Below are 57,671 nucleotides of genomic sequence, written 5' to 3'. Positions count from 1 at the left end.
CAATGACTTCCTGCAGGAGTGCGGAGTCCAGCACCGTACGGGACACAGGACCGATCTGGTCCAGCGACGAAGCCATCGCAATGGCCCCGTAACGGGACACGGCACCATACGTCGGCTTCATGCCCACGGTTCCGGTGACGGCACCGGGCTGGCGGATGGATCCGCCGGTATCCGTGCCCAGGGCGAGCGGCGCTTCAAAAGCAGCGACGGCGGCAGCTGACCCGCCGCCTGAACCGCCGGGGATCCGGTCCAGGTCCCACGGGTTGCGGGTGGGCCCGAACGCGGAGTGCTCCGTGGAGGAACCCATGGCGAACTCGTCAAGGTTGGTCTTGCCGAGGATCGGCATCTTCGCGGCACGGAGCTTCTTGATCACCGTGGCGTCGTAGGGGCTGTGCCAGCCCTCGAGGATCTTGGAGCCCGCCGTGGTGGGCTGGCCGATGGTGACGATCAGGTCCTTCACCGCGATCGGCACACCGGCGAGTGCGTGCAGGTCCTCGCCGGCTGCACGGGCGGCGTCCACCTCGGCAGCGACGGCCAGGGCCTCTTCGGCGTTGACGTGCAGGAAGGCGTTGACCTGGCCGTCGACGTCCGCGATCCGGTCCAGGTGCGCCTGGGTGACCTCGACGGCGGAGACGTCGCCTGCGCCCAGCTTGGCGGCGAGGTCGGCAGCTGAGTGGCGAATGAGTTCGTTGTTCTGTTCAGTCATCGTGTTAGTCCTCATCCAGGATTGCCGGGACCTTGAAGCGGTTCTCGGCCGCATCCGGGGCTCCGGACAGCGCCTGGTCCGCCGTGAAGGTGTGGCCAACAACGTCCTCGCGGAACACGTTGGTCAACGGAATAGGGTGGGACGTGGCCGGTACATCATCCCCGGCGGCTTCACTCACGGACTTCACCGCGTCCACGATGACGGCCAGTTCGCCCGCCATCCTGTCCAGTTCTTCGTCACTCATCTCAATGTGAGCCAGACGCGCAAGATGCGCGACGTCGTCACGGTTGATCGCAGCCATGGATCTCCCCTGCAAAGTTCAAATGGTTTTCCGAACCAGTCTACTTGGCTTGGCTGCACGGACGTGCGACGGTCAGCCGATGCCGATGGCTCCGGTCAGCATGCCCACGGCGAGCATGACGAGCGAGATGACGGCGGTGCGCCACAGGACCTTCTTGTGGTGGTCGCCGAGGTCCACCTTGGCCAGGGAGACCAGCAGGAGGATTGCCGGAACCAGCGGGCTCTGCAGGTGGAACGGCTGGCCGGTGATGGAGGCCCGGGCCATGTCGACGGCATCGACGCCGTAGTGTGCCGCGGTTTCGCTGAGGACCGGGAGGACACCGAAGTAGAAGGCATCGTTGCTCATGAAGAACGTCATGGGAATGCTGAGCACGCCGGTGATGACGGCCATGAAGGGGCCCATTTCCGAGGGAATGATCTGAACGAGCCACTCGGACATCGCCTTGACCATGCCCGTGCCGTTGAGGACGCCGGTGAGGACTGCGGCTGCCATGACCATGCTGACCACTGCCACGATCGAGGGTGCGTGGGCGATCAGCTGTGCGCCTTGGTCCTTGACCTTGGGGAAGTTCACCAGCAGGGCGATTGCGGAACCGACCATGAAGACGAACGGCAGCGGGACGATGTTGGCAACCAGGGTGACCATGACGGCGACCGTCAGGCCGAGGTTGAACCAGAACAGCTTGGGACGAAGCGTTGAGCGGTTGGGGTCCAGTGCCGTATCCGCCATGGCGGTGTCATGCTCGTCCACCAATTCTTCGGCGCGTTCGAGGACTGCGACGCCGGTGCCTCCCCCGGTGCCCGGCTTGCCGGCGCCTGTGGCTGTGCCGGTACGGCCAAAGCGGGGTCCGCCGTTGCGCGAACCGCCGGCGACAGAACCGCCGCGGCCCTTGCCGCCGTCGAACGCGTCCGAACCGCCGGCGACGTCACCCCAGATTTCCGGAGCGGTGGCGCGGAGGCGGTTGCGTTCCTGCAGGCCGAGCAGCCAGGCGAAGACCAGGACAACGATGAGGCCGACGATCAACGACGGGACCATGGGAACGAAGACGTCGTTGACGTCCAGGTGCAGTGCGGTGGCGGCGCGGGCGGTGGGGCCGCCCCACGGCAGGATGTTCATGGTGCCGTTGGCGAGGCCTGCCACGCAGGTGAGGACCACGGGGCTCATCTTGAGCCGCAGGTAGACAGGCAGCATCGCGGCCGTCGTGAGGATGAAGGTGGTGGAGCCGTCGCCGTCAAGGGAAACCGCCGCAGCGAGGATCGCGGTGCCGAGGACCACCTTGGCGGGGTCGTTGCCGAGCTTGCGGAGGATGAACTTCACCAGCGGATCGAAGAGCCCGACGTCGATCATCAAGCCGAAGTAGATGATCGCGAACATGAGGAGCGCGGCCGTGGACGTCATGGACTTCATCGAATCCATGACCATGGGCCCGATTCCCAGCCCGGCGCCGGCGAAAAGTCCGAAAACGGTGGGGACGATGATCAACGCCAGGACTGGCGTCAGTTTTTTGGTCATGATCAGGACCATGAATACCGCAATCATTGCGAATCCAAGCAAAACCAGCACGGCCGGCTCCTTACTACTGTGAATGGCACACTTCGGTGTGATGCGCACTACAAACCTAGGGTGGTCCCGGTCACGTGCAGGGGTTTGTGGGAATTGATGGAAGTACTGCTCGTTGCGCACGTTTTGCGCATTGTGCTCAATGCTTCAATGGAGATGACGGAAAGGAGCGAAGGTGCGCAGCAGCAATGTCAGCATGCGGTTTTCCACCCAGACGCTCCTTCTCCAACTCGGCGTCGTGCTTCTGGTGGTGCTGCTCAGCGGCGCCGTTCACGCCTGGCTCGTCTATGACCGGATTGGCACTGAAGCCGAGAACCAAGCCCTTACGCTCGCCCGGACCGTCGCCGCCGACCCCGATGTACGGGCCGACGTCCAGGACATCAGCAAGGAGGAAGGCACCCCTCCCCCGCCGGTCCTTCTGCAGGGACCGCTCCAAGCCGCAGCCGAAGCGGCCCGGGTCCGTACCGGCGCCCTGTTTGTGGTGATCACCGACGAGACCGGCCTGCGACTGGCCCACCCTGAACCCGCCCGCCTTGGCGAACGGGTCAGCACGGATCCTTCCGTTGCCCTGGGCGGTGAAGAAATCACCACCCGCAACACCGGCACGTTGGGCCCCTCCGCAGGTGCGAAAGTTCCCGTCTATGCCCCCGGCCCCGCGGACCGGACCGGCACGATCGTGGGCGAAGTCAGCGTGGGGTACTCAGTGGAGTCACTGACCAGGAGCCTTGCCCGGGACATCGTGCCGATCGCCCTGACCGCCGGCGGCGCCCTGCTGGCCGGAGTCCTGGCATCGTTCCTGCTCCGCCACCGCCTGCAGCGCCTGACGTTGGGGCTGGAACCAGAGGAAATCAGCACCCTGGTCCACGATCAGGTGGCCGTGTTGCAGGGCGTGGACGACGGCGTGATCGGCATCGCTGCCGACGGTCGGATTTCGGTCTTCAATGCTGCCGCATCGCGGCTCCTCGACCTTCCGGACATCACCGGCCAGGACTGGGCATCCGCCAACGTTCCCGGCCAGCTCAAGCAACTCACCCGCCCTGCGGCCCAAGACGCCGAGGCCGTCGAGGTTGTGGCCGGTGGACGCGTCCTCGTGGCGAGTGCCCGCAAAGCCTGGCACCGCAAGGAGGACCTCGGTTGGGTGGTCATGCTGCGCGACCGCACCGAACTGCAGCAGCTCACCCGGCAGTTGGACGCGGTCGGAACCATGTCCACGGCCCTGCGCGCCCAACGCCACGAGTTCGCCAACCAGCTCCACACGATTGCCGGCTTCATGAGCATCGGCCAGCACGAACAGGCCAAGACATACCTGGAACGGCTCTCAGCCACGGGACCGCTGAAGTTCCCTGTGGAACAGGCGGAGCTGCTCCAGGATCCCTACCTGCAGGCATTCATCGGCGCCAAGAGCGTGGAAGCCTCCGAACGGGGCGTCAGCCTGCGCATCGGTCCGGAAACCCTGGTACGCGGCCACGTCGTGGATCCCCAGGACGTCACCACAGTGCTCGGCAACCTCATCGACAACGCCGTGAGTGCCGCCGTCGGGGGTTCCGCAGCCGAACGGTGGGTGGAAGTGGAACTGTTGGACGACGCCGGCCACGGCGGGACCTTGCACATAGTGGTGGCAGACTCGGGAGATGGTTTGGCAGGTGCCGGACCCGAGGAGGTCTTCGCGGAAGGATTCACGACGGCGGCGCAACCGTCCGCCGCGGCAGCCGGACAAGGCTTCGGGCTGGCGTTGGTCAGGAACCTGGCGCGTCGCCGGGGCGGCGAGGTCAGGGTTCTGGAGAGCGGCACGCCCGGCGGACCCGGGGCGGTCTTCATGGCCACCGTTCCGGGCGTCATGGGCGGCACGGGTGTGCGGGACGACGACATGGATGCACCGGAAACCGGGACGGGGCCAACGGCGAGGAAGGACAGCATTGGCTGAGGACTTGAGAGTGTTGATCGTGGACGACGACTTCCACGTAGCCAGGCTGCACGCGGCCTACGTCGATTCCGTGGCGGGATTCATGGCGTTGGCGCCCGTGGGCTCAGTGTCCCAGGCGTTGCAGGCGATCCACAGCCTGCGCCCGGACCTCGTGTTGCTGGACGTCTATCTGCCCGACGGTTCAGGGCTTGACCTGCTGGGCCAGCTCGACGTCGATGCCGTGATGCTGACGGCGGCCTCGGATGCGCAATCCATCCGCGTGGCTCTGCGCCGCGGTGCCCTCGGTTACATGCTCAAACCCTTCACCGCGGAATCCCTGTCCCAGCAGCTACGCTCCTACGCCCGGTACCGCCGCATCCTGGGGCAACAAACCAGCGTTGACCAGGCAAGCATCGAGCGGGCCAAGCGTGCCCTGATCCCCGGCGACGTCACGCCGTCGGCCAAACCCCGTTCGGCTACCGAGGCGGCAGTCCTGGAGTCCTTGGTGCCTGGCGAGCAGTATTCGGCGGCCGAAGTCGCAGACCGCGTGGGCGTGTCCCGGGCCACGGCGCAAAGGTACCTGTCCTCGCTCGCGGACGATGGCGCCGTCGAAATCCAACTGCGCTACGGGACCACGGGCCGCCCGGAACACCGCTACGGCATCCCGGGCTGACCCATCTGAGTCGCAATTGTGCGCGTTTTGAGCACGCTAAACGCGCTTAACTGCGACCCAGTTGGGTGCGCTACGCGGACTTCTGTGCCACCAGTTCGATCTCCACCAGCATCTGCGGATCAAGGAACGGCAGAACGTGCACCAGGGAAAGGGTGGGCCGGATCTCGCCGAAAACTTCACCGTGTGCGCGGCCGGCGTCTTCCCACTTGCTGATTTCCGTCAGGTAGAGCTTGGACTGAACAACGTCCGCGTAGGAGAAGCCGGCTTCTTCCAGGACGGCGCCGAGCTTCTCGAGGATGTACTTGGTCTGCGAGTAGAAGTCATCGCCCACAATCTGAGGTGTGTCAAGGATGTGAGACAGCCGGGTAGTTTCTTTTCGGTCAGGCAGCAGCGGGCAGGGGCTGGCTGTTGGTTGTGAAGTTGGCCATTGCCGTCGCCGGCGGGAGACCCTTGTTGTTGGTGTGAGGCCGCCAGCGGTTGTAGAACACTTCGATATAGCGCATCGTGGCCCGTCTGGCGTCCTGGCGGGTCTCGAAGCTGTGGTGATGGTAGAACTCGTTTTTCAGCGATGAGAACAGCGATTCGGCTACGGCATTGTCCCAACACACCCCGGTAGCGCCCATCGATTGGCGTATCTTGTTTCCGGCGCACCAGGCGCCCATTTCGCGGGACGTGTACTGCGTGCCGCGATCGCTGTGAAAGATGGCGTTCGGGGTCAGGTGGCCGCGGTCTCTGGCCATCCTCAGGGCCCCGGTAACCAACGAGGCGCGCATGTGGTCCGCCATGGCCCAACCGACGACCATCCTGGTGCACAGGTCAATGACGGTGGCCAGATACAGCCAGCCCTCACCGGTCCGCAAGTAGGTAATATCGCCCACCAAACGGGTGCCCGGGGCATCTGCCGTGAAGTCCCGGCCGATGAGGTCCGCGAAGACCTTGTCCGGATCCGAGGCTATGGTGGTGCGCTTGAAGGCGCGCATCCGCTTTGCCGCCCATCCGTTCTCAGCCATGATCCCCGCCACGGTGCCCACCGACACCTCGATGCCGGCGGCAACAAGTTTGGTATGCACCATGCGGTGACCGAAGATCCCGTCAGAGGAATCGAAGACGGTCCTCACCTGGTCCGTCAGGTCCCGGTGACGGGCCGCGGTCGGTGTCTCCTCAGCGTCCCGCCACCGGTAGTACGAGGCCCGTGGAAGCCCCAACTGCCGGCACATCCATGCCACTGGAAAGTCGGCGTTCTCCTCCTGAACAACGCGGTAGAGATCTTCTACCGCTGTTCTTTGGCGAAGAACGCCGAAACTTTTTTCAGGAAATCATTCTCCCGCTCGAGCTCCCGCAGCCGGGCCTCCATGGCTTTGAATTTCACCGGATCTACCGGGTCATCGGGCTTGCCACCGCTTTCCTGATCAGCCTCACGGGCCAACCGAATCCACCGCTTCAGAGCAGTCAACGAGATCCCGAGATCAGCAGCAACGGCAGGCAACGGACGCCCCGAAGACGCCGCCAAAGCGACGGCATCGGCCTTGAACTCATCGGAATAGGTAGGTCGAGCAGACATGAGCACAATCCTTTCAAACTGTGTCTCACATCAGTAGTACACCTCACCCGGCCTGTTGCCGGGTTTTCCGAGGAAAACTCTAGGACCGGGAGAGCTCAAGCCTGTAAACGAACAACTTTATGTCGGTGCCGGGAACGAACCAGTCCCGTTCGGGGACCCGGTCGAAACCGGTCCGGTTGTAGAGGGCGTTGGCGCTCTCCCACGTGGCGCCGGTGGTGAGGCACACGGCATTGATGCCGTCGCTCGCCTTGGCCTGCTCGACGACGGCACTCACCAAGGCAGTGCCCGCGCCGGAGCGCTGCACCGCCGGATCCACCACGAGGGTCCGCAGCTCCAGCTCGCCGTCCAAGCCAATGTCGGAGAAACCGCCTCCGGCGGGAGCCGCGGTCACTGAGCCGATGATGGTCCCGTCGCGTTCGGCCACCAAGACGTCCGCATGCTGCGCCCGGCCTGCCACGTTCTTAAGCTCCTGCAGGTACGGGTGATCCGCGCTGCCGTAGTACCCCGCAGTGACGTATGAATCCTGCGTTATGCGGGCAACGGCGTCGTAGTCTTCGGGAAGGGCGGGACGGACAGTAATCGGCGAAAGCACCTGTCAATGGTATTTGTAACCGGGCGTTGCATTCGGCGAAACAGCGCTTTCCGTGACAGAACTATCACTCCTGTGTGTGTCACCCGGTATCGCGGGATTGAGTCCGATTGCGCGCTATGAAGCCCGGTTTCGCCCCGTTGCGGCCTTGTTTCGGAAGGCTGGCGCCCTGAGCCGCGGCCATGCTGAAGTGGGCAAACCTGACCACGCCACCCCAAAACCAAAGGAATCGACCATGCCCACACCACCGCGCCAGCTGCACCTCAACGCGTTCCTCATGAGCACCGGCCACCACGAGGCCTCCTGGCGGCTCCCGGAAAGCGACCCCTTGGCCTCCACCAGGATCGAGCATTACCAAAACCTGGCCCGCACCGCCGAACGCGGAAAGCTGGACTCGATTTTCTTCGCCGACTCCCCCGTGCTCTTCGGCGAGGTGGGGCGCCGCCCTGCCGGCAAGCTGGAACCCACCGTCCTGCTCACCGCCATCGCAGGAGCGACACAGAAGATCGGCCTGATCGCCACCGCCTCCACCACCTACAACGAGCCCTTCAACCTTGCACGCCGTTTCGCTTCGGTGGACTGGGTCAGCGGCGGGCGGGCCGGGTGGAACGTTGTCACGACGGCGGGACCGGACGCGGCGCGCAACTTCGGCGTCGACGACCAGCCGGCCCACGCCGTCCGCTATGAGCGCGCCGCCGAGTTCATCGACGTGGCCCAAAAACTCTGGGACAGCTGGGAGGACGACGCCGTGCCCGCGGACAAGGCCGCCGGCGTCTGGGGCGACTCCACCAGGATCCGGGCAATAGAACACGAAGGCAAGCACTTCCGGGTCCGCGGCCCGCTCAATGTCCCTCGTTCTCCGCAGGGCCACCCGCTGATCGTCCAGGCCGGCTCCTCCGATAACGGCAAGAAGCTCGCAGCCCACTACGCCGAAGCCGTGTTCACCGCCCACCAAACACTGGCAGACGGGCAAGCCTTCTATGCAGACCTCAAAGCACGGACCGTGGCGGCGGGCCGTGATCGTGACAGCATCAAGATCCTCCCGGGCATCGTTCCCGTGATCGGGTCCACCGAGGCCGAGGCCCTCCGGCTCGAGCGCGAACTCGATGAACTGATCAAACCCGAATACGCCCGCGAGCAGCTGGCCAAGACCCTCCGGCTCGCACCCGAAGACCTGCCATTGGACCGCCAACTCCCGGCCGATCTTCCATCGGAGGACGACATCGAGGGCGCCAAGAGCCGCTACACCCTGATCGTGGAATTGGCGCGGCGCGAGCATCTCACCGTCCGGCAGCTCATCGGTCGTTTGGGCGGCGGGCGCGGGCACCGGACATTCTCCGGCACCCCCGAACAAGTGGCGGACGCCATTCAGGACTGGTTCGACGCGGGAGCAGCGGACGGCTTCAACATCATGCCCCCGGTGCTTCCATCAGGTTTGGAAGTGTTCGTGGACCAGGTGGTGCCGATCCTTCAGCGGCGTGGACTGTTCCGTACCGAATACACGGCTTCCACCTTGCGGGGACACTATGGCCTGGAGCGGCCGGTCAACCGCTTCGCGGGCGCACCCGCTCGGGAGCTAACCTCGATCGGATCCGGCTTCTAGCGGTAGTTGGCGATGGCCAGTGCGCGGATCATGGGAGCCCTACAGAGGGAACTTTCCGGAGAGCTCCAGCGTGGCCGCGCACGTCCAGGCCGCCAACCGGTCTTCGGTGCTTGGGCCGCCGTCGAGCGGGCTTGTCAGCTTTGGCCTGCGGACCCAGCAACCGGCCTCCTCGGCTATCAAGGCCCCGGCGGCGTAATCGTGTTCGTTGAGGCCCCGCTCGCCAAAGGCGTCCACGGTGCCGTCGGCGACGAAGCACAAGTCCAGTGCTGCCGAACCCAACCGCCGCACATCAGCGAAGCCCTCCATGAGCTCACCCAGCCCGTCCACCTGGTTGGCGCGGGTGGAGGGGTCATAGCTGAAGCCCGTTGCCAGGATCAGCCCTTTCCTCCCCGGGACCGGGCCCGTCAGCTGCGTTGATGTCCCGGCAACCTCAACCCATGCGCCGTGCCCGCGGGCCGCCGAGTAGACGCGGCCCAGCGCCGGCGCGTGGACCACGCCGGCAAGCCACACGCCGTCGGCATCTGCCACGGCAACGGACGTGGCGTAGTAAACAATGTTGCGGATGAAGTTGGTGGTGCCGTCCAGCGGATCGATGGACCAGCGATAGCCGGACGCCTGCTCCGGCCGGGTGGTTCCTTGTTCCTCGCCCGTGATCGTGTCGTGTGGCCGTGCCTGGGCGATGGCCCGGCTGACGGCGTTCTCCGCTGCGAGATCGAACTCCGTTACCCAGTCCCCGGCTTCGCCCTTGTTACTCATTCCGAGGCCGTCACCACCGCTTCCGGTGACCGAACGTTGGGCAAGCACTGAGGCTCCCGCTGCGGCCGCCGTTTTGGCGACCTCCAGCAATTCCAGGACGTCGGCGGGCGAATGCCCGGCGCTCATTCGGATTCCCCTTCCCGCGCGGCAGCTTCATCGACGTTCTCCTGGCCTTCAGACGTGGCGGGCTGACCTTCCGGCGCAGCTGGCCCATTGGCCAGGAGCTCACGGAATCCGTCCTCATCCAACACCGGGATCCCGAGCTGTTCCGCTTTGTCCAGCTTGGTACCAGCGCTTTCCCCGGCCACCAGATAGCTGGTGTTCTTCGATACCGAGCCTGCCGCCTTGCCACCACGGATGATGATGGCTTCCTTGGCCTCATCCCGGCTGAAGTTCGGCAGGGTTCCCGTGACCACCACGGTCAGTCCTTCAAGCGTGCGCGGAGTAGCCGTATCCCGGTCATCCTCCATCCGAACGCCGGCGGCAGCCCACCTGTCCACGATCTCGTTGTGCCAGTCAACCGCGAACCATTCCTTAAGGGCAGCCGCAATGGTCGGTCCGACGCCGTCCACATGGGCCAGTTGTTCCTCGGTCGCATTCCGAATGGCATCCATGCTTCCGAAGTTGGTTGCCAGTGCCCGCGAGGCGGTGGGACCGACGTGGCGGATGGACAACGCTACAAGCACCCGCCACAGGGGCTGCTTCTTGGCTTTCTCCAGCTCCGTGAAAAGCTTCTCCGTGGTGGCAGTGGGCTTTGACGGCGTCTTGGCCGTGGCTTTCGTATAGAAGTAGGGAACGAGTTCGTACTGGCCTGTGCCGACGCCCTTGGATTTCTTCTCGCGGCGGATCATCACGTTTGCCAGATCTTCGCGCGTCAAGTCAAACAGCGCGGCCTCGCTGGTCAGCGGGGGAATCTCCGGTTCTGCGGGCTGGGTCAAAGCGATAGCCGCTTCCCAGCCGAGGGCCTCGATATCGAAGGCGCCACGGCTGGCCACGTGGAAGACCCGCTCACGCAACTGGGAAGGGCAGGACTTTCCATTGGGGCAGCGGATGTCCACGTCGCCCTCCTTGGAAGGCGCGAGCGGAGTGCCGCAGGAAGGGCATTCGGTGGGCATGACGAATTCGCGGACGGGCGGATCCTGCTTATCGCGGAGCGCCAGTACCGGACCGACAATTTCGGGGATGACGTCACCGGCTTTGCGAAGAATCACGATGTCGCCGATCATCACGCCTTTGGCTTTGACGACGTCCTGGTTGTGCAGCGTAGCCATGCCCACGGTGGAGCCGGACACCTTGACGGGCTCCATCAACCCGAACGGAGTGACACGTCCGGTCCGGCCGACGTTGACCATGATGTCCAGCAGTTTGGTGTGGACCTCTTCCGGCGGGTACTTGTACGCGGCGGCCCACCTCGGCACGCGGGAGGTGTAGCCGAGTGCGCGTTGGGTGGCGAAGTCATCGATCTTCACCACGATGCCGTCGATCTCGTGCAGGAGGCCGTGGCGGTGTTCGCCGTAGTGGGCAATGAATTCCAGGACGCCGTCGTAAGAGTCCAGGACCTTCGAGTAGGGACTGACCGGGAGTCCCCATTCGCCCAGGAGCTTGTAGGTCTCCGACTGGCTGGCCGCATCCAGCCCTTCACGCGCCCCGATGCCGTGGACGAACATGCTGAGGGGACGCTTGGCGGTCTCCGCCGGATCTTTTTGCCGGAGCGAACCCGCGGCGGCGTTGCGGGGGTTGGCCAGCGGCGCCTTGCCCGCTGCCACCAACGAGTCGTTGAATTCCGCGAAAGCCTTGGACGGAATGAAGACCTCGCCGCGGATCTCAACTTCGGACGGATAGCCCGAGCCGCTGAGCTGCCGCGGGATCTCCTTGATGGTCAGGACGTTATGGGTGATGTCCTCACCCGTGGTGCCATCGCCGCGGGTAGCAGCGCGCACCAGCTTGCCGTCCCGGTACAGCAGGTTCACGGCCAGGCCATCGATCTTCAACTCGGTCAACCACGAGATCGGCGGGACCCTGTCCCCGAGCTTGGCCACCGACGCCTCGACCTTCCGCACCCAGGCCTCCAGCTCGTCGAGCGAGAACACGTCATCGAGGCTGTACATCCGTTGGAGGTGCTCGACGGCGGCAAAAGCCGCGGAGACCTCACCGCCCACTTCCTGGGTGGGTGAATCATTCGCGACGAGCTCCGGATGGAGGGCTTCCAATTCCTCCAGGCGCCGGTACAGGAGGTCATATTCAGCGTCGGAAACAGTGGGAGCGTCTTCTTGGTAATACGCGTACCGGTACTTCCGGACCAGGTCAACCAGTTCCTGGTACTCTTCCCGGAGGTTTTCCGACGGCGGCGCACCCTCCTCTACGGCGACGGCGGCTGTGGCCATGGATGTGGTGCTGACCCGATCTGGATTCTCTGGTGTGCTCACAGGTCTATCTTGCTATACACCCCGGACATTATGTGGCGGGCCGCTCAGTGCGACGACAGGCGGTTCTTGCTCCACAGCGCGAACGCAAGGCCGCCCAAACCAACAAGCAGTACCCCGCCCAGGATGCCGAAAAGCCCCAGCATGTTGGGCCCGGAGAAGTTGCCCGTGGCCAGGACTGCGGCCTGGGTTTCTTTGCCCTGATCGATCGGCGTGTCCCAATTGGAGGACTTCGAGGGACTCGGCGAGGCAGACCGCGTCGCACTCGCCGTGGCGGTGGCTGTAGCGGTGGGTGCCGCCGTCGGAGTTTCCGACGGCGTTTCGGCCACCTCAGGCTCTAGAGTCGCCGGGGCTTGGACTACGGCGGGCTGCGGCGCTTGGACGGCCGGCGCGGGAGCTGCCGGAGCCGGAGCAGGCGCGGGTTGCTTCCGGTCGTGGACGCGGGTTGGTTCAGGCGCGGGCTTCACGTCACGGTCCGGCGCCGGCTTGGTATTCGTTACTTCAGGTGCGAGGACCTGTTCGGTGGGAGTCGGATCTCCCGGGGCTTCCACGGAGGGACAACTTCCCGCCGTCTCCGGGATGCAGGGCGCTGCGTGGGCAGTGCCCTGCGGTGCCAGCCATACGGCGGCGGCGAGCAGTACGCCCGCCACAACGGCAGGGACGCGGCGCCGACTGGAGGCGGGCACGGCGGCAGGGAGAACGGTGGGTTGCATGGGGCATGACCTCGCTGGGGGCGTTGGGGCGCTTTGAGCGGTCCGGAAGTGCGGTACGTTTCCGGCATCCTCCTACACACACCAGCGAAGACGCAAATCCTAGCTCCGGTTTTCGGGCGGCATGGCAACCTGCAGTTTCCGTACTTTGCCGCGTCCCACGATGTACCCGCGGCCCGGGATGAAGTCCTTGCTGAGCCGTCCCAGTGACGTGTTGAGGAGGCTGTCCCCTTCCACGTCGCCGGGGTTGAGCAGCAGTCCTCTGCGCCCGGATTTGAAGGGCTGCGCCAAGGACCACGCCTGCGACCATGTGGAGGTTTCGGACTCGCCAACTACCCACTGGTCGGCCTTGATGGCGGCCGTCACCAAGCGACCGACGCCGGACTCGGCGAGGGTATCCGTGAACTCCGTGAGGCCCTCAATGAAGATCGCCATGGTGCCCGGGTTGTCGCTTGCCTTGTCCACCAGGTCATCCACGACGTCGGACACCTCGTCCGGACCCACCAGGGCACGGCTCCAGATGTTCAAGGAGGCAACCGTGGAACGGCGCGAGCCGATGTAGATGAGGTCGGTCCGCGGGTTGGACCGGCGCAGTGCGTAGGCCAACGTAACCAGTGCCACCGTTCGCCCGGAACCCGGAGGCCCTGCCAGCAGCAAGGGGCCTTTCGCGGCAATGGCGGCGGAGCCGAGGGTCTCGTCGTCGACGCCGATGATGGGATTGTCCACGGCTCCCACGGGCAGGATGTCCAGGTCCACCAGTTCGGGGAGCCGTTGGATCTGTGGAGCCTGGCTGAGTCCCTGCCGGAGCATGGCTTGGCTGAGCTTGGACACTTCGCGCGCCTGCAGGGCCAGGTTGGAGTTCCCGCCCAGCACCGCCAGCTGCACTTCCAATCCGTCCAGGAGCCCGCGCCCCGGAGGTGACGCTGCGTTCAGCACGTCCTTGGGGACGTCCAGCGTCATGTAGTCGTCTTCCGAGCTCAAGCGAAGCACCAGCCGCTTCTGGATGGAGGCAAGGAGCGACGCCGGTACGGAGTTGGGTCGGTCGCCGCTCACCACGAGGTGGATACCGAGGGGACGGCCGTCCGTGGCGAGCTGCAGGAAGATATCCCACAGCGAAGAAAGGTTGCTGTATTCGTAGGATTCGCGGAAGGAGGACATGCCGTCCACCATGACGAAAATGCGCTTCTCATCCGGCCGGTCAGCCAATTGGCGGTATTCGACGATGGTGGAAGCCCGGACTTCGGCAAACCTCGTGGCCCTCTCATCCGCGATCTCCTTGAGCCAGCGCAGCAGGCGGCCGACGCGTTCGACGTCGTCGCCGTTGATGACCTCTCCCACGTGCGGTAGGCCCTCAAGCATCTTCAGGCCCGAAGATCCGCAGTCGATGCCGTAGACGTGTACGGGACCGCCGCGGGGCGTCACGGCAGCGGCAATGGCGATGCCGCGCAGTGCCGCCGACTTACCTGAACCACCCGTGCCGTAGACGGCCATGTTGCCGTCCTTGTCCGGCTCGTAGAACACCGTGGGCTGGTCCTGGTGGGCGGGATCGTCCGCAACGCCAAGAAGGAGCCGTTCATCGGTACGGGGGTTGGGCAGCTTGGAGAAGTCGTACGTGGTGGCCAGCTCGTTAAGCCAAGGCTTGCGCGGCGGCTCGATTGCCAGGACGTCAGCCGCCCTGATGATGTTGGCCGTCATCCGTGCGATGTCGTTCGGTCCGGCCGGTTCCTCGGCGATATCCGTCGCAGGCGGCGGCTCCCAGGAAGGTCCGGAGCCGAAGGCCATCTCCACGATGTCGATGCGGGGCCGTTGCGGCTTCTCCGTGGTCCAGCCGCCGGCATAACCGGTCTGGAAACCCTGGATCCTCCCGGGCCCGGTCTTCGCCGCACCGCGGCCCGGGATGGAGGGATCGAAGTAGGCGGCTGTCGGAACACCAAGAATGTCCACGGCATCCACTTCATCGGCCATGCGCAGGGCGACGCGGAGGTTGGTGTTGGCGCGCAGGTTGTCCTTGATGACGCCGGCCGGCCGCTGCGTGGCAAGGATCAAGTGCAGGCCAAGGGAACGGCCACGCGCGGCCACGTCAACAACGCCGTCCACGAATTCGGGGACCTCGGTGGCCAGCGCGGCGAATTCGTCCACGATGATGATGAGGTAGGGCGGAGCCTCGGGGTCCGCTTCGCGCTGCAGGGCGAGCAGGTCCTTGGCCTTCTTCCGGTTCAGGAGCCGTTCGCGGTAGTGCAGCTCGGCACGGAGCGAGGTCAGGGCACGCCGGACAAGGTGCGGCGAGAGGTCGGTGACCAGGCCAACGGTATGCGGCAGGTGCAGGCAGTCCGCGAACGCAGCTCCACCTTTGTAATCGACAAAGAGGAAGCTCACCCGGTCCGGGCTGTACGCAGCAGCCATGCCCATGACCCAGGACTGGAGGAACTCCGACTTGCCTGCACCGGTGGTTCCACCCACCAGGGCGTGGGGGCCCTCGTTCTTCAGGTCCAGGTAGAACGGCTCAACACCCTTGGAACCAACCAAGGCCCGGAGGCTGCCGTTGTCCTTGCGGTTGGGCACGGCGGTGGCATGGACAGAGTTGTTTTCCTGCCAGCGCTCGGCCACGGCCTGTGGGTTGTCCATCAGGTCCTTGCCGATCAACGTGGCGTAGGAAACGGCGCGCGGCAGGTCCGAGTCGTCCTCGAGCGGGTTGCCGACGTCCACCAGCGGAGACATCATGCGGGCCAGTTGCGTGGCCAGCTCAACGTCGAGGCTTTCGCAGCTCACCGGATAGGTGTGCCGGCCCAGCCGGACCTGGCCCGTCGTGGTGCCGTGATCGCCGTCGACCGAGAGGAAGTCCCGGCATGCGGCAGGCAACGACTGCACGTTGGCGGCCACCCACATGACGTGGACGCCAAAATCCGGACCGCGTTCCACCAAACGGGTAAGGCGTCCACGGTCCACGGGTGCATCGTCTTCCACCACCACCAACACCGTGGGCACAACAGGTCCGGGAGTCTCTTCGTGCTCATTCTTCAGCCCGGGCCGGGGCTGTTGACCCGGTTCCTTGGCCTGGGCTTCACGCTGCTCAACCAGGTCTTCCAGCCGGGACAACAGCGCGGAGCCTGCACCCGGGCCGGCGGCAAGATGGTCGCCCGTGAGGGGGCTGTGGCCTGAGCCGACGTGGGGCAGCCATTGCAGCCAGTCCCAGCGTTCGCGGGACCGCGGGGACGTCAGTGCCGTGAGGACGAGTTCCGCGGGCGAGTGGAGGCCCACCAACTGAAGCACCATGCCGCGCGCGACGTCGTCCACCACGCTGCGGTCCCCGGCCACGCCGAAGGAGCCGGACGCGCGCAGCTGCGACACGATGGGCACGCCTTCGATCACCCGCACCTGCTGCAGGCATTCCTGGATTTCCCGCATGTACTTCGGCTCGGTTTCGTTGGCCCCCGGCTCGTCGAACTGGATGCGGGACGGCGCGGAGCCCAGGCCGAAGCGGACGCTCAGGAAGTGCTGGTGCTCGGGCCTGTTGGTCCACAGCAGCGGACCCAGCTTATAGATGGCATCCACCGTGTCGCTGACCGATGGCGCCTCTTGCAGGCGGACCGCTCGTTCGATGTTCTGCTGCCGGTCGATGTCTTCCCGGAACGCCAGCATGGCAGCGTTGAACTGCTTGTGCCCTTCCTTGGCCTGCCGCTTGCCCTGCATCTTGTGGTCCACGTAGTGCCCCACGATGAACAGCGGCATCATGGCCATGAAGATGACGGAGAGGATGTTTTGCGTCAGGGCGAACAGAACGCCGCCCATCAGCAGCGGCGTGACCAGCATGATGTACGGGAACGGCTGGTGTTCAGGGCGTTTGGGGCCCGCCGGCGGCACGCGCTTGGGCGACTCGAACCGGGGAACCACCCGCGGCGACCTGTTGAAGTCAACCAACGGCGAGGTGGGTCCTCCGGAGTGGTTGCGCGAGAGCGAAACGACGCCCACGGTGGTGTCGCCCAATGTCACGGTGTCCGAGGATTCCAGCGTGGCCCGCGTGACGGGCAGCCCGTCCATGAGGAGCCCGTTGGCGGAGTTCGTGTCGACGATTTCCACCGTCTCCCCCACCGTGATGCGGGCATGCCGCTTGGACGTCAGGGGGTCGGACAGCCTGACGTCGGCGTCCCGGTCCCGGCCGATGTAGCTGGTTCCGAACGGCAGCGAAAACTCGCGGCCGGCGTCGGGCCCTGCCATGACGCGCAGGGTAGCTGCCGCCGGTCCGCGGTTGGTGCCGGGCGCGTTCGAGGCGAATTGTTCGCTCACCTGGGTCAGGGACACCTTCGAACCGGGCCGCAGCCCGGATTCCAGCAGGTTGTCGGTCGGGCGCAGAACCTGGCCGGACAGCCCGCCGCCAACAAACGCCTCATCCACGCTGATGGAGAGGTTCGACGGCGGTTCGGTCCCCTTCCGCGCGGGGTCCGCGGCCCACAGTTCCGTGGCGATGTCGGCCACTGTGGCACGGCCATCCACCGTGACGGCCAGGTCCTTGGCTTCCGCGGGATCCCGCCGCAGGGTCAGGCGAAACTTCATCCTTCGTCGACTCCACTCTCAGTCTCAAGCAAGTACAGGTCGGCCGGGGTGACCAGGTGTGAGGTCACGGCGTGCTCGACGAGCCGGGCACGCCGGTTGGTGGCGAGCTTCCCGGCGCCGCCGCGGAGCCCCACGACACCCACGCGGTCGAGTTTGTCGCACACGTTGTCCAGCTTCCGGTTGAACCGGGTCAGCGCCCATCCCAAGCGTTTGGCGGCCTCCGCGGACGACGGGATGGCACTGAATCCGGTGCCATCCCGACGCAGCATGGGTTCGGCCAGGGCCACGATGAGCGCCTTTTGCGAATCGGTGAAAACAACGGGCCCGATGGTGGTGTCCCCCGCCTGGTCCTCGTCCCGGGCTTCGTGCCGGAAGGACGGAGTCTTCAGGTGGACGGCGAATTCGTAGGTGGTGGGGCCCGCCGTGAAAATGACGTTCGTGTGGCTGAAGACCAGCGGGATCCGCGCGCCCGGAGCAAGCCAGGCCTGCATGCCGCCCGAGCCGTCGGCGATGGTTGCCGACAACATGCTCCCCACGTTGCTCAGCCACCAAATTCCGTCGTAACGGGCAATTTGCAGGAAGCGGCGGTGCAGGTAGGGATTGTCATCTACTTCAAGGTCGCCTTCGCGGCCGATGTCGAATACATCCTCATCTGACGGTTCGTACCATTCGCCACAGAAATCTATTGCTAGATCCCCCATGATCTGTGCCTCCTTGCAGGACTGTTTGTTACTTTCGGGAACGGGCTACTTTTCAAGGCAGCCGATGGATTCAGGACCTCCCGGCGACGCCGAGCCATCGGCCCGCACAACGATCACCTGGATGCACACCGGCAGCTGCGTGGTACCGGGGAGTACCACGTTGGAGGCCAACGTCGATTCGTACGGTCCGTCCGCCTTGGCCGACTTGGTCCGCCACTTGTAGGTGTCTCCGGAATTGAGCGCGACCGGGTCCCACCTGAAGACCACCAGTCCGGGGCCGCCGCCTTGCTGGACCTCGGCGCGGATGCCCGTCACGTCGGGCACATTGCCGTCGCTGATGGCGTCTGCGGGCGGTTTGCTCGCGGTCTCGCTGGGAGCCACTTTGGGCTGCGCGGAACCGCCCAGCACCACACCTACGACGACGGCGACAGCCAACACTGCTGCACCGCTCACGCCGAGCCACAGGTTCCGTTTGCTGTGGTCGGCTTCCGGGGCCCCGGCTTCTTCGGCTGCGGGGCCCGAACGATTGACCGTGGCGGCGAGGTCATCGTGCGCCGGCGGCTGCCAGCCGCGCAAGACCGTCGACTCGGCCGTTTCCGGTTCCGGGGCGGCGTTGGGCGCGTGGACACCCGGTGATTGGAACTGCGGAAGGTTGGTTTGCGGTGCCGGGAACTGCTGCTTTGGCCGCGTAGGGCTGGTGGAAGTGCCGGCGGTGCTGGACGTACCCGGCATGGTGGACGGGAACGTCCGCGCAGGAAACGTGGGGGCCGAACCGGTGGTTGCGGTTCCGGACGCATCCGGATCGATCGAAGCGATGCTCCGGACGCGGGTATCTTCCACGTTGTCGTCCGGGTGCTGTTCATCCCCGTGCCCCGGGTCCGCCAGGACTTCGAACGGCGTCACCGACAGGTTCAGTTCCGCCTGGATGCGCTGCAATGCCAAGGCAAAGGCATGCGCCGACGAATACCGCGACTCCGGGGACTTGGCCATGGCAGTGGCAAGGACCAGTTCCAGCGATTCGGGAACATCCGCGCGGCCCAGGCGGGGCAACGGGGAGTTGGTGATGCGGGAAATCAGTTCCCGCTGCGAGTTGTCCTGCCCGGGCAACACGAACGGGGAACGTCCGGCCAGCAGCGTGTACAGGGTTGCACCCAGGGCCCAGATGTCCACGGGCACGCCGTCCACGGGCCCGCCGCGGAACTGCTCAGGGGGTGACCAGGGGATGGACATTCCGGCGTCGTCGTCGTTGTCCCCGCCGATGGTCCCGGAGATGCCGAAGTCGGTCAGGGCAGGCCGGTTGTAGTCGGTGACCAGGATGTTTGCCGGCTTGATGTCCCGGTGGACAATGCCGGCGCGGTGCGCGGTCTCGACGGCGGAAGCCACTTGGATCCCGACAGCCAGGACTTCGTCAACGCTGAACCGCTGGCGCCTGTACCGCACATCGAGGCTGGGCCGTGAGCAGTACTCCATGGCCAGGTAGGAGTGTCCGTCTTCTGTGGTCTCCGCTTCGAAGATGGTCACGATGTACGGGTGGGAGGAAAGTTGCGCCATCAGGTTTGCTTCGGACTCGAAGCGACGGCGCGCACCCTCGGTCTTCAGGTCGGACAACAGCACCTTGACCGCTACCTTGCGGCGCGGCCTGTCCTGTTCGTAGAGGAAGACGTCAGAGAAGCCGCCCGATCCCAGCAGGCTGACGTACTTGAAACCCGGGATATGGGGAGGCGGTGCAGGGGGCCTCTTGGAACTCAAAGAATCTCCTCGAAACGCAATGAAATGTCGTCACCCAACTCGGCAATGTCGCCGTCGAGCAGGATGGCCATCTCGTTTTGGGCGAGCCGGCGCGGTGCCTGGCCCTCCCGGATAAGAACGGTGCCGTTGGTCGCCTTCAGGTCGCACAGCATGACGTGCCATCCTTCCAGGCGGACCTCGACGTGCGACCGGGAGATGTCTCCCCCGGGGCTTTCCACCTGGACGAGGCGAGGCATGGTGCCGCCCTGGACCCTGGAGACGGACGGCTGCCTGCCGATGACCAACGACTTATCAAGGTCGATCAACTCGCCCGTGGAGATACGCATCCGGCCAAGCCTGGGGCGCGGCACCTGGACCGCGTCTCCGGACAGCGCGAGGCCACAGGAAGCGCACTGCGGATAGGTGGGCGGGTTTGCATGTCCCTGCCCGCACACCCGTGCTAAAACGCTGGGTCCCGTGGCGTGGTTGCCCGCGCCTTTCTGGCCGGTTGCGGTGCCGGTTGAGGAGCCACCTGCGGCCGTACCCTCAGGAACGTCCCCTGCAACACTGCTCTTCATGATGGTCTGGCCATCATGGTCCGGATCATTTTCCTCGGGAGCCTGCACCGCGGGTGGACTGGAAGTGAACTGCCGGGCGGGCGCAGCCGGTTCAGGAGCCTCGGAGGAGGCACTGCTGCGCAGCCACGGGACGGAATCAATCAGGGCCGGTACACCAAGAGGGGCCTGGCCTGCGGACCCGTCGCCGGTACCCGGTACGGCTCCGGCCGGACCAGGTACGACGCCGTTCCCTCCTTCGGCGGCTCCGTCGCTTTCCGCGTCGGCCCGTTTCGGCGACGGCAGCGGCACTCCTTCGGGGATCGGCGGCGAGGGCACCTGGGCTGCAGGAACGTCGTGGTCGTCCTCGTCTCCCACGATCCTGACCGCTGCGTCCTCGATGTTCCGCATTACGGTCTTATCCCACAGGTGGTCATAGTTGGTGGTGGTTTCCAGCGTGGGAACCATGGGATCCGTGGTGCTGGTGTGAACCGGAACGCCACCGGAGTCCTCGGAAGCTTCGGCTGCCGCAGGAGTGTCCACGGACTCATCCGGCTGGAATTCGTCTGAAGGGTCCTCCCCTGGAACGACGTCTTCCGCGGGCCCGGGAGCGGTTTCCGGCGCAGACGCGGCGGCGGCCTCCGGACCGGCAACAACAGGCAGACCGTCCGTGTGCGGAGCGATCGTCAAGCCAAGGTCCACGTCGGTGTAGCCAAGCACAGTCTCATCCGAGACCCGTCCGCCGCCCGGTGCCGCCACGGGCCCAGCGTCCGCGGGTGCCACCACGGGCTCCGCGTCGGCTGCGGGTGTTTCAGTTCCGGGGGCCGGGGCAGCCGCCGGAACGCCGGCAAGGACGACCTCCAGCGCGGCAAGCCGCACTACTCCCTCAACCACCGGCAGGCCCAGCGGGACGGTACCAGCCGCCGTCGTGGTTCCGCCGGAAGGTCCTGCACCGCCGTTGGAGGCTGCCGCACTACCGCCGGAACCGATCCGCAGGCTGACGGAGTCCGGTGACTGCAGCCGCCGCTCCGTCCAAGTGGTCACGTCCCGGCCGGACAACTGCTCGCCGCCGGAGGCCGAGTGGACTTCAAGGTCGAGGTCGCCGCGAAGGAAGACCCTGAGCTGGTCTTTGGAATCAATGATGCCGAAGGGCGGAATCCTGGTCAGTGATACGCCGAACGCCTCCGTGACCTCATGGAGTACCTCGTGGGCCTCGGGCGCGGAGGCCAGGAGCTCCCACACGGACTCCACCAGCGATTCCGGAGTTTCCGGCCCGAGGAGGACGACTGTTCCCCGGCGCAGCACTCCAAACCAGTCGCCGTGACGGTAGCGGGCGACGGCAGGCACGCCATTACTTGCCATCAGCACCGTCCTCGGTTTCCGCGCCGTTGACCCAAGCCCGTGGCAGGGTGTCCTCTTCGACGTCGTTGCCCACTTCCGGGCGCGGCGCAGTGGTGGCAATGCCGGCGTCGTTCAGGACGTTCTTGGCGTCCACCACAATGACGCTCACGTTGTCCCGCCCGCCGCTGCGGAGGGCCGCCTGGATCAGGGCATCCACCGCGTCCTGCGGGTGGGCAACGGTGCTGAGGATGCGGAACAGGTGGTCGTCCCCGAGTTCCCCGTTAAGTCCATCGGAGCAGACCATGATCCGGTCGCCCTCCTGGATGGGGAGGAGCCAGAAGTCGGCCTCGGTCTCATCGCCGGTGCCCAGGGCCCGGGTGACCACGTGGCGGCGCGGATGGATGGCGGCCTGTTCGGCCGTGATGTCCCCCGAATCCACCAGTTCCTGCACCTCCGAATGGTCCACGCTGACCTGCGAGAACTGGCCCTGGCTCAGCAGGTACGTCCGGGAATCGCCGATGTTCATGACCAGCCAGTACGGCACGCCCATCTGCTCGACCACCACGACGCCGGACAACGTGGTCCCTGCGCGTCCACCGGTGGCATTGCGGATAGCCGCGTCCGCCTTCAAAAGGCAGCCCTGCAGCTCGCCGGCCGAGGCCGTCCGCGTGCCTGTAGCCAGTTCCGGGGCGCTGCCCAGGGTGCGAACGCACATGCCACTGGCGATCTCCCCCGCCTCGTGGCCCCCCATGCCGTCGGCCACGGCAAAGACAGGATCCGAGGCAATGAACGAATCCTCATTCAACTCGCGGCGCAAACCGCGGTCCGTACCGTAGCCGTAGCTCAATTGGAAGCTGGAAGCGGCTGCATTGGCGTCGGCATCGGGGGTTGCCGGCTGTGAATTCATGCTTGTCCTAGGTGGAAGGAACGGTCACCGAAGTGGACGGTGGAACCGGGGCGGACGAAAACTGCAACACCTGGCTGCAAACGGGTTTGGAGGCCGTCGGGGGTGGTGACCGCGCTGCCGTTGGTGGAGTTGCGGTCGGTGACCCAGACGCCGTCACCATCCACCCGCAGGTGCAGGTGCGTCTTGGAGATGGAGCGCCCCGGGTCGGATACCGGCAACAGCTGCTGGGTAGCTTCGCCGGGCTGTGGTGCGGGATTGCGGCCAAGGAGAACCGTGCCGCCGAGCTGGACATCCTGGCCGTCGTCAATGCGGATCCGCAGGACTGCCTCGGCCCGTGCAGCACCCGGCCGCATCCGGGTGCGGTCGAGGTCGTCATCAGGATGGGCAACGGCGGGCACGGATGCCTGCGGGACCGGACGCGGTGCAGTGGGGGGACGCCACTGGTTGGGATCGTGCGGAGGCAACGCGCCCTGTGCGGGCGCAGCAGGCGAGGAGCCCGACGCCGGTTCGGTCGCCGCCGGCGCGGGGACGGGAGCCGGTGCCGAAGCCGGCGACGGGCTCGGAACCGGCGAGATAACGGGCTGCACCGGAGGCAAGTCCACCGGCGCGAAGCTGTACGGTCCTTGGATGCCGCCGGTGGCTACGGGGTTGCGACCCGCATGGACATCGAAGACCAGGGTCTTGGCTGCCTTGTCCTGCCACCCCTCCAGCTTGCCGTTCTTGTCCCAGGCGCTGGAGACCACCACGAGGATGGCCCAGATAGCTCCCAGCACCATCAGCGGGAGCGCGATGAAAAGAACCAGGCCAAGCTGCCCGATGGCGAGCAACACAGCACCGACGATTGCCCCCAGCAACAGGCCGCCGCCGGTGACGATGCCCCGGACGAAGACGGCTCCAGCGCCGGGAGCGTAACCGTCCGCGTCAGAGCTCCGGATGCCCATGAGCTGGTTGCCGATGGTGTTGCCGGACTTGGCCTCGATGCCGAGCAACACGAACATGTAGGCCACGGTGACGGCCAGTCCGATGCTGCCGAGCAACACGAGCAGGCCGGTGTCATACACAATGAAACCGTTCCGGCGAGTTTGCGTGATCCCGGCAATGCCGATGGCAAAGGTAGTGACCAGGACGGCAAGGGGAAGAAGCCAGTCGAGCACGGCGGCGCCCAAGCGCTTGCCCGCTGAAGCCGGCACAAGTTCAAGCTTCGTCGACACCGTGGTCCCTCCCCCTGGATTCACCCCTGTGCCTGCCATGGTTGCAGGCATCGCCGCGGCTGTCCGCCCCGCAGCTTCCTGAGCGGACACTACCGAGATACTACCGGGACCGGGCGCGCCTTGATGGTTCGCCTGGTCCTGGGCAGCCAGGTGCGCATGGTTCACGTTGCGTTCCCGACGCGCTCCCCGGTTGCTCAACGGGGAACCGCAGAAGGTGCAGAAAGCAGCGCCGGGCCGCACTCCATGGCGGCAGGCCGGGCACAGTTCAACATCACTGTTCACCCGATCCGCCCCTCCTGAAGAGGGATTTCAGCTTGGCAAATACGCTCACGCTTGTCCGCGGCCCGCTGCCGGGAACGGTCTCGCGCTGTTCCCGTCGCCTCAGGGCGGCGCGTCCATCCGCCAGCAGGGACCGCGGCGAGAACCGGGCCTGCTGCCGTTTCCAGAAGCCAACGCTTCCCGTGATGTCCTCCAGCGACGAGTCCACGATCTTCCAATACTCCTTGACCTCATCCTCGCTCGGCTGCCCGGCTCCGAAGACGGCAGCGTCGGCACGGTGGGCAAGCACGGTGGTGGTGCTGCCTGCCACGGGGAAGGCGTCCGCAATCACCGAGGCCGATTCGCGCCGCGTCGACTTGTTGTCGATTGACGCGCCCATGTCAGTGGCAAGGCTCAGCACCTCGTTCCATCCTCCGCCGACCCGCTGGGCGGGGTGGCCGTCACGGAAACGCGCCTTCCGGCGTCGTGCCTTCAACAGAAGGATCAGCAACAGCGGGATGGCCAGGATCCCCAGCGGAATCAGGGCAACGCCGATGGCGGCCAGCAGCGGACCCCAGAAGAGCCAGGGGTTGTTCTTCTTCTCGTCGGCATCCAGGGCGTCCGGGGTGGAGTCCGGCGGCAGGTCCGCGGGCTCCTGCGGCGGGGGCGGCGGCTGCAGGACCTGCGGCTTGGGCTTGGATTTGCTCTCGGGGTCCGGCGGGATGGGCACGTTGTCCTTGGGCGGCGTGGGATCGAACGCCACCCAACCCACACGGTCAAAGGCAACCTCCACCCAGGCGTGCACATCCTTGCCTGTGATCTTGATGTCGCCGGCACCGTTTTCCGGGCTCTTGGGGTCCGGGTAGAACCCCATGACCACACGGGAGGGGATGCCCAGGTGGCGCAGCATGAGGGACATGGCAACCGAATATTGCTCGTCGTCGCCCAGCATTTGCTTGGCGGAGAGCAGGTTACGGACGCGTGCGGCACTATGGCCGGGCAGGCTGGGCAGCTGGCCCTCGGCTACCAGGCCGTTACTGAACGCACCACTCTTCTGGAAGTGCGCCTCGATCTGGCGGACCCGGTCGATCGCCGTGGGAGCATCAGCCGACAGTTCGTTCGCTTGCGAAGCCACGATCGGCGGAACTTCCTGGGCGTCCGGCAGGGTGATCTTGGCGAAGTCGTACTGGGTGAGCTGACCGTGCTCCAGTTTCCCTGGGTCCGAGACCTGCACTGTATACGAGTCACCCTTGCCCAGGCCCTGCGTGGTCACCGCGGTGTCCGTCCCGGCGTTGAAGTACAGGCCCGATGCCGCTCCCGCGGCCTCCGCAAAGCTCAGGCCGGTGGTGTGGCGCCCGCCGGGGACGAAGTACCCCTGATAATCCTCAATAGTGATGTCCAGCGAGTAATTGGTGCTGGCGACGGGGCTCCCCGTATCCGCCAGCGTGTTCAAGGACCGGGCGTCCCCCACCTTGCTGAAGTTGCCGGAGCTGTTCGGATCCATGGTGTAGTTCAGCCCGTTGAACGAATCCAGGGCCGCCAGCCTGACCCTGCCGTCCTTGGGCAGGCCCTTCACCGAGAAGAGCGTGCTGTCCTTCTGGTCCTTCACGAAGTTCCGGAAACTGGCCAGCGGCGTGACGTAGTCGCGTGGATCGAACGGCGGCACGATCGTGTTGCGCAGCACCTTCCGGTCATCGCTGGCGGTCACCAGCGGCGATGCGACGGCGGTAATGGCGACGGCGGCGGCAATGACCGCTGCCCCGGTCCCCAGGCGGCGGAGCTTGCCGCGGCGGGCCGCACCGGCGTCGTGGTCCGTCCGGTTGGCCGACACTGTCTTGGTGCTGGACTGGCGCAGGGCGTCGCGCCGGAAGGTTGCCCACACAATCGCGATGATGGTGAGGGAAACGCCGCGTTCGACGTTGAGGAAACCGGCGCTGGTGCTGAAGGCAATACCCGTCACAAAGAGCGCCAGGACCGGCAAGAGCGGCCAGTACGGGCTCTTGAGCCGCCAAGCCAACAGACCTGCGGCCAGCGCGGTGATCAACGAACTGAGGAACGGCACAATCAGCATGCCGTTCGCGGTGCCCACCGGGACACCGACGGTGAGCATGTCCTTCCAGGCGAAGACAATTCCCAGAAGCAGGGTCCTGAGCGAATCGAGGCTTGGCAGGAACCCCAGCACTGCGGTGTCGGGGACCGCCAGGGCCGATCCAAAAAGCATGTAGGCGCCGAACGCCAGCGCCGTGGTAATCAGCAGCCCCAGGCGAAGGTGCGCATTCAGCACGGCAATTCCCAGGCCCAGCAGGATGCCGCCCAGCCCGGCAATGAGGTAGCGCGGGTCTCCCCCGAAGCTCAAGCTGAAACCAAGGACGCCCAGGAACAACAGGACAACCAAAGCGCCGCAGTCGATGGCGAAATGCCATGCCGGCCGGCCGTCGGCGAAGAAGGACGGTACAGGTTTGGCGCTCCGGCTGCGGTCGCGGGTGCGAAGATTCGGCGCGGTACTCATGCTGCCGCCTTTCGAAGGACAATCGCAAGGTCATCCAGGTCACCGACGGTCAGGACCGTGAGGTCCGCGATGTTCGCCCTCGACGGCGCCGCGCCCGGCTGGACGCGCACGGCAAGGCTCCGGACACCCGGCATGATGGAGGCCGCCGCGGAACGCAGCTCCGTCGCTGTCACCTGGCTGCCCACGACGAAGAACACCACGGAGGCGTTCGGGACGGTGTCCGACAACGTACGGGCAAGGTCGACGGCGGTTTTCCGCATGGGTGCCCCGACGATCCTCGTCATGTCATCGAGCAGGTTGCGGCCGGTTTCGCAACGAAGCGGCCCCTTCTGCGTCAGAACGTCCAGTTCGCGCTGCTCACGGATGGCCTGGCGGCCAATGGAACCAGCCACGGAGATGGCCATCTCGAACTCATGCTCGGAATCGTATTCGTCGGTGTTGATGGACAGTGAGATGGCGAGGTGGGCCCGTCGGGTTTCCTCGAACTGGCGGACCATCAGCTTGTTGGTGCGTGCCGTGGTCTTCCAATGGATGTGCCTGCGGTCATCGCCCGGCACGTAATCCCGGAGGGCGTGGAAGGAGACGTCCGCGCTGGAAAGTTCGGTGGTGGGCATACCTTCCAGGTCACGGATGAAACCTGCGGCAGAACCACCCAACGGCACCGTCCGGGGATGGACGTACAGGTCCACAGGTTCAGTCCAGAGCACCCTTCGGCGCAGGAGGTGGAGGGGGTCGGCGCGCACGGAACGCACGGGACCCACCACGATCACGGCACGCCGGGCAGTGGGGATGGTGAAGAGATCCTCGTGGACCTGCGCGGGCTTCATCCGGGGCAAGTGGAAGACGGCGGTGTTCGCCCCCACCGGAAGCTCCAGTGATGCCGGGAGCAAAGGCCGTGCGGAGACGTTGGAGACGGCAATGCTGCCCACTGCGTCATCGCCCACTGCAACACGGGTACGGGCGAGGTCCAGCACCACACCGTACGCCGAGCGGCCCACGATGAAAGCGATGGCGAACACGAACAGCAGGAAGGCCACCATCGCAGCGGACTTCGCTTCCTGCCAGCCCCAGGACTGTCCTGCGATCCACAAAGCAACGGCCGCTGCCAGCACTACCCAGCCCAGGACGCTCACCACGGAAAGGACCGGCCAGGCAAAACGCAACCAGTAGGCCCGGACCTTGGACCACACCGGGGCAAGCAACTCCCCTGCTGTCCCCGCGGCTTCAGCCCACACGGCAGCCGGGTGGAGCTTGCTCTGCTTGCCCCTGCCGTTTCCAGGGCGGGGCCGGTTGCCGGGTTGGCCGACCGGTTGGCCGCCCGGGCGTTTGCCGGAACCGCCGACTGAGCGGATCTTGCTGCCAAGCGCCGATGTTGCACGCTTGAGCGAATCAGCAGCCCTGTTCAGGGGTGTGCTGGAGGACATGTGGAGACCTTTGTTCGTGCCGGGGATGCGGGTGTGAAGCTGCAGGACCTATGCGCTGTTCTTAAGCGCTGGCGCTTTTTATGCGCTGGCGCGTTGCTGCGGCGCCGCTACGTCAGCCAGGACACGCGTCAGGACTACCTCGGGCGTGGCGCCGGAGAACTCAGCCTCCGGGTCCATGACCAGGCGGTGCGTCCACACGACGGGCGCCAGTTCCTTGACGTCATCCGGCAGGACGAAGTTGCGTCCCTGGCTTGCTGCCCACACCTTGGCGGCGCGAACCATCGCCAAGGCACCACGCACGGAGACGCCAAGGCGCGTCTCCGAAGCATTGCGGGTCTCCTCACAAAGGCGCGAGATGTACTCAAGCACTGCAGTGTCAACGTGGGTGGTAGCGGCGAGGTCGGCCATGTCGGCCACAGCCTGGGTGGTGATGATCGCCGAGAGATCCTTGGAGCGGTCCTTCAGGTTGCTCCCGCCCAACAGACGCACCGTGGAAGCGTGGTCCGGGTAGCCGATGGAGGTCTTGATGAGAAAGCGGTCCAGCTGTGCTTCCGGCAAGCGGTAGGTGCCCGCCTGCTCGATCGGGTTCTGGGTCGCCAGGACCATGAACGGCCGGCCGGCGTCGTACGTAGTGCCATCCACGGTCACCCGGGACTCCTCCATGACTTCCAACAGTGCGGACTGGGTCTTCGGCGACGCACGGTTGATTTCGTCAGCAAGCACGATGTTGCTGAACACCGGCCCCTTGTGGAACTCGAACTTCTGGGTCTTCTGGTCGTAGATAGTCACACCCGTGACGTCCGAGGGCAGGAGGTCAGGGGTGAACTGGATGCGGTTGTGGGAACCTTGCACCGTCGCGGCCAAGGCACGTGCCAGCGAGGTCTTACCAGTACCCGGCGCATCCTCGAACAGCACGTGGCCCTCGGCCAGCATTGCGGTGAACGTCAACCGGATGACGTGTTCCTTGCCCAGGACTGCCTGGCCCACGTTGGCAACGAGCTTCTCGAACGTTTCTGCAAACCACGCGGCCTGCTCGTTTGTCATGGTCATTGCTTGGGAGTCCTTTTCTTCAGTCCGAAGTGTTCTTGTGGAGTTGAGTGTGGTGGTGCCACGCGGGTCATCAGCAACCCCCCGGCCGGGGTCCGTAAAGGTCCACGGTGGTGGACTTCACGTACCAGCCATCCTTGGGACTGCCCTTGAGGCGGTACCAGGCAGTACTACCGCCATAGATGTTCTTGGTGCAGTCGATGGTGATCTTGCCCCACGAGCGCTCTACCCAACCGACGCCGCATTTGGCCGGGCTACCGGGAGTGTAGGAGTCGGGCAGGCCCGGTTTACCCGGGCACGTCCGGACGCTGGCTGCTTCCACCTGGATCTGCGACGGCGTCGGCGGTGGTGGCGGTGGCGTGGGGTCTGCTCCGCTGGTGGCGGTCACGTTTCCGCTGGGCGGTCCTGCCACAACCGTGACGGCCCGGACGTTCAGCCTGCGGGTCTTCTCCCAACCTCCGGCGGAGACGTCGTAGCGGTTTGCCTTGCCAACGCTGGTCCAGCCGCCGCCGTCGAGCGAGACTTCGAAGTGATCCAAGGGGCGACCGTTGGTGGCCGGGTTGTTCCACGTCCAGTGCACCTGGCCGTCGCCCTTGGCCGATTTGCCACCGCTGACGTTGGGCGCGTTCGGCGGACCGTAGGGGTTGCCCGTTCCAACTGCTTTGGCGTCGCCGGCCATGTTGTTCTTCACGGAGGTGGCAATGATATTGACCACCACGTTGGTACCGTTCGGCTGTCCACCGATCACACCGCCACCGCGCGCGATGGGTCCGGAACCGGACGCCGTCTGCCAGCGGTAGGTGATCTCGTTGTCCTGGGAGCCGTTGCGTTCGGCCGCGGTCAGCGGAGTGAAGGTCACTTGCAGCTGGCCGCTGGTACCCGTTTCCTTGACCGACCCGCTGCCAACTGTTCCTGGCTTGCCCGCGGCACGGATCGCCGCCGATTGCTGGCTGACACCGCTGACGCCGGCCTTGTTGGTGGCGGAGACCGTGAACGTGTAGTCGGCCTCGGAATTGGCGACGGTCACGTTCTGTGAGGTGGCCGCAACAGTCTGCGTCGTCACGACGGCGCCACCGCGGTAGGTGGTCAGCGTGTAGGCGGACACAGGATCACCGTTATTGTTCGGAGCCGCCCAACTGACCTTCAGCTGGCTCTGGTTGCCCACGGACCCGGCGCCGGACACCGACGGTGCCGACGGCGTCGCCGGAACACCGGCAGGCGTTTCTGCCGCCGAATAGGGGCTCCACTCGGACGGTTCCTTGGCATCGTTCCTGGCAAGCACGCGCACCTTGTAGGCCACGCCGTTTGTCAGGCCCTTCCATACGTAGCTGGCCCCGGTCAGGTTCTGGATCTGCGGGTTCTGCCCGGCAGGTGCAGGCGAGATCTCCAGATCGTAGGACTTCACCGGAGAACCCTTGCTGGCCGGCGGTACCCAGGCGACAGACAACTGCTTGTCGCCGAACTTCAGGGTCGGAGCCAAGGGGGTGTCAGGCTTGACGTCGGGCCGGACCTCCGCGGAGACCGGTGAACGCTCGGATTCATTGATGGCATTGGTAGCCGTCACGGCAAAGTGGTACTTCACGTTGTTGGTCAGGCCCGTCAAGGTACACGTGTTGGCCGGGCAGTCCTGCTTGAATCCGCCCTCGCCGTACACGGTGTACTTGGTGATGGGTGAGCCCCGGTCTGCCGGCGCGGTCCAGGTCAGCAATGCCGTTTGATCGCCCACGCTCTGCGCCAACGGCGTGGTGGGGGCAGCCGGCTTGTCCTTCACCGTCAGGCGGATGCGGGCCGTCGAGTAGCGGGACAGCTCCCCGGTCTTATCGGACACGGTGTAGGCAACCACCATGGTGCCCGTGAAACCGCCGCCAGGGGTGACCGTCACACTGTCGCCGCCGGGTTCAGCCGCGCCCTCACCGGTTTCCACCACGGCAGAGACGATCTTCAAAGCCGTATCCGGGAACGGGTTGGAGTCATTGGCAAGGACATTGACGGTGACAGGCTTGCCTGCCTGTGCATCCGGCTCAACGTCGTCATTTGCCACCGGCTTGGGACGGTTGGACGCCGTCAACGTCAGCTTGTAGCTCGCCAGGGCTTCGAGTCCGCGAGGGTCCTTGGCCTTGACCTGCACCGTGCCGCCCTGCCCGATCTGGACCGAATCGTTGGCTGATGCCTTCAGCGTCTTGCCGTCGAGCTGCACCCGGAAGCCGCCGGGCGCGGAACCCACCAGCTCATACTTCATGTTCCGGACATCGTCCGCGTCCGGGTCCGACGTCAGCTTTTCCAGGTCCAGGCTCGCGGAGTCACCCTTGGGCACTTCGAGGTCGCTGCCCAGCAACTCCGGCGGGTTGTTCTTGTTCGGGTCCGGCAGCACCTTGGTCCGGATGCTGAGCGTGGACTTCAAACCATTGGGATCATCGGGGCCTGAACCGTCAGTGACCTCGAAGCTGATGGAACCCGGGCCAACATACTCCACACCGGCGGTGTACTTGATGGCGGTTCCATTGCCGGCGATCGGATCGCTGCCGTCGGAACCGATGAGCTTGATGCGGTCGGCCTGGGTAAGCCGCGGTGACTTGCCCTCACGGACCTTCACCCACTCGGAGAGGTTAACAGTGACGGACTGTCCGGAGACCAGTTCCACTACCTCGTCCTTGGCGAGTGTGGGCACCTGCTGGCCGACGCCGGGGACCCAGATGATGGCCGTGGACTTCTGTCCGTCCACGTCCTCCACGGTGTAGGGCACCAGCTGCGGCTGCTCGGTGAGTTCCACAAAGACGTTCCCCTCGGCACCAGGCCGTGCGGTAGGCGAGTCGGTGGCGATCTTGAGGTTCTCGCCCACCCCGTCCGGGTCCTCGTCATTCTTGAGCACCGGAACATCCACGGCGGTCTTGCCGAGGGTCTGGGCGGACGTGACGCGGTCATCGCGGGCGATCGGCGCCTGCAGCGGGACGTCGTTCTTGACCACCACGCGAATGGTGGCCTGTCCTACGGCATCGCGATCGTCAGCCACTGCGTAGCGGACGTTGACGGTGCCTTCGGCCGCCGGAGCGGTCAGGAGGATGCGGCCGCTGGTCTTGCTCACGTGGGCGTCCAGCGCGGCGTCGGCCTCAATGCTGTCGGTCAGGATGCGGATCTGGTCGCCATCAGGGTCGGTGTCGTTGGCCGTCGCATCGACGGCGATCTGGCGGCCCGGGCGAACCTGAACCTCGTCATCCACCGGGGTGGGCTTCTGGTTGTTTTCGCCCCGGGGTGCGACGCCGACCGTTACGGTTCCGGTGTTGACGGCACCCTGGCGGTCGATCACCTTGTAACGGAAAGTGTCCGTCCCTGCGCCGTCACCTGCGGCGACGAAATCGATGAAGTTGCTTCCCGCCGTCGCGGTTCCCATGGTGGGCGTGCTGTCGATGCCGGTGAGCTGGACCGAGTCGCCGTCGGGATCGATGCCGTCCAGCGGGACGGGAATCCGGACGGTTCCACCGGCAACCACGCGGGCCGTCAGGTTCTGCGGCTGCGGCCGGGAGTTTTGGGCGCCTTCCAGCGGAAGAATATGGATGGTCACCGCTGCGGCGCTCTTCTGGCCCTGGGGATCGACGGCGTTATATATGGCGCGCACGGTCTTGGGCGTGGGGCCCGCGATGAAACGGAGCGTGTTCTCGGAGGTGAAAGCTTTGCCGTCTTCCTCGGCAACGGTCTGGGCCAGCACCGGGTCAACGGTAAGCTCCTGGCCCTGCGGGTGCGTGTCGTTGTCCAGGACCGGAACGGTCACGACGTCGTTCACGCGTACGTTGACCTCGTCCGGCTTGGGCTGGGGAGCCTCCACGACGGCGGGTGCAGGTACCGGGACGACGCCCACCGTGCCGGCGGCCGAGGCCCGGCCGTTGGACATCGTGTAACTGAAGACGAACGGTTCCTTGGCGCCGAGGACGTCGGTGATGCGCAGGACGCTGTGGTCGATCACGCTCACCGAAGCTGATGAGCCCTCCGGAACGGTGACCGATTGCAAAACGAGCACTCCCCCGGACGGGTCGGAGTCGTTGGCCAAGGGATCCACCAGGACACTTCCGCCCACAGGCAGCAATGCCACGTCGTGAACGGCGACGGGTGCGCCAGTGTCCTTGCCGGATTCAACGTCCACCCGGATCAGCCCCTGGCTGCTCTGGGGTCCGTTGCTGGCAATATAGGTCAGGTACACCGGTCCGGGGGTGTTGCTGCGGAAGGTGAACGTCCCGCCGTCGGTGATGGGACCCAACTCCGCTTGGCCGGCTGCTTCCACGTGGGCAACACGCAAAGCGCCGCCGTTGGGGTCGACGTCGTTCTTCAGCGGAGAGATCACCAGGTCCTGGCCCACAACAGCCGTGACGTGGTCGGCGTTTACCACCGGCGCCAAAGCTCCCGGCGGCTGGACGTTGACCACAACGCGGCCCGTCGTCGTGTCCCGTCCGTCCCATACGGTGATGGTGACGTTCTTCTTGCCCGGGGCAGCGCCGGAATCCTGGTAAGTCAGCAGGCCGTCCCGCCGGACCTTCACCTGGTCCTGTTCGTTGTCGGCTTTGGCGTCGAGCAGAACGAGGTCGTCACCGTCGGGATCCATCCAGTCAGTCAGGATGTTCTGGCTGACGGACTTGCCCTGTTCCACCAGCATGGTGGTGGGCTCAGCGCGCTTGAAGAACGGCGGTTTGTTCTCTTCCGGAGCGACGACCCGCAGCGTGACCCTGCCGGCAGCGGAGAGTCCACGCCCGTCGGAGGCGTTGTAGTCGAAGGTCTCCGTTCCGGGCTTCGCTTCGGCCGGGACCTTGATCTGGAACGCCGAACCTCCATAAATGTTCTCCAGCGCACCTGCCTTGGGTGCATTGGCGCCCACTGCGGCCGTGAGAACGTCTCCATCGGGGTCCGAGTCGTTGTCAAGGACACTCAGGACGGTGGTGCGTCCGGGCCGCACTCCGAACTCGTCGGGCTTGGTCTCGGGTGCCCGGTTGGGTTTGGTCCGGTCCGGAAGGACGTTGATGGTGTTGTTGTCCGCGGACTCCTGGTCCTGGTCGTCGGACTGGTTCTTGGGCGGGACAACGTCGTCCCAGTTGTTGACCAATTGCATGTTCTGGTTGACCAGCCACACGCTGCCCGAATTGATATCGTTCAGGACCACCAGGTCCCTGTTGACGCGGAACACGTAGTTGGGCGAAGCGCTTGCCTTGGGGACATCGTTCTTCTTGTCGTCTGCGTCATTCTCGCAGTCACGCACGTATTTGTTGGCTCCGGCCCACGCGGCGTGGACGCACTTGCCCACCTGAACGGGCGCGGCGGGAACACCTTCGCCGTCGGCGCTGACCGTATCGGCAGTGGAGCCGTCCAGCGGCTGCTTCAGCAGGTTCTTGCGGGTGGAGATGGCCACGAAGCCGCTTTCCGCGCTGGTCTGCTGGAGCTTGGCCTCGCGGGCATCGGCCAGTTGCAGCTTGCGCCCACCCGGCAGGAACAGGTTGCCGGACGCGGCATCCAGCGCCACCGGCTTGTCTCCTACAACAGCCAGTTGCAAGTCCCCGGCGCCCTTGAGCTCATCGACTTTGGTGACTTCCGAGGCGGTCCGTTCCCCGTTGACGTCCACGGTGGTGACGGTGATCTCGCCCTTGCCCGGATCCGCGGTGTAAATACGGTTGTCATTGCCAACCGCGGACACGAGGCCTTGGGAACCGGTCAGGACGGGTTCGGTCCCTTCTTCATCGAACCCGTTGACGGTGGAGGGAGAAAGCGCCCAGACCTTGCCCTTGGCAGGATCAGTGACAGAGAGCACCGTAGAGCCGTAGCTGACCTGCGCCGACGACGGAAGCTGCTTATCGCCGCCAAGTTTCAGGTTCGCGGCGGACACCTGGTTGATAGTGGAGCCGGATTCGTCGTCGACAAACACGTTGCTGTCGTGCTGAAGCACATCGAAGGTGGTGCTGGCCGGAGTGACCGCCCCGTCCAGTACCCGTGAAGGGTAATTGAGCCGGCCCACGGCGTTCTTGGTCTTGCTCACAACCCATACGCCGCCGTCGTTCAAGTCCACCTCGGTGGTCTTGAATCCCGGGTACAGCACAGCTGCCGCCACCAGCACGGCACCTGCTGCCGTTGCCGCGGTTGCGGACACCAATTTTCTGTTTCGACGCTTTTTCAGCCCCAGCTTGCCGAAGAAAGAAGTCACGACCCCAAAATTCCCTTTTTATAGCAGCCGCCCCGAGCAGCTTCCGAGCCCACCGGCAATCGCCGGCAGCCGTTCATTCCGCAGTACCCCCATACGGCGGCGGAATTTTCAGTCCCTAAGACTATCCCACTCACCACACGGCCCATCATGGAAAGCCGATACCGGACTCTCCAATGGCTTTGACAGCATACTGTCTTAGTCCCGGTCGCGGCGATGGGGACCTCTCCCCTGTTGGCGGCCTTGCGACGGGTCAGCATCGGGGCGCTCCGATGCCTGCTGGATCACCCAGATAGGTGTGACCTGCAATGATGTACCGGCCTACGTTCCGGTAGGAGCCGGATTCAATCCGCCACCAGCGCTGCATGCCCACCCAGCCATCCGACTGATCGATGTAGCAACGGACAACAATCTTGCCTTGGTCCGAGGTGTACATCCATGGGGGCTGGTTGCCGCCCTTACCGTCGCACGTGAACTTGTTGGGATCGTAATTTGATCCACCAAGGGTGTAACTGCAGGAGCGCTCCACGGCACCCGGGTTCATGGTGGTGGTCCACTCCCCCTTCTTGCCCGACGTGGCACTGGCGCTGGCTACCGGCCCACCGGTACCCAGGGAGTTGAAGGTCTGCACGTCGATGGTCCGCGTTTGTTCGTAGCCGCCGGTATTGATGGTCCGGCTGCCGGATGCGGCAACTGTCTCCCATGCGCCGCCGCTGATCCTGATCTTGGTGGTCTTGACGTCATTGGTGGACGTCGACGGCGAGGACCAGTTGAGGGTGACCGAGGGATCGTTCATCGCCCCGTTGGTCCCCGATGCCGACGGCGTTCCGGGCGAACCATACGGCGTGGCCGTGGCGGGAGCACTCGCATCCGAGCTCGGTGCAACGGAAGATTGGGCAGTCACCGTGATGCTGCTGGCCTGGCCATTGGCGAAACCTCCAACGGTCTGCCCCGGTTGGATGGGGCCGGACTGGCCGGTGCTGGCGCGGTAGGTGTAACTGACTTCATTGGCGCTTGAACCGTTGCGTTGGGCTTGGTTCAACACTGTGAAGTTGATGGTGAGCTGGCCGCCTGCTCCCCCGGTGTTGGCCGGTGTGGCACTGACGTTGCCCACGGTTCCCAGCTTGCCGGTTGCCCGCCGTGGAGCAGAGGCCGCACTGACCGCACCCTTGCCGGCCTTGTTCCCGGCCTGCACAGTGAACGTGTAGCCGGATTCCGAGTTATTCGCCGTGAAGGTGGCCGTACGGGTATTGCCCGGAACGGTCTGCGTCTGCGTAGCGCCGCTGCCCCCGCTCATGGTGACGTAGTAGTTCTTGATGGGGTCGCCGTTGATGTCCGGTTCTGTCCAGTCAGCCCGGAGCTGGTTCTGCGAACCCACGGAAGACACGACGGCGGTGGTGGGCGCCGCCGGGGCGCCGGGAAGACCGGCCGGGTGGTCTTCGGCGGAGTACAGGCTCCAGTCGGAAGGTCCGAGCTCGTTGACCGCCTGGGCCCGAACCTTGTAGTTGACCCCGTTGGTGAGTCCGGTCCAGGTGTAGGAGAGTCCGGTGACCTCGTTCTTGACCGCCACTCCGTTGCCCGGGGGCGGGGAAATCTCCAGGTTGTAGTGCTTGACGGGTGAGCCCTCGGTCTTCGCGGGGGTCCACGTGATGGCCAGGTCCTTGTCCCCGGCTTTCACGGCGGGAGCGTCCGGCGGTGACGGCTTTTCGTCAGGCTTGATCTCGTTGGAAGCCGGCGACGCACCGGACTCCCCGACCTCGTTGGTGGCCGTCACGGTGAATACGTAGCTCACGTTGTTGGTCAGCCCCGTCAGGGTGCAGGTGGTGGTGGGGCATTCCTGTTGGAATCCCGCAGCCTTCACGGTGTATTTGGTGATGGCTGCGCCGTTGTCCGACGGCGGGGCCCACTTGAGCACGGCGGTGCGGCTCCGGACATCGGTGGCCGCGGGCGCGGAAGGAGCATCGGGCTTATCCCGGACAGTGATGCGGACGCGGCCCACTGCCTGGCGGCTCGGATCGTCAGTCTTGTCCTTGATGGTGTAGCGGACTACCAGCACGCCCTTTGAGCCCGCGGACGGCGTCACCGTGATGGAGTCGCCCGAGATTTCGGGCTGCCCGGCTGAACCCGTCTCCACCACCGCGGACACGATTCCCAACGGCTCGCTGAACGGATTGAAGTCGTTGCCGAGCACATTGACGGTTTGCGGCTTGCCGGCATCGGCCTTCTCCACGGCGTCATCGTTGGCCACCGGTTTGGGCCGGTTGGAGGAAACCACCGTGACGGTCACGGCCGCACGGACCGGATCGGACCGGCCGTCGGTCACCTTCAGCGGCACCACGCCGCGTGCGCCCGGGTTGAGGGATCCGCCGGGCGTGATTTTCAGGACCGTGCCGTCGATCCGGGCCTCGAACCCGCCGGGCTGCTGGCCGTCGAATTCGAACTTCAGTTTGCCCTGGTCCTGCTCATCCACGTCGCCGGCGAGGTTCGACAGGTCCAGTTCGGTGACATCGCCCTGCGGAGCGTCGATGACGGCACCGCTGAAGGTCGGCGGATGGATGGCATTGGGATCCGGCAGGACCTTGGTCATGATGGTGAGCGTGGACTTCAGCCCCTCGGGATCGTCGGGACCGGAACCGTCCGTGACCTCGAACGTCACAGAGCCGGGACCCACGTAGTCCGCCTGCGCAGCGTAGCGGAGGGCACCGCCGTCGCCCGCAATGACATTCAGCGGGTCACCGCCCTGGACCTTGATCTTGTCCGCCACCGTGATCCGCGGGCTGCGGCCGTCACGGACCTTGACCCACTCCTTCAGTGACAGCGTCACTTCCTTGCCCGCGGTGACTTCCACGACGTCGGTCTTGGAAAGGGTCGGGTATTGGAGGCCCTGTCCGGGAATCCACATGACAGCCGTGGCCGTTTGGCCGTCAATGTCCGTCACCGTGTACGGAATGAGTTGGTCCTGGGGCACCAGCGTGACCACCACGTTTCCCGAGGTGCCCACCCGGGCGTTGGGGTTGCCGTCAGGCAAGGAGATCTTGAGGTCTTCGGCTACCCCGTCAGGATCGGAATCATTCTTCAGGACGGGCACGTCCACCGCGGTCTTCCCCAACGTCTCCGCGAGGGTCACATGGTCATCAACGGCGATCGGTGCATGCAGCGGGGCCGACGGACTGGTCTGGACGCGGATCACGGCACTTGCTTCGGCCTTCTTGTCATCCTGGATCCGGTAGCTGATACTCTCCACGCCGGCGGTACCCGGCGCGGTAAACACCGCTTTACCGGCAACGGCTTCGACCTCCAGCCCGGGTTTGGCATCGAACGTCGGCACCAAGCCGATGGGGTCGCCGTCGGGGTCGGAATCGTTTTTGAGGACATCGACGGCGACGCGCCGCCCTGGACGCACGTCGATGGCGTCATCGACTGCTATTGGCTTTTGGTTGTCTGCTTCCGCCGGCGCGATACCGACAATGACGTTGCCGGTATTTTCCGCGCCGATGCGGTCCTTCACGCGGTAGCTGAAGGTGTCGGTCCCCGCCGATTTACCGCCGGCCGTGTACTCCAGGTAGCCGTCGCGGAGTACGGCGGTCCCCAGGGACGGGGCTTTGTCGATGCCGATCACCTTGACCGAGTCTCCGTCGGCGTCGATGCCATCCAGCGGAACAGGGATCTTGACTGTCATTCCCGCCACCGCACGGGCCGTCAGGTTCTTCGGCTCCGGCCGGGTGTTGGTGGCGTCGTCCCGGGCCCTGATCCGGATGGTGACCTGTTGGGAATCCGATTGGCCGGAAGCGTTGGTGACCTTGTAGATCGCGTAGACGGTCTTGGCCTCTTCTCCGGCAATGAAACGGAGGGTCTTGCCGGCCACGAACATCCGGCCGTCCGCCTCGTCCGGCTGCTGTGCGAGGACCGGGTCCAGGGTGAGTTCGCCCCCGTTGGGATCCGCATCATTTTCCAGCACCGGGATGGTCACCACGTCGCCTGCCCGCACCGTGACGTCGTCGGGCTTTGCCTGCGGCGCCTGAAGCTTGGTGGGCGCCGGCACCACCTGGACCGAGATGTCACCGGTTGCCGATGCCTTGCCGTTGGAGATGGTGTACTTCAACGACAACTGGCCTTCGGCGCGGATGTCAGTGATCTTCACGACCGAGTGGTCCAGCACCGCCACGCTGACGGGCAGGCCGTCCACTGCCGTCACCGACTGCACCACCAGAACGCCTCCGGCGGGGTCCGAGTCGTTGCCGAGGACGTCAACCACGGTGCTGCCTCCGCTGGGCAGCAGGGCAATATCCCGCACGGCAACTGGTGCATCATCGCTGTTGCCGGAGACGACGTCCACCCGGACCAACTGCTGGGCACTCGCCGGCCCGTTCGTCGCCATGTAGGTCACGTAGTGGGCGCCTACGGCACCGGAGTTGAACGTGAACGTCTGCTGGTCAGGCCCGATGACCGCCGTGGACTGCCCATCAGGTTGGGCCTGCGCCAGGCGGAGCGTTCCGCCCTGTGGGTCGGTGTCGTTCTTGAGCGGCGCAATCACGGTGTCCTGGCCGGCCACCGCAACGACGTGGTCAGCGTTGGCGATGGGCGGCAGGGCTCCGGGAGCGCGGACGTCCACGACGACCTGCCCATCGGTACTGTCGGTGCCGTCCGACACCGTCAACGTGATGGTCTTGCGGCCGGGACCGGCTCCGGAATCCTGGAACGTCAGCAGGCCGTCGGGCCTGATCCGGACCTGGTCGGCAGGATCGCTGCTCGAGGCCGCCACGGCAAAGATGTCATCGCCGTCGGGATCGATCCAATCCGTCAGGATGTACTGGTTGGCTATCTTGCCGGCCTGCACCACCAGCGTGTTGTTGCGGTTTGGCTTGGGTTGCGGGGCGTTGTTTTCCTCCGGCGGCACCACCCGCAGGTCCACCTCGGTGGCAGCGGTTCCTCCGCGGCCGTCGTCGACGGAGTATTTGAAGGTTTCGGTGCCTGTGGTGCCGGCCGGCACCGCAATCTGGAAGCCCGTCCCCCCGTAAACCGGGGACAACGCTCCCGATTTCAGCGGTTCGGCGGCACTGACGGTCAGGACGTCGCCGTCGGAATCGGCATCATTGTCCAGTACCGGCAGGATGGTGGTCTTCCCGGCGCGCACTCCGAAGGAATCGGGTTTGGCCACCGGCGGGGTGTTCGGCTTGCTGCGATCCGGAAGGACTGTTTGCTGGACTTCGTCAGCGGAGTCCTTGTCCGCATCGTCCGAGGTCTGCTGGGGCGGAATGACGTCATCCCAGTTGTTCACCAGCTGCATGTTCTGGTTGACCATCCAGACGTTGCCCGAGTTGACGTCGTTGAGGACCACGAGGTCGCGGTTGACCCGGAAAACGTACGACGGCGACGCACTCGCCTGGGGCACGTCGGCGCGGCGGTTGTCGGCTTCATTGCTGCACTCCCGGACGTACTTGTTGGCCCCGGACCACGCCCCGTAAGTGCACGTACCCACATGGACAGGCGCCGCCGGGGTCCCTTGCCCGTCGGCGCGAATGGTTTTGGCCGTGCCGCCGTCCAAGGGCTGCAGCAACAGGGCATCCTTCGTGGCGATGGCCACGGTGCCGGCCTCCGGACCGGCCTGCTGCAGCTTGGCGTCCCTGGCATCGGCGAGATGGACCACTGAACCGCCCGGCAGGATGATGTTGCCGTTGGCCTGGTTCAGCACAACCGCCTTGCCGCCAACGGCCGTGAGCTGCACGTCGCCGTCGGCTTTGAGGGAGTCATCGGAGCGGACCTGCGAGTCCACAACGTTGCCGTCCGCATCCACCGTGGTGGCGGTAAGCTTCCCTGCTTTGGGGTCGAGGGTATGGATGGTGTCGTCCGTCCCCACAACGGACGTGATGCCTTGGGACTGTTCGAACAATGGCGTGGATTCTTCACTGAAACCGCCCAGCGAGGTGGGCGAAACGGCCCACACTTTGCCCTTGGCTGGATCAGTGACGGCCAGGACCTTGCTGCCGAAGCTGACGTGCGCCGCTCCCGGAAGCTGCTGGTCCCCGCCCAGGCGCATGTTCGCGGCGCTGACCGGGTTGATCGTCGCCCCGCCGGCGTCGTCAATGAAGATGTCGCTTGCCTGTTGCAGGATCTCGAAGTCGTCGCTGGCCGGAGTGACGGCACCGTCGAGGGATTTCGAAGGGTAATTCAGCCGGCCGGCGGCGTTCTTCGATTTGCTGACAACCCAGACGCCGCCGTCGTTGAGGTCCACCTCGGTGGTTTTGAAACCCGGGTAGAGGATGGCTCCGGTAACAAGCACCGCCGCAGCTGCCGTGAAGGCGGTGACACCCAGGATCCTGGCGCGCCGCTTCCGTGATGGTTGCCGCTTGGGCGCTCGTTGGGCGGGCCTCCTGCTCGGAGCCATGGACTTCCCCCGGTTAAATAGGCAGCCGTCACCCTCCGTGCGGCTGGCTTGACGCGAACAGTCCCCAAGCCTACCGGGTTAATCCATCGATTTGCGAAGATGTGACCTGCACTACTGACGCCCCTCCACTCAGTCCAGGACGAGCCCTTTGCCCCGGCCGCGGGCCAGCATGACGGGGTGGATCTCCCCGAAGCCGCGGACGTTTTCCGAGGCCTGCGGGATCAACACAAAGCGTTCATCCTGGCCAAGGGCGGCCGCGGTCATGGCATCAACAAGCACAGTGCCGGGCTGCGCCAGGCTGGTGAGCCGCGCGGCGAGGTTGACCGTGGGCCCGTAGATGTCGCCAAGGCGGGAAAGGATGCGCCCCCAGACCATGGAGACCCTCGCCTGCGGGAGGATCTCATCCTCCGTGAAGGCCTGGGCCAGGGCAAGGGAGATCTCCGCACCGGCCGCAGGCGTCTCGGCAATGTACAGGACTTCGTCACCGACTGTCTTGACCAGCCGGCCGCCGCCAATGGAAATGATCTCGGCACACTTGTTCTCGAAACGCTGCACCATCTGCGCCAGCGTCTTCTCGTTCATGCGCCGGGAGAGGCTGGTGTAGGAGACCAGGTCCGCGAAGCCCACCGCACGGGCCAACGGCAAGGGCGAATCGTCTTCGTCGCCTTCGCGGCCCTCTTCGCTGGCCTGCAGTCCGGCTTCCGCCCTGACTGCCAGCCGCTGCACACCGGCATTGAGCTGGCGGCGGTAGGAGTAGACGAGGATCTCCTCCAACGAATCCACCAGGGCAGGCAGCTGGCCCACCAACTGCTTGCGCGCCACGGCATCGCTGATCCCTTGTTCCTGGACCATGTCCTCCACCAGGGCCTCGATCTGCCAGACCACCATGCGGTCCGTCATCTGGCCAATGGAACGGGTGATGGAGATCGCGGCTTCTTCCGTCAGGAGGCCGGCACGGACGAGGTCAAGGATGGTTGTCAGGGCAGCCTGGTCGCGCTCAGTGAAGGCAACGTCGTCGTCACCGAAGTTTGGAAATCCAAGAGCGCGCCACAGTTTTCGGGCAGAAAGCACCGACACGCCGGCACCGGCAGCAATCTCACGACGGCGGAGCTTGCGTTCACCGCCCAGCAACCTGGCTTCCAGCGCTTTGATCGCGAGCCGCTCTGCGGACATGACACCGGTAGGGGGTCCGGTGGGTATGGCCTTGGCTGGTTCCGGTACCGCGTCTTCATCCTCTGAAGGTTCGGGTACGGCGTCGAACTCCTGGTCCAGGTCCTCGTCGGACTGATCCTCAACGCTCATCTCTTCCACCTTCTCTCACTTCCCACGGCAAACCACTCACATCGACATCCGGCAGAACTTCACCTTCAAGAACCTCGCCCCGGGGCAGCTGGTCCATGGCATCAAGAATGAAGCCCCGGAATTTCCCGACTTCCGGGACATCCTTCAACAGGTAAACTCCCGAGTGCCCGGTATCCAAGGATATATTCCCCGAGCGCAAGGACCGCTGGATCATGCCCTGTTCGATTCCCACATTCCGGACAGCCATCAAGGACACCTGCCACTCACCGCGGCGGAACATCCCGGACTTGGCCAGGACCCTGCGGCTGGTCAGGATGTAGCGAACGGAATGCCAGCGCAGCACCCGTTTGAGGCAATATGCGAGCAGGACCCACGCCGCCATGCCAAGGCAGGCTCCTACGAGCCAGGGAGTCCAGGCCGCCGTGATGAACGGGGCCAGGCGCTGCGGGTTCCCCTTGATAATCCAAGCACATGCGAAACCTGCCAGTGCCGGAACCAGGACGAAGACCAGCGCCGGTAAAACGAGTGAACGGGCCTGCTGGCGCGTGATGGTCAGGACCTGCTCCCCCGGAAGCAGTTCTTTACGCATAACCGCTTTCTGTGGCACGCAGGTGCACCACATCCCCCGCAGTCACCACGTGCTCCCGCCCGCCGTGGTCCACTACCAGCAACGATCCGTGGTCATCCAGGCGCGAGGCGTGTCCCACCAGCTCATGGTCTCCCGGCAGGTGGGCCCGCACTTCGCGGCCCAGGGTGATCATGGCCGATTCCACCCTCTTATGCAGCGACGGACCACCTGCAAGCCCGGCGTGCGGATCGCCTTCGGCATTGCAGAAGCTGCGGTACAGCCTGGTGAAGTGCGTCATGTAACCCTTCAGCAGCGCCGTTCGATCCGTCGTCGTGCTTCCTTCGAGGGCAAGCGACGTGGCCGTCGGGACGGGCAGTTGGTCCTCGGTCAGGGTGACATTCAGGCCGACACCCAGGATGACGGCAGGTACTGAGCCGTCGCCAAGCGCCGTTAGTTGCGCCAGGATGCCGGCGATCTTGCGCCCGTTGACCAGGACGTCGTTGGGCCATTTGATCTGAGCCTTCACGCCTGCCGTCTCCTGCAGCGCTTCCCGCAGCGCGACGGCAGCCAGGAGGGACAACCATGAATAGCTTTGGGTGGGGACCGGCATGCCGTCCGCCGTAACGGGCCGCAGCACCATGGAAACAGAGACTGCGGAGCGTTCCGGGGATTCCCAGTGCCGGTCCAACCGGCCTCGCGCAGCGGTCTGGTGCTCAGCGGTCAGGACGGCCAGGTCAGCCCATTTTTTGGGTTCCATGGTCACGGCGCGCACCAGGTCGGCATTGGTGGACCCGGTGGACTCCACGACGTCGAGGCGGGAGATGCCGGTGGCGGACAGGAAATCAGGCGCCAACAGCGACCGCTGATCCAGTGCGGGGTTTTCCCCGGAACCGGGGCTTTCACGTGGGGCGGGCTGTTGGGCATCCATAGCTGAATCCTATCCAGTCAAGGAGCTCCAGGCTCTCCTCCGAGGGTATGAATCCGGTCAGAGGAAGATGTCCGGGACCAGGCGGTCCTCCGGCGCACCGAGGCTGTAGGGGGCGAAGTCGGACACCCCTGCCGCGCGCAGGACCTCTTCATCGGTGTAGAAGTTGCCGCTCTTGGAACCGCCCGCCGCAAGGTTGGCACCCGTCAGGATCGCATGGGCTGCATCGGCCATGATCTCCGGACCACGCGCAGCCTTGACCATCTGCCGGCCGCCGGGCATGTTCCGGATGGCCGCAGTGTCAATCAGCGTGCAGGGCCACAACGAATTGACGGAGACGGCGTCATCCTTGAGTTCCTCGGCCAGGCCCAGCGTGGTCAGGCTCATGCCGTACTTCGCCATGGTGTACGCCAAGTGCATCCCGGCCCACTTGGGATCCAGGTTGAGCGGCGGGGACAGCGTCAGGATGTGCGCGTGTTCCGACTCGCGCAGTGCCGGCAGCGCCAGCTTGGACAGCAGGAAAGTGCCCCGGACGTTGATGTCCTGCATCAGGTCGTAGCGCTTCATGTCGATCGCATCCGTGCGGGACAAGTCGATGGCCGAGGCATTGTTGACCACGATGTCCAAGCCCCCGAAACGCTCGACGGCGGCACTCACGGCAGCGGCGACGTCGTCATCATTCCGGACGTCCCCGACGATCGGCAGGGCCTGTCCGCCGGCGGCGACCAGCTGCTCCGCGGCGGTAAAAACCGTGCCCTCGAGCTTCGGGTGCGGTTCACCCGTCTTGGCCATCAGCACGATGTTGGCGCCGTCGCGGGCGGCCCGGGTGGCAATGGCAAGACCGATCCCCCGGCTCCCGCCGGACATGATGATAGTGCGGCCTTTGAGCGAGCCGGTGGCAACGTAAGCGGCATTGCTTTGAGTCATGAAGCCACTCTAACCCAAAGATGTTACTGACGGGTAACATCAGGAGTGCTGCGGCTTGAAGCACAGGCAGGGCTTCGGGCTTGGGCGCAGAAAATTGTAGGGTTTCTACAGCCGTTCGCGGCTATGGCGTCACTAGACTGGCCATCAGGGCCTGTTCTTTGTACGGAAGCTACTTAATCAGCTGTTTGCCGAACCAGAACCGCGCCAGCGAATATCAGCTACAGAGCCGGAGACACTTGATGAGCCACGATCTGACAACGACAGCGGGAAAGATTGCCGACTTCCGCGACCGCCAGGCCCGTGCCGAGCAGCCTTCCGGCCCGGAAGCGATAGAGAAGCAGCATGCGCGCGGCAAGAACACTGCCCGCGAGCGCATCGAGCTGCTGGTTGATCCCGGATCGTTCGTCGAGTTCGACGCCCTGGCTGTTCACCGTTCCACCGCCTTCGGCATGGAAAAGAAGAAGCCGCTCGGCGACGGCGTCGTTTCCGGCTACGGCACCGTTGATGGCCGCCTGATCGCTATCTACAGCCAGGACTTCAGCGTCTACGGCGGCTCCTTGAGCCAGGTCAACGGCGAGAAGATCGTCAAGGTCCAGGAATTCGCCCTCCGCAACGGTTGCCCGGTGGTTGGCATCAACGACGGCGGCGGCGCACGGATCCAGGAGGGCGTCGCGTCCCTGGCAATGTTCGCGGACATCTTCCGCAACAACGTGCACGCATCCGGCGTGGTCCCCCAGATCTCCCTCATCATGGGTCCGTGCGCCGGCGGCGCCGCTTACTCCCCGGCGCTCACCGACATCGTGGTGATGGTGGACAAGACCTCGCACATGTTCATCACCGGCCCCGACGTCATCAAGACCGTCACGGGCGAGGACGTGGACATGGAGACCCTGGGCGGCGCCCGCCAGCACAACGCCACCACCGGTACCTCCACCTACCTCGCCTCCGATGAAGCCGACGCGATCGAGTTCGTCCGTGAACTGCTCGACTTCCTGCCGTCCAACAACCTCTCCGAGGCCCCCGTGGTGGAGCACGACCAGGAACTGGAACTGGACGAGGACGACCTCGCCCTGGACGGGCTCATCCCTGATTCCGCCAACCAGCCCTATGACATGCGCAAAGTGATCGAGCAGATCGTCGATGACGCGCACTTCCTGGAGATGCAGTCGCTCTACGCCCCGAACGTCATCATCGGTTACGGCCGGGTGGAGGGGCACACCGTGGGCATCGTGGCCAACCAGCCCATGCAGTTCGCCGGAACCCTGGACATCTCCGCCTCGGAGAAGGCTGCCCGCTTTGTCCGCCACTGCGACGCCTTCAACATCCCCATCATCACGCTGGTGGACGTCCCCGGCTTCCTCCCGGGCAAGGACCAGGAATTCCAAGGCATCATCCGCCGTGGCGCCAAGCTCCTGTACGCCTACGCCGAGGCAACTGTCCCGAAGCTCACTGTCATTACCCGCAAGGCGTACGGCGGCGCCTACATCGTGATGGGTTCCAAGAAGCTTGGAGCCGACCTTAACCTTGCCTGGCCCACCGCACAGATCGGCGTCATGGGGGCGCAGGGTGCGGTGAACATCCTCTACCGCCGCGACCTTGCCGCCGTTGCCGAGGCAGGGGGCGACGTTGAGGCCCGCCGTGCCGAGATCATCCAGGGCTACGAGGAAGAACTCCTCAACCCGTACCAGGCTGCTGAGCTTGGATACGTGGACGCCGTCATCGCGCCGTCGGACACCCGCCTGCAGATCATCCGGGGCCTCCGTGCACTGCGGGACAAGCGGGCCAGCCTGCCCACCAAGAAGCACGGGAACATTCCCCTGTGAGCGCGGCAAAGAGCCCCCTGCCGGCCGAGGAGCCGGCACTGCCCATGTTTTCTGTGGTCAAAGGCGATCCCACGCCGGAAGAACTCGCGGCACTTGCCGCCGTCGTCGCCTCTGTGGGAGTACCCCCGACGCCGGAGGCAGCCAAACCGAACGTGCGCCACTGGGTGCGCCGCCAGCAATTGCGGCTGGACCCGACCCCGGGTCCGGGCGCATGGCGCCGCAGCCGCGGCTAAAGCTTTCAACAACCCTTTCACGTGACGGAGGTGGCGGCTAGGCTCTGGGGGTGACTACTGCAAACACCCCCGTACGTGCCAAGACCGCCATCGACGCCGTAGCTGATGCGTACACAGAAAAGCTGATCGAACTCAACCCCAGCTTCGCCACCACCTTGGGGTTGCCGGGACACGAAACCGAGTACCAGGACTTCTCCCCGGCCGGGGCCGAAGCCCACGCCGAAGCCACCCGGAATGCCTTGGAAGCGCTGGCGGCACTGGAGCCGCGCGACGATACGGACGCGGTAACCCTCGACGCCATGCGCGAGCGCCTGGGCCTGGAGCTGGAGATCCACGCGTCCGGTTGGGACGCCGCGGACCTGAACAACATCGCTTCCCCGGCGCAGGACATCCGGGCCATCTTCGACCTCATGCCCACGGACACCGTGGAGCAATGGGAGCACATTGCCGGCCGTGCGGCCAACGTTCCGGAGGCCATTGCCGGTTACATCTCGTCCTTGCGCGCCGGCGCAGCCGCAGGGAAGGTTTCCGCAGCACGCCAGGTCCGGATCGTCATCGACCAGACCAGCCGCTACGCCGCCGCGGACGGTTTCTTCGCAAAACTCGCCTCCGATGCCCTCGCCGGCGGGGCGCCGTTGCCGGCGGACGTCCAGGCAAGGCTCGGCGCCGGAGCCTCCGCGGCCCGCGAAGCGTACAGTTCGCTGGGTGATTTCCTGCGGGACGAACTGCTCCCCCAGGCACCCGACAAGGACGCAGTCGGGAGGGAACGGTACGCCTTGGCGTCGCGGTCCTTCCTTGGCGCCGCCGTCGATCTCGAGGAGACGTACGCCTGGGGCGTGCAGGAGCTGGAACGGCTCATCTCCGAACAGGAGAAAGTGGCAGGGCAGATCAAACCCGGGGCAAGCATCGAAGAAGCCAAGGAAATCCTCAACAACGATCCCTCGCGGCAGATCAAAGGCACCGATGCCCTCAAGGCCTGGATGCAGGAGCTGTCGGACCGCGCAGTCGCAGAGCTGGCCGACGTGCACTTCGACATCCCGGATGTCATGAAGACCCTGGAGTGCATGATCGCCCCCACCGACGAGGGCGGCATTTACTACACCGGCCCCTCCGATGATTTCTCCCGCCCAGGCCGCATGTGGTGGTCCGTCCCTGCCGGCGAAGACACGTTCACCACGTGGAGCGAAACCACCACTGTGTTCCACGAAGGCGTGCCCGGCCACCACCTGCAAGTAGCTACGGCCACCTACCGCCGCGAACTCCTCAACAATTGGCGCCGCAACGTCTGCTGGGTCTCCGGACACGGCGAGGGCTGGGCGCTTTACGCCGAGCAGCTCATGTTGGAACTGGGGTACCTCAAGGATCCCGGCGACCACATGGGCATGCTGGACGGCCAGCGCATGCGTGCCGCGCGCGTGGTGTTCGATATCGGCGTGCACTTGGAGCTGCCCGTTCCCGAACGCTGGGGCACCGGAACATGGACCCCGGAGAAGGGCTTCGACTTCCTCAAAGCCAACCTCGACATCAGCGAAGGCCAACTCCAGTTCGAATTCGCCCGCTACCTGGGCTGGCCGGGACAGGCTCCGTCGTACAAGGTGGGCCAGCGCTTGTGGGAACAAATCCGCGCCGAACTCGAGTCCCGCGAAGGCTTCGACCTCAAGTCCTTCCACAGCAAGGCCCTGAACATAGGCTCGGTAGGCCTGGATGTGCTGCGAAGGGCGTTGCTGGAGTGAGTATTGTCGGGGCCGAGAGCAACGTCACAAACGCACAGGGAATAACTTTTTCGCACGTAACATTTCTAAACGTCCGTTCGCTATGTTATTTGCGAAGCACCTACCGTGTTCCGGTGAGCACCTCAAACACCATCACTCCTGCATCCGGCAAGGCCGGTCCGCGGCTCCCCAAGTGGGCGAGCTCCTTCGGCGTCCAAATTATCGCCGCCCTCATCGTCGGCCTGGTCCTCGGCCTCATCGCCAAGTACACGGGCAGCACCAAGGCTGCTCCCAACGGCCTGGGCGCCACGCTGCAGACGATCGGTTCCAGCTACGTATCACTGCTGCAAACCGCCGTCGTTCCGTTGATCTTCACCGCCGTCGTGAGTTCCATCGCGAACCTGCGCCAGGTGTCGAACGCCGCGCGCCTGGCCTGGAACACGCTGCTCTGGTTCGCCATCACGTCGTTTGTCTCGGTGCTCATCGGCATCGGCCTGGGCGTGCTGCTGCAGCCCGGCGCCGCCACGGGTATCACTCAGAAGGCAGAGTACGCCGGCAAGACCGGTGACTGGTGGGCCTTCCTCACCGGACTCTTCCCCAAGAACTTCCTTGGCCTGGGCGCAAGCTCCACCGTCACCGAAAGCGCCAACGCTGCCACGACTGTCAGCACGTCCGTTTCCTTCAACGTCCTGCAGATCCTGGTTGTGGCCATCGCCGTCGGTATTGCAGCACTGAAGGTGGGCAAGCAGGCTGAAGCCTTCCTCACCTTCAACGCCTCCGCCCTCGCAGTCATCCAGAAGGTCCTGTGGTGGATCATCCGCGTTGCTCCGATCGGTACCGTGGGCCTGATCGGCAACGCTGTAGCCATCTACGGCTGGGACACCATCGGTTCCCTCGGAAAGTTCACCGCGGCCATCTACATCGGCCTGGCCCTGGTGCTGTTCGTTCTCTACCCGGTGCTGGTCCGTGTCCACGGCCTGTCCATCAAGCAGTACTTCTCCGGTGTATGGCCGGCTGTGCAGCTCGCCTTCGTTTCGCGCTCTTCCATCGGAACGCTCCCGCTCACGCAGCGTGTCACCGAGCGCAACCTCGGCGTTCCTTCCGGCTACGCGTCGTTCGCCGTGCCGCTGGGTGCCACCACCAAGATGGACGGCTGCGCCGCGATCTACCCGGCCATTTCCGCCATTTTCGTGGCCCAGTTCTTCGGTATCAACCTGGACTTCAGCCAGTACCTGCTGATCGTCCTGGTCTCGGTCCTCGGTTCCGCGGCAACGGCAGGCACCACGGGCGCCGTCGTCATGCTGACGCTGACGCTCTCCACGCTGGGACTGCCGCTGGCCGGCGTCGGGCTCCTGTTGGCGATCGACCCCATCCTGGACATGGGCCGCACCGCCGTCAACGTCGCAGGCCAGGCCCTGGTGCCGACCCTCGTGGCCAAGCGCCAAGGCATCCTGGACCAGTCCTTGTACAACGCTCCCCGCAACGGTGCCGCGTTCAATGACGAGTTCGCTGCCGACAAGGCTGCAGCCGTTGCTAAAGAGCGCGAACTGGCTGACGCCAAGCGTTAAGGGCTTCCGCAATCCCCTCCGCAATCCCCCGGCGAGAAACCCCGGGGGATTGCGTCGTTTAAGGTCGGATCCTGAGTAGGCTCGGGGCATGCTGATTGTCACTTCCAATGAAATTCCGGGCCACTGCATCGACGCCGTCTTCGGCGAAGTGATGGGCCTGACCGTGCGTTCACGGGACATCGGGTCCCAGATGCTGGCCGGCTTCCGCTCCTTGGGCGGCGGCGAACTGCCCGAGATGACGCGCGCCCTGTACGAGAGCCGGCAGGAAGTCATGGCCCGCATGGTCAGCGAGGCCCAGCAGCGCGGAGCCAACGCCATTGTGGCCATGCGGTTCGACACCTCGGAGATGGGCACCAACTGGACCGAAGTGTGCGCTTACGGCACTGCCGTCTACGTGCTTCCCTTGGGCGAAGGGGAACCGGGAGCCACGGGGCAGTCGATCTACCTGACCAAGCAACCCCAGCAGGGAGCGGGCCAGCCTGCACCCCCGGCCCAGCCGGCTCCTCCCGTCCAGCCGCAAATGGGCGCGCAGCAGCCGGGCCAGTCGCAGTCTTTCCCGGGCCAGTCGCAGTACTAAGCCGTCCGGGGCAGGGTCCAAGCTACACCCAGGCAGGACCATGCCCCGGCAACGGTGCCGCTCCCGGCAACGGTGGTGCTTTGGACCGGTACGTGTGGCCCGTGGGCGTGGTCAGGTCCAAGGCGTGCACCCCGGAGGCGTCTGCCAGTGGCTTCGCGGCCCACCCGGGGTTTTCCTTGGTGTGATTGCACTGTTCGCACAGCCCTCCGCCGTTGCCGAGGCTGGTGGGTCCACCGCCTTGCCATGGAACGATGTGGTCGATGTGCCGGATGGGCGCATCGCAGTAGGGTGTTCGGCATGAAGCATCGCGGGCCTCGATGAATCGCCGCATGCCGGGTGGGAAGAGCCTGGCTTTGGAATCCATGCCCACGAGTTCCCCGGTATTCGGTGCTGTGTACAGTCTTCGAAGCCAGACCACGAAGCCTGGGTCCGCTGGCGCCGACTGTATTTGCCCGGGAAGCCCTTGAGCCTTGACGTGCCCGGAAGGGTTTTGAGCCCCGGCCAGCCCCACAAGCTCCCTGGCCCAGCCACCCGGCACTATGCCGTAGCCCTCAAGCCTTGCGGGTTCGCTGTCGCCCTGGAACAGGGTGCGATCCGTCAGGACCAGCTGCACTTCCACCTTGGAAATACCGCCCGGCGTCCCCGTGAGTCTCTCCACTAGCGTGTCCGCCATGACTTGGCCGCGGGAGCGTTCGTCACCGGAGCATCGGGCTGAGTCAGCAGCTTCTTTGAGAGCCTTATAGGCTGCGACGCCTTGGGCAACGGGCAGCAAGGCAGTCAGATACGTCATCGTGTCCGGCGCGGGCCGGATGCTGACGTGCCTCTCCTTGGCAGCATGTGCGGCCCGCCGGGTAACCGATCGCGGGTCACGTCGGTACGCAGCGGCTTTGGCAGCGGCGATGATCGCCCGATCCCCCATGCCGTCCAAAGTCCCGGTGTCCGGAGCCAACTCTTCATCCACGGCGCAGCGGTCCTCGGCGGACAGGCACGCCGTTTCCTTCACCAGAAGGGTGGCGCGCCACTCGTTGAGCAAACCGGAGTCGAGGGCGGCGAGGGTCCGTGGCATCTCCTTGACCAGTGCCTTGGCGAGCCCTAGGAGCCTCGATCCGCGATGGGGCGACTCGCGCCGGGCCAGGGCGATCTGCGCCGCAGCTGCCCCGCCCTGCTTCGGGGCGGGCACGCCTGCCGCCGCATCTGCCTGGCGTTGGGCGAGTTCGAAGGAGGCTGCGATCTTTGCCTGCAGCCCGGAGATGGCGGACTTCATATCTTCCAACACTCGAAGTTGTTCGATGAGTGCCCGGGCGGCCTCGGCGGGCTCCCGTGAAGCTTCCGCCACCACGGGCGCTGCGTTGGGGACAGGCAGCATCGGAGCCCGCGGTGCCGTCACTCGCGTGCCCATTGCCCGCGTGCCCGAGCTCAGCGCCTGTTTCCCTTCCATGAATCCATCCTGCCAAGGGGGTCGGACATTATTAGCCCGACCCGAACCTCCCCGGCCGGAAACGCAGATTCCCACAGCAAATTGCGCAGAGTGCAAGTTTGCACTTAGTGTAATTATGTGACCCAAACAAGCAGCCAGGAGGACACCTCCACGCAGCCTGCGAGCGAGTCGAGCACCCCTTCCCGGCGGGAGCTCAACAAGGCCGCCACCCGTAGTTCCATCGCCGCAGCAGCCCTTGAATTACTCCGGGCCAAGGGCTCGGGAAACTTCACGGTGGAGGACATTGCCGCCAGCGCCGGTGTCTCCCGCCGCACCTTCTTCAACTACTTCCCCAGCCTCGAGGCGGCCCTCGCGTCGGTGGCTGACGGATTCATGGACCGCGCCCTCGAGCAGTTCCAGCTGCGTCCGGCCGACGAGACCATCCTCGAGTCGGCCCAGGCCGCGCTCATGGCCCTGGCAGACCCCATGTCGGTTGCTCCGATGGCCGAGTTGTTCAGCCTGACCCAGGACAACCGATCCCTGGCCCGGTCCGAACTCGAGGCCTGGGACCACTGCACCGAACAAATCATCGCCGCCGCACGCACAAGGCTCGGGCCGGACGTCAGTGAGCTCTACCTGCATGCCCTGGCCGGCTCGGTCATTTCCTGCGGCAAGGCTGCCATGAACGTCTGGTTCGCCGAATGCGGACCGGACCTCTCCCCCGAATCCCTGGCGGTGCTCCGCCAGCACCTCATCGACGCGATGGGGCTCCTCGGAGCCGGCTTCGCGCCGTCGTCCCCGTCTTCGCGCACCGAAGGCACCTCCTCCGTTCCACCCACCACAGATCGGTTCTGACATGGCATCGTTCCTCTACCGACTCGGCCGGTTTTCCTACCGCCGCCGTTGGCTGGTCATCTCACTCTGGCTGGCCGTTTTGGTCGCTGTGGGCGGCTCTGCCGCCGCGTTCCACGGCACCATGTCCAACAACTTCACCATCCCGGGCACCGAAACCCAGCAGATGGCTGACAAGCTGAAGGAAGCACTCCCGGATGCGTCGGGCGGGTCCGCGAGCGTGGCGTTCGAGGCAGGCGCTTCAGGTTTCGACCAAGCGGGCAAGGACGCTGTGGCCGACGCCCTGGCCCAACTCGAAAAACTCCCCGACGTCCAGTCCGTGGTCAACCCCTTCACCACGCAGGAACGGTTGGACCAGGCAGCCGCCAAGATCTCCGAGGGCGAAGCCCAGGCTGCAGCGGGCAAGGCCCAACTGGACGCTTCCCGCGCACAGATTGCGGCCGGCGAACAACAGTTGGCCGCGGCCGAGCAGCAGCTTGTTGCGGCCGGATTGCCGCCGGCGCAGATCGAGGCACAGCTGGCTCCCCGGCGTGCCGAGCTCGCGGCAGGCAAGGAGAAGCTCGACGCCGGAGCCAAGAAAGCTGCCGACGGCGCCGCTGCGCTGGCCCTCGGCAAGCGGGAGGCGCAAGCCTCTGAAGGATTGCGCTTCGTTTCCAGCGACAACAAGGCAGCAATCGCGCAGATCCAGTTCAAGACGTCCATCAACGCCGTCCCGCCCGCCGTCCGGCAGGAAGTACAGGACATCGTCCACGGGGTCTCCTCAGCAGGCGTGACTGCCTATGCCAGCAAGGACATCACCGAAGACGTTTCGCAGATCTTCGGCGTGGCGGAAATCGTTGGTGTTGCGGTTGCCGCACTGGTCCTGATCCTGATGCTCGGCACGCTCATTGCTGCGGGCCTGCCCCTCATCATGGCGTTGATCGGCGTGGCCGTGGGCGTCGGTGGCACGTTCGCGCTGACCGGCGTGATCGACATGAGCTCCATCTCCCCCATGCTCGCACTCATGCTGGGCCTGGCCGTGGGCATCGACTACTCGCTGTTCATCGTCAACCGGCACCGCAACCAGCTGCTTGCCGGCATGGATGGCGAGGAATCCGTCGCTTTGGCCACAGGCACCTCGGGCAATGCCGTCATGTTTGCGGGCCTGACGGTCATCATCGCCCTCGCCGCCCTGGTCATTCCCGGGCTACCGTTCCTGGCAATCCTCGGTGTGGCAGCAGCAGCGACTGTAGCCGTCGCCGTCGTCGTAGCCCTGACCCTGACACCGGCCGTCCTGAGCCTGATCGGCCGGCGGCTTATCTCCAAGCGGGCCTGGGCAAAGGCCGCCCGGCACAACGCCGAACCCGGCCATGAAGCTGCCGACCGCGACCTGGACGAGAAGCGCAGCACGCGCGGTTGGGGTGGCTTGGTCACCCGCCATCCGTGGGTGGCGCTGATTCTCAGCGTGGTACTGCTCGGGGCAGTTGCACTGCCCGCATCGCAGCTGAGGCTGGCACTGCCCGACGGCGGGTCCGAACCTGTGGACTCCCAGGCCTACAAGGCGTACGACCTGACGCGCGACAGTTTCGGCGAAGGCGTGACCGGCCCTATCATCGTGGTTGGCGAACTGCCCGCCGGGCTCAGCGAAAACGATGCCAAGAACAAGCAGTTCGATGTCGCGGAGCAGTTGCGCAGCGTCGAGAACGTGGTTGCTGCCGTGCCCTTTGCCCTGAGTGAGGACCGCAGCACCGCGGTTTACCAGGTCATTCCCAAGGAAGGCCCGGCAAGCGCCAGCACCGTGAAGGTGGTCTCGGACCTCCGCGAAAAGGGCGCCCAGATCCGCGAGGACACCGGGGTTTCCATCGGCTTGACCGGCCAGACTGCGGGCAACGTGGACGTTTCCCAGAAACTCGGCGCCGCCCTGCCGCCGTACCTGGCGATCGTCGTCGGGCTGTCCCTGATCCTCCTGCTGCTGGTCTTCCGCTCAATCGTGGTGCCGCTGCTGGCCACGGGCGGCTTCCTGTTGTCGCTGGCCGCAGCGTTTGGCGCCGTCGTGGCTGTTTACCAGTGGGGCTGGCTCGGCGGAATCTTCGACGTCGCCAATCCGGGTGCCGTGCTGAGCTTCCTGCCCATCATCCTGATCGGCGTGCTGTTCGGCCTGGCCATGGATTACCAGGTGTTCATCACCTCGGGCATGCGGGAATCCTACATGCACGGTGAAGACGCCCGGCACGCTGTCCGGACCGGTTTCAGCCACGCAGCTGCCGTGGTGACGGCCGCCGCGATCATCATGGTGAGCGTGTTCTCGGGCTTCATCTTCAGCCACCTCACCATGGTCCGCCCGCTCGGTTTCGCCATGGCCTTCGGTGTGCTGATTGACGCGTTCGTTGTCCGCATGACGATCGTGCCCGCGATCATGTACCTGCTCGGCGAGAAGGCCTGGTGGCTGCCGAAGTGGCTGGACCGCCTGCTGCCGGACGTCGACGTTGAGGGCGCCAAGCTCAACCGCAGCGACCGTCCGAAAGCCGGCTCGGCGGAGCTCGTCCACTAACCCTCTATCACGTCACCACCCACACCCCCGGTTCCTCTATCACATAACCACCGGATATCCCCGATGCTCTATCGCTTGCCTGAAGGAAGTGATAGAGCATCGGGCGTTTGGGGGCGGGAAGTGATAGAGCATCGGGCGTTTGGGGGCGGGACGTGATAGAGCATCGGGCGTTTGGGGGCGGGACGTGATAGAGCATCGGGGGGCGGTGGGGGTATTAGGCTTGGTGGGGTGACCCGATTGATCCTTGCCTCCCAGTCCCCTGCCCGCACCAAGCTCCTCGCCGAAGCGGGCATCCAGCACGACATCCTGGTGTCGGACGTGGATGAGGACGCGGTGCAGGCCAGGTACGGCGTCACTGATCCCCACGACACCGCACTGCTGCTCGCCCGGGCCAAAGCTGAGGCCGTAGCGGCGCTCCCCGAGGCGGACGGCGCCCTGGTGATCGGCTGCGACTCGGTCTTCGAGTTCGACGGCGAATCGCACGGCAAGCCGTACACCGCCGAGATTGCCCGCGAACGGATGCTGCGCATGAGCGGATCCAAAGGGGTCCTCCACACGGGGCACTGGCTGGTGGACTGCCGGGAGACTGCCGCCGACGTCGACGACGACGAGCCCGCCGCCGGGACCGGCGCCACTTTGGGTGCCGTCTCCAGCGCGGAAGTACACTTCGCCGAGATGTCCTACCAGGACATCGACGCCTACATTGCCACCGGTGAACCGCTCCACTGCGCGGGCTCATTCACCATCGACGGCCTTGGCGGGGCCTTCATCCGCAAGGTCGACGGCGACCCGCACGCCGTCGTCGGGCTTTCCATCTCCACGCTCCGCGAGCTGCTCAGCCACGCGAATGTGGGAATCACCGAACTGTGGGCTGTGCCCGGCGCGAACCCGGCTTTGTAGCAACCCTACAAAGGAACAGCGCTTCACACACGGAATCCGCCATCAATATGGGCGGAACCCTCACAATCGCGCTAGGCTCCCTGAAGGACAGAAGGAGTCAACAACTTGTCAGCTAACCCGGCGCAGCCCATTTCCAGCCCTCTTACCAAGGTCTTGATTGCCAACCGTGGCGAAATCGCGGTCCGCATCATCCGAGCAGCCCGGGACGAAGGCATTGCCTCCGTAGCCGTCTACGCAGACCCGGACCGCGATGCCCTGCACGTCCGCCTTGCCGACGAGGCGTATGCACTGGGTGGCAACACGGCTGCCGAGTCGTACCTGGTGATGGACAAGATCATCGACGTCGCAAAGCAGGCGGGCGCCGACGGCATCCACCCCGGCTACGGCTTCCTGGCCGAGAACGCCGAATTCGCCGCCAAGGTGATCGAGGCCGGCATCACGTGGATCGGCCCCTCCCCCGAGGCCATCTCTGCCCTGGGTGACAAGGTCCAGGCACGCCACATCGCGGAGAAGGTCGGAGCCCCGCTGGTCCCCGGCACGGCAGACCCCGTCAAGGATGCCGATGAGATCCTCAAGTTCGCAGAGGAGTTCGGCCTGCCCGTAGCCATCAAGGCAGCGTTCGGTGGCGGTGGCCGCGGCATCAAGGTAGCCCGGACCATGGAAGAGATTCCGGAACTCTACGAATCCGCCGTCCGTGAAGCCGTCGCAGCTTTCGGCCGCGGCGAATGCTTCATCGAGCGGTTCCTGGACGCGCCCCGCCACGT

Annotated in this window: 36 protein-coding genes and 2 pseudogenes (2 of these 38 running past the window's edge); 12 read left to right on the top strand and 26 right to left on the bottom strand. The window is 65.2% G+C overall.

Annotated features, from left to right (window positions below):
- From gatA to QN084_RS18500, 3 genes are all read right to left on the bottom strand, one after another.
- Window positions 1-706 carry the 5' portion of an Asp-tRNA(Asn)/Glu-tRNA(Gln) amidotransferase subunit GatA gene (gene gatA / locus QN084_RS18510; RefSeq protein ID WP_062095855.1) on the bottom strand. The gene continues 851 nt to the left of window position 1, outside the view, so the window shows 706 of its 1,557 coding nt (coding positions 1-706); it begins with the start codon at window positions 704-706; the stop codon falls past the left edge of the window.
- 4 nt (window positions 707-710) lie between these two features.
- On the bottom strand, window positions 711-1,007 hold the full coding sequence (gene gatC, locus QN084_RS18505) for an Asp-tRNA(Asn)/Glu-tRNA(Gln) amidotransferase subunit GatC (protein WP_021471375.1): 297 nt from the start codon (window positions 1,005-1,007) through the stop codon (window positions 711-713).
- 72 nt (window positions 1,008-1,079) lie between these two features.
- A complete protein-coding gene (locus QN084_RS18500; protein ID WP_021471376.1) occupies window positions 1,080-2,570 on the bottom strand; it encodes a CitMHS family transporter in 1,491 nt (496 codons plus the stop codon).
- A gap of 193 nt (window positions 2,571-2,763) precedes the next feature.
- Between QN084_RS18500 and QN084_RS18495 the strand changes: the two genes are divergently transcribed.
- Both QN084_RS18495 and QN084_RS18490 read left to right on the top strand, forming a co-directional pair.
- Window positions 2,764-4,491 carry a sensor histidine kinase gene (locus QN084_RS18495; RefSeq protein ID WP_069696422.1) on the top strand — a complete coding sequence of 576 codons (1,728 nt, stop codon included), beginning with the start codon at window positions 2,764-2,766 and terminating at the stop codon, window positions 4,489-4,491.
- A complete protein-coding gene (locus tag QN084_RS18490) occupies window positions 4,484-5,143 on the top strand; it encodes a response regulator (protein ID WP_031216188.1) in 660 nt (219 codons plus the stop codon). Before QN084_RS18495 ends, QN084_RS18490 begins: the two co-directional genes overlap by 8 nt.
- Before the next feature lie 70 nt (window positions 5,144-5,213).
- Here the strand turns inward: QN084_RS18490 and QN084_RS18485 are convergent.
- The 4 genes and pseudogenes from QN084_RS18485 to QN084_RS18470 all read right to left on the bottom strand — a co-directional run.
- Window positions 5,214-5,477 (bottom strand): annotated as a pseudogene (locus tag QN084_RS18485) (Rid family hydrolase); the annotation flags it as partial.
- Window positions 5,478-5,523: 46 nt separating this feature from the next.
- Window positions 5,524-6,378 (bottom strand): annotated as a pseudogene (locus QN084_RS18480) (IS3 family transposase); the annotation flags it as partial.
- 35 nt (window positions 6,379-6,413) lie between these two features.
- Complete coding sequence (locus tag QN084_RS18475; protein WP_062098648.1) at window positions 6,414-6,704, bottom strand: transposase; 291 nt, start codon at window positions 6,702-6,704, stop codon at window positions 6,414-6,416.
- A 79-nt stretch (window positions 6,705-6,783) separates the two neighbouring features.
- A complete protein-coding gene (locus tag QN084_RS18470) occupies window positions 6,784-7,296 on the bottom strand; it encodes a GNAT family N-acetyltransferase (RefSeq protein WP_062095846.1) in 513 nt (170 codons plus the stop codon).
- A gap of 232 nt (window positions 7,297-7,528) precedes the next feature.
- On the opposite strand from QN084_RS18470, the gene QN084_RS18465 reads away from it, so the two are divergent.
- Window positions 7,529-8,896, top strand: coding sequence for an LLM class flavin-dependent oxidoreductase (locus tag QN084_RS18465; protein ID WP_021471381.1), 1,368 nt, complete (start codon window positions 7,529-7,531; stop codon window positions 8,894-8,896).
- Between the two features lie 39 nt (window positions 8,897-8,935).
- On the opposite strand, the gene QN084_RS18460 is transcribed toward QN084_RS18465, so the two are convergent.
- The 18 genes from QN084_RS18460 to QN084_RS18375 all read right to left on the bottom strand — a co-directional run bounded on the left by QN084_RS18460 (window position 8,936) and on the right by QN084_RS18375 (window position 45,295).
- Window positions 8,936-9,778: an inositol monophosphatase family protein gene (locus tag QN084_RS18460; RefSeq protein ID WP_021471382.1), complete on the bottom strand. Its 843-nt coding sequence runs from the start codon at window positions 9,776-9,778 to the stop codon at window positions 8,936-8,938.
- Window positions 9,775-12,078: an NAD-dependent DNA ligase LigA gene (ligA, locus tag QN084_RS18455; protein ID WP_031216190.1), complete on the bottom strand. Its 2,304-nt coding sequence runs from the start codon at window positions 12,076-12,078 to the stop codon at window positions 9,775-9,777. The genes QN084_RS18460 and ligA overlap by 4 nt, the downstream gene beginning before the upstream one ends.
- Window positions 12,079-12,122: 44 nt before the next feature.
- Window positions 12,123-12,788 carry a hypothetical protein gene (locus QN084_RS18450; RefSeq protein ID WP_021471384.1) on the bottom strand — a complete coding sequence of 222 codons (666 nt, stop codon included), beginning with the start codon at window positions 12,786-12,788 and terminating at the stop codon, window positions 12,123-12,125.
- 99 nt (window positions 12,789-12,887) lie between these two features.
- Entirely contained in the window at window positions 12,888-17,336 is a 4,449-nt protein-coding gene (locus QN084_RS18445; protein WP_069694779.1) for a type VII secretion EssC family protein, read from the bottom strand.
- Window positions 17,333-18,037 carry a hypothetical protein gene (locus QN084_RS18440; RefSeq protein ID WP_021471386.1) on the bottom strand — a complete coding sequence of 235 codons (705 nt, stop codon included), beginning with the start codon at window positions 18,035-18,037 and terminating at the stop codon, window positions 17,333-17,335. The genes QN084_RS18445 and QN084_RS18440 overlap by 4 nt, the downstream gene beginning before the upstream one ends.
- 45 nt (window positions 18,038-18,082) lie before the next feature.
- Window positions 18,083-19,786, bottom strand: a complete 1,704-nt coding sequence (locus QN084_RS18435; RefSeq protein ID WP_069694778.1) for a serine/threonine-protein kinase — start codon at window positions 19,784-19,786, stop codon at window positions 18,083-18,085.
- The gene (locus QN084_RS18430; RefSeq protein WP_069694777.1) at window positions 19,783-21,681 is read right to left on the bottom strand and encodes an FHA domain-containing protein; all 1,899 of its coding nucleotides are present in this window, start codon (window positions 21,679-21,681) and stop codon (window positions 19,783-19,785) included. Before QN084_RS18430 ends, QN084_RS18435 begins: the two co-directional genes overlap by 4 nt.
- Window positions 21,671-22,567 carry a PP2C family protein-serine/threonine phosphatase gene (locus QN084_RS18425; protein WP_062095835.1) on the bottom strand — a complete coding sequence of 299 codons (897 nt, stop codon included), beginning with the start codon at window positions 22,565-22,567 and terminating at the stop codon, window positions 21,671-21,673. Before QN084_RS18425 ends, QN084_RS18430 begins: the two co-directional genes overlap by 11 nt.
- On the bottom strand, window positions 22,564-24,060 hold the full coding sequence (locus tag QN084_RS18420; RefSeq protein ID WP_069694776.1) for an RDD family protein: 1,497 nt from the start codon (window positions 24,058-24,060) through the stop codon (window positions 22,564-22,566). Before QN084_RS18420 ends, QN084_RS18425 begins: the two co-directional genes overlap by 4 nt.
- Window positions 24,050-26,545, bottom strand: coding sequence for a transglutaminase TgpA family protein (locus tag QN084_RS18415; RefSeq protein ID WP_021471391.1), 2,496 nt, complete (start codon window positions 26,543-26,545; stop codon window positions 24,050-24,052). Before QN084_RS18415 ends, QN084_RS18420 begins: the two co-directional genes overlap by 11 nt.
- On the bottom strand, window positions 26,542-27,969 hold the full coding sequence (locus QN084_RS18410) for a DUF58 domain-containing protein (RefSeq protein WP_021471392.1): 1,428 nt from the start codon (window positions 27,967-27,969) through the stop codon (window positions 26,542-26,544). Before QN084_RS18410 ends, QN084_RS18415 begins: the two co-directional genes overlap by 4 nt.
- 78 nt (window positions 27,970-28,047) lie before the next feature.
- A complete protein-coding gene (locus QN084_RS18405; RefSeq protein WP_062095829.1) occupies window positions 28,048-29,019 on the bottom strand; it encodes an AAA family ATPase in 972 nt (323 codons plus the stop codon).
- Between the two features lie 70 nt (window positions 29,020-29,089).
- Window positions 29,090-35,191, bottom strand: coding sequence for an Ig-like domain-containing protein (locus QN084_RS18400; protein ID WP_069694774.1), 6,102 nt, complete (start codon window positions 35,189-35,191; stop codon window positions 29,090-29,092).
- A 250-nt stretch (window positions 35,192-35,441) separates the two neighbouring features.
- Window positions 35,442-41,573, bottom strand: a complete 6,132-nt coding sequence (locus QN084_RS18395; protein ID WP_069694773.1) for an Ig-like domain-containing protein — start codon at window positions 41,571-41,573, stop codon at window positions 35,442-35,444.
- Between the two features lie 129 nt (window positions 41,574-41,702).
- Complete coding sequence (locus tag QN084_RS18390; RefSeq protein ID WP_062095823.1) at window positions 41,703-42,875, bottom strand: adenylate/guanylate cyclase domain-containing protein; 1,173 nt, start codon at window positions 42,873-42,875, stop codon at window positions 41,703-41,705.
- Window positions 42,865-43,464 (bottom strand): PH domain-containing protein, encoded by a 600-nt coding sequence (locus QN084_RS18385; RefSeq protein WP_021471397.1) that lies wholly within the window; start codon window positions 43,462-43,464, stop codon window positions 42,865-42,867. Before QN084_RS18385 ends, QN084_RS18390 begins: the two co-directional genes overlap by 11 nt.
- The gene (locus tag QN084_RS18380; RefSeq protein WP_069694772.1) at window positions 43,457-44,371 is read right to left on the bottom strand and encodes a biotin--[acetyl-CoA-carboxylase] ligase; all 915 of its coding nucleotides are present in this window, start codon (window positions 44,369-44,371) and stop codon (window positions 43,457-43,459) included. Before QN084_RS18380 ends, QN084_RS18385 begins: the two co-directional genes overlap by 8 nt.
- 57 nt (window positions 44,372-44,428) lie before the next feature.
- On the bottom strand, window positions 44,429-45,295 hold the full coding sequence (locus QN084_RS18375) for an SDR family oxidoreductase (protein ID WP_021471399.1): 867 nt from the start codon (window positions 45,293-45,295) through the stop codon (window positions 44,429-44,431).
- Window positions 45,296-45,534: 239 nt separating this feature from the next.
- Between QN084_RS18375 and QN084_RS18370 the strand changes: the two genes are divergently transcribed.
- From QN084_RS18370 to QN084_RS18350, 5 genes are all read left to right on the top strand, one after another.
- Window positions 45,535-47,118, top strand: coding sequence for an acyl-CoA carboxylase subunit beta (locus QN084_RS18370; protein WP_069694771.1), 1,584 nt, complete (start codon window positions 45,535-45,537; stop codon window positions 47,116-47,118).
- Window positions 47,119-47,162: 44 nt separating this feature from the next.
- The gene (locus QN084_RS18365; protein ID WP_083261817.1) at window positions 47,163-47,351 is read left to right on the top strand and encodes an acyl-CoA carboxylase epsilon subunit; all 189 of its coding nucleotides are present in this window, start codon (window positions 47,163-47,165) and stop codon (window positions 47,349-47,351) included.
- 50 nt (window positions 47,352-47,401) lie between these two features.
- Complete coding sequence (locus QN084_RS18360) at window positions 47,402-49,084, top strand: DUF885 domain-containing protein (RefSeq protein WP_069694769.1); 1,683 nt, start codon at window positions 47,402-47,404, stop codon at window positions 49,082-49,084.
- A 113-nt stretch (window positions 49,085-49,197) separates the two neighbouring features.
- Window positions 49,198-50,631: a dicarboxylate/amino acid:cation symporter gene (locus QN084_RS18355; RefSeq protein WP_069694768.1), complete on the top strand. Its 1,434-nt coding sequence runs from the start codon at window positions 49,198-49,200 to the stop codon at window positions 50,629-50,631.
- A gap of 88 nt (window positions 50,632-50,719) precedes the next feature.
- Complete coding sequence (locus QN084_RS18350) at window positions 50,720-51,208, top strand: YbjQ family protein (RefSeq protein ID WP_069694767.1); 489 nt, start codon at window positions 50,720-50,722, stop codon at window positions 51,206-51,208.
- A gap of 22 nt (window positions 51,209-51,230) precedes the next feature.
- Here the strand turns inward: QN084_RS18350 and QN084_RS18345 are convergent, their stop codons facing one another.
- Window positions 51,231-52,646: an HNH endonuclease gene (locus QN084_RS18345; protein WP_259362918.1), complete on the bottom strand. Its 1,416-nt coding sequence runs from the start codon at window positions 52,644-52,646 to the stop codon at window positions 51,231-51,233.
- Window positions 52,647-52,763: 117 nt separating this feature from the next.
- Here QN084_RS18345 and QN084_RS18340 point away from each other — a divergent pair, with 117 nt between their 5' ends.
- The 4 genes from QN084_RS18340 to QN084_RS18325 all read left to right on the top strand — a co-directional run.
- Complete coding sequence (locus tag QN084_RS18340) at window positions 52,764-53,480, top strand: TetR family transcriptional regulator (protein ID WP_069694766.1); 717 nt, start codon at window positions 52,764-52,766, stop codon at window positions 53,478-53,480.
- 1 nt (window position 53,481) lies between these two features.
- Entirely contained in the window at window positions 53,482-56,007 is a 2,526-nt protein-coding gene (locus QN084_RS18335; RefSeq protein WP_069694765.1) for an MMPL family transporter, read from the top strand.
- A gap of 228 nt (window positions 56,008-56,235) precedes the next feature.
- Complete coding sequence (locus QN084_RS18330) at window positions 56,236-56,907, top strand: Maf family protein (protein ID WP_069694764.1); 672 nt, start codon at window positions 56,236-56,238, stop codon at window positions 56,905-56,907.
- Between the two features lie 105 nt (window positions 56,908-57,012).
- Window positions 57,013-57,671: the 5' end (the start) of an acetyl/propionyl/methylcrotonyl-CoA carboxylase subunit alpha gene (locus QN084_RS18325; protein WP_062095806.1), read on the top strand. It continues 1,159 nt past the right edge of the window; 659 of the gene's 1,818 nt are visible here — the first part of the coding sequence; it begins with the start codon at window positions 57,013-57,015; its stop codon lies beyond the right edge, outside the window.

Origin of the sequence: Paenarthrobacter sp. R1 (assembly GCF_030264015.1) — a bacterium.
Lineage (GTDB): Bacteria > Actinomycetota > Actinomycetes > Actinomycetales > Micrococcaceae > Arthrobacter > Arthrobacter ureafaciens.
This window is presented reverse-complemented; position numbering and strand designations above follow the sequence as displayed.

What these genes read in the sequence shown, in the direction of transcription:
- gatC (WP_021471375.1), bottom strand. Translation starts at nt 1,007, where the DNA reads ATGGCTGCGATCAACCGTGACGACGTCGCGCATCTTGCGCGTCTGGCT.
- QN084_RS18495 (WP_069696422.1), top strand. Translation starts at nt 2,764, where the DNA reads ATGCGGTTTTCCACCCAGACGCTCCTTCTCCAACTCGGCGTCGTGCTT.
- QN084_RS18475 (WP_062098648.1), bottom strand. Translation starts at nt 6,704, where the DNA reads ATGTCTGCTCGACCTACCTATTCCGATGAGTTCAAGGCCGATGCCGTC.
- QN084_RS18465 (WP_021471381.1), top strand. Translation starts at nt 7,529, where the DNA reads ATGCCCACACCACCGCGCCAGCTGCACCTCAACGCGTTCCTCATGAGC.
- QN084_RS18460 (WP_021471382.1), bottom strand. Translation starts at nt 9,778, where the DNA reads ATGAGCGCCGGGCATTCGCCCGCCGACGTCCTGGAATTGCTGGAGGTC.
- QN084_RS18450 (WP_021471384.1), bottom strand. Translation starts at nt 12,788, where the DNA reads ATGCAACCCACCGTTCTCCCTGCCGCCGTGCCCGCCTCCAGTCGGCGC.
- QN084_RS18445 (WP_069694779.1), bottom strand. Translation starts at nt 17,336, where the DNA reads ATGAAGTTTCGCCTGACCCTGCGGCGGGATCCCGCGGAAGCCAAGGAC.
- QN084_RS18440 (WP_021471386.1), bottom strand. Translation starts at nt 18,037, where the DNA reads ATGGGGGATCTAGCAATAGATTTCTGTGGCGAATGGTACGAACCGTCA.
- QN084_RS18430 (WP_069694777.1), bottom strand. Translation starts at nt 21,681, where the DNA reads ATGGCAAGTAATGGCGTGCCTGCCGTCGCCCGCTACCGTCACGGCGAC.
- QN084_RS18425 (WP_062095835.1), bottom strand. Translation starts at nt 22,567, where the DNA reads ATGAATTCACAGCCGGCAACCCCCGATGCCGACGCCAATGCAGCCGCT.
- QN084_RS18415 (WP_021471391.1), bottom strand. Translation starts at nt 26,545, where the DNA reads ATGAGTACCGCGCCGAATCTTCGCACCCGCGACCGCAGCCGGAGCGCC.
- QN084_RS18410 (WP_021471392.1), bottom strand. Translation starts at nt 27,969, where the DNA reads ATGTCCTCCAGCACACCCCTGAACAGGGCTGCTGATTCGCTCAAGCGT.
- QN084_RS18405 (WP_062095829.1), bottom strand. Translation starts at nt 29,019, where the DNA reads ATGACCATGACAAACGAGCAGGCCGCGTGGTTTGCAGAAACGTTCGAG.
- QN084_RS18395 (WP_069694773.1), bottom strand. Translation starts at nt 41,573, where the DNA reads ATGGCTCCGAGCAGGAGGCCCGCCCAACGAGCGCCCAAGCGGCAACCA.
- QN084_RS18390 (WP_062095823.1), bottom strand. Translation starts at nt 42,875, where the DNA reads ATGAGCGTTGAGGATCAGTCCGACGAGGACCTGGACCAGGAGTTCGAC.
- QN084_RS18385 (WP_021471397.1), bottom strand. Translation starts at nt 43,464, where the DNA reads ATGCGTAAAGAACTGCTTCCGGGGGAGCAGGTCCTGACCATCACGCGC.
- QN084_RS18380 (WP_069694772.1), bottom strand. Translation starts at nt 44,371, where the DNA reads ATGGATGCCCAACAGCCCGCCCCACGTGAAAGCCCCGGTTCCGGGGAA.
- QN084_RS18375 (WP_021471399.1), bottom strand. Translation starts at nt 45,295, where the DNA reads ATGACTCAAAGCAATGCCGCTTACGTTGCCACCGGCTCGCTCAAAGGC.
- QN084_RS18370 (WP_069694771.1), top strand. Translation starts at nt 45,535, where the DNA reads ATGAGCCACGATCTGACAACGACAGCGGGAAAGATTGCCGACTTCCGC.
- QN084_RS18365 (WP_083261817.1), top strand. Translation starts at nt 47,163, where the DNA reads ATGTTTTCTGTGGTCAAAGGCGATCCCACGCCGGAAGAACTCGCGGCA.
- QN084_RS18350 (WP_069694767.1), top strand. Translation starts at nt 50,720, where the DNA reads ATGCTGATTGTCACTTCCAATGAAATTCCGGGCCACTGCATCGACGCC.
- QN084_RS18345 (WP_259362918.1), bottom strand. Translation starts at nt 52,646, where the DNA reads ATGGAAGGGAAACAGGCGCTGAGCTCGGGCACGCGGGCAATGGGCACG.
- QN084_RS18335 (WP_069694765.1), top strand. Translation starts at nt 53,482, where the DNA reads ATGGCATCGTTCCTCTACCGACTCGGCCGGTTTTCCTACCGCCGCCGT.